This window comes from Bacillus sp. OTU2372, assembly GCF_038440275.1.
Taxonomy (GTDB): Bacteria; Bacillota; Bacilli; order Bacillales; family Cytobacillaceae; genus Neobacillus; species Neobacillus bataviensis_B.
Map to the genome: position 1 here is coordinate 57,672 of NZ_JASATK010000017.1, position 57,671 is coordinate 115,342.

The following is a 57,671-nucleotide window of genomic DNA, read 5'->3' on the forward strand; positions in this document are numbered from 1 at the left end:
CTAGCGGCTTAAAGTATTCATATGCTCCCTCTTCCTCTGAAGCAGGTTCATTTGCTATATTCCACATAACGACTGACGGATGGTTTTTATCACGTTCAATTAATTCCTTAATAACCTGTTGATGATGCTCGAATGTTTTGAGCTCCTTCCAAGTATTTCGAAGATTCCCTCCGTTATACATGACCATCATATTCAAGTGCAAACCGACGGCTGGTACTTCATCAATGACGACAAATCCTTCACGGTCAGCAAGACGCATGATTTCTTCGGAATACGGGTAATGGGCCGTACGGAACGAGTTAGCCCCGATCCATTTCATTAGGTTGAAGTCCAGTAGATTTGCGGCTTCATCAAAACCTCTTCCATGGATGGGTGTATCTTCATGTTTACCAAAGCCTTTAAAATAAAATGGTTTATTATTAATCAGGAACTTCCCTTCTTTTATCTCTACCGTTCTGACACCAAATGGGTGTTCATACACATCAACGGTTTTCCTACCCATTTCCAACTCTACACGGAGAGTGTACAAGTAGGCATTTAATGGCTCCCACAGCCTAACATTGGGAATGCTGATTTCCCCTTTAGCTCCTTTTGCCTCACCCACGACATCACCAGATTCATTTATCACCTTCACTTTTACTTGTGTGGAACCAGTCATATCAACACAATAATGAACCAGTCCATCTATTTCCGTTACAATGGTTACATCCTTTACATAAGTTGTTGGTGTGGTATAAATTTTAACGGGCCGGTGTAAACCAGCATAGTTAAAAAAGTCAAAGTTTGGCTGGTTGCGGATTACTTTGCCCATGCCGGGAATCTCCTTTTCCATTACAAAGCCAACCGGCAAGGTAGTCTCATCAACAATATTATTGACAGCAACCGTTAATCGATTTTTCCCTTTTTGTAAAAAATGATTGATTTCCGCCTCAAAAGGTAAGAAACCACCTTTATGCTCGACTACAAGTTCCCCATTAACATATACTTTTGCAAAATGAGTGGCAGAACCAAATCGCAAAACCACCCGTTCAGCGGTAAGTATATTCGGAATGGTCATTTCTCGCTCATACCAAACCCAGCCAACATGGTCACGTATATTTGCATGGACCCCAATATCATTAAACGATGAGGGAACAGCCATGCTTCTTGTATCGGACAATTTGGCATTATGCCAATTTTCTTGAAACCCTACTCCTGGATCAAGTTTAAAATTCCAAATCCCATTTAAATCTATGATACTACGTGTTTCAGAAACAATTGGATATAACATTTCAAAATCTCCTCTTCATCTACTAGATTCTTTATCTTGGTTGAATGGCAAAGGAAAACAAGTTTTCTGATTATATTAGTTTAGAGAAAGGGAGATAGTCAAAGGTGTTTCTACCTATCTCCTTTCTTTCATGCGGTTTTACCAGAATTCATTTCCTTTCTTTTTACTTCTATATCATTTACAAGTTGGGCCGTACGTTTTTTGTTTAAAGGGTACAAGAATGCAAGAAATATAAAAACCAATAATAGACCAATTGAAGGTATTAAAGTAGCCAATGTATGGATTCCATGAAGTGTACTTTGAGTTTGTGACTGTAGGGCTGGATTATAGCCAACCGCTGCAACCGCTGCACCACCTATACCGCCGGCAACAGCCTGTCCTACTTTACGGGCAAAAGAGTAGAGGGAATAAATGGTTCCATCCTCACGTAAACCGGTTACATATTCATGGTAATCAACTAAGTCTGTAATGAACGCCCAACTAACTAAGTTAAATAGGGCATAACCAAACATGCCAATTGATAAAATCGCAATATATTGTATGGCTGACAAATTTGGCAAAAGGTATAAAATGAAATAGACCATTGTTGCAAGCAAGAACCCTGCCGAAGCTACTTCTTTTTTCCCAAATTTTGATACCAATGGTTTAACAAGCGGCATCCCAATAAAAATCGTTGCTGATTGAACAAGGCTAAGCACACTTAATATTTTTGCATTTCCGAAGTAATCCTTAAACAAATAAGTATTGACAGTTCCAATTAACATTAAACTAATTAAGAATATAAGAGATCCAATAAGAAAAACAATTAATGGCTTATTCTTGGAAATACCTTTTAGAGTTTTGGCCAAATTAACATTTGGTTTTGCGCTTTCATTTATGACTACTCGTTCAACACTTAATTTATAGCAAGCCATATAACTTGAGATTGATAGAATTCCGAAGATAATTGCTGCCATTAAAAAGTGATTAGCATCAGCTTTATTATTTACAAACATGAGCAATGGTCCGACAACACCGACAATTAATTGGGCCAAAGTGGCTCCAAGAGATCTCCAAGTTGATAAAGTGGTCCGTTCTACTGGGTCCCCTGTAATCACGGAAGCCATTGATCCGTATGGGATATTAACCGTACTATACAAGGTTCCCCATAGAATGTAGGTTACATAAGCATACGCTGTATAAAATCCATTTGACATCCCTGGAATATGAATAAACATTAATACCCCTGAAATCACAAGCGGGAATGACATTCTATAAATCCAAGGTTTGAATTTCCCGTTTTTCCCTGCTTTTCTTGTATCAATAAAGCGTCCCCATGAAATGTCTGCAACAGCATCCCACAAACGGGCTAACAGGAATAATCCTCCTACACCAGCAGGATTGAGATGAAAAACGTCAGTATAATAGACCATCAAGAAGGATCCGACAAGTCCAAAAAAGAAATCATTACCAAAATCACCAAATAAGTACCCGATCTTATCTTTGAAACCAAAAGGACGCATATTAGTCACCTCGAAAATTTTTTTATATTGGATAAATGATAAAGATAAATGGCAGCTGTATACCAAATCATGAATACGATTACATTTTCATTGAATTTTAGTATTGGGCAATCTTACTAAACAAATATTTCTATCCATCTCCTCCATGTTTAGAATGTTGAAATCGATTTCTTAAACAGATTATAGTTTTTATTTTTAATAAATTATGGTATGTTTTACAGATAAAAAGGATGAATTACAGATTAGTTTCCATTCATTTTTAGATAAGATTGGGGGAATAAGTGTGCATATTTTGAAACAAGAGGAGATCAATTATATTTGTACATTAGCTTTTAACATGTATAAAATACCGGTTTACTTTTACAATCATCATGGTGAGTTAGTCTATGATGCCGCCCCTAATTCTCTGTATAATCCCTTGTATCCTTCTAATTCAGCTATTATCGCTGAGCTTTTTTCTGGTACGGGACTTCATAATTTTCCAGTATTAAAGGAAACAAAATACCTGGAGAAATTTTTTTCAATTAGCGTCCATTCTAACCATCAATTGAACGGAAATATAATTGTTGGCCCTGTTCTTAATTTTAGAATGACCGAGGAAACCATCAATGGAACCTTAAGAGACATGCAAATCAAAGTAAATAAAGAGGAAATGATTCGTTATTATACTGAACTTCCTTTCATAAGTAATTTTAATTTTATTAATATGAGCATGGTTATTTATTACATGGTTTATCAACAACAATTGTCATTAGAAGATATCTTGCACAATAATGAGGGAGTAGAAAAGGAACGGATTAAGGTAGAGCCTCCGGATTCCCGAATAACCGAAGGACGCCAAACGAAAATGGTTCATAAAATGGTTCATACTGACATATCCATTGAAAAGAAATTCTTAAATTATATAAAGCTGGGGAAAAAAGATAAATTATTAGAAAGTTTCCACGCGGTTCAAAAACAAGGAAAAAAAGGAGTACTTTCAAAGACAAGTTATTTGCGGAGTCAAAAAAATCTAGCTATTTCAATCATTACACTCGCAACAAGGGCAGCAGTGGAAGAAAAATCAAACCCAATTCTCTCACCGATAACGGAAGAGTTTGCTAAAGCACATCAGGAACAAGCAGACTTTTTATACCAGGAAAAGGTTATTGACAAAAAGGTAGATACCTCAAAGATAATAGATAATACATTTATAAATAAAGTTTTAAAATAAAGTTTTACTTATTTATTAAAACCTCGCACCTACCAAATCTAAGAATGCGATTTGAAGAAAGTAAAATCTTTGTAAGGCTCTGTAGAATAAAAAAGCCCAAGAGTAAATGTTAGCTCTTGGGCCTTCTCATTCCCTATTTTAATCTAAAGTCTAAATGGCCCAGATACACCTAGCTTTTGATTGAAAAAAAAGTTTTAAAAGTCACTGTTTCTCACAGCCCTATCCCTGTTTTCACAGAAAAAAAGGACTATCCAAAGATAGCCATAGTTAAGACAACTATATAAAGAGTTGGGGGGGGAATATAGTATAACTAGTGAATACCCCTATTTCGACACTGTTAAACAGAAAAAAATGTAATAAAAAAGGACTATCATTGATAGTCAAAGATGGGTAAAGAAAGCTAGTCGGAATGTCAGATTGGGAGATACAGACAACAGACAGCAACTAACTATTGAATACCCCTATTTCAAACTATTAAACAGAAAAATTATCATCAGTAAAAATACTGACACCAAACGTGGGTACTTGTGTGGTGCCTGTATGTGCAAGAATGGTCAGAATCACAAGATTTTCTATGGCAAAGAGTACTATGTCCCCCACTTACTATACTTCATCTGGAACGTTTAATACCCTTATCGTCTTAAATACTGGAATCATTTTGACCCTTAAATCGTACTCAGAATGAATTATTTCAAAATCTTGTTCTGTCGCTGTAAATTGCATAGAAACAACGTTATCTTGATCTAATAGGACGTAGGAATTTACGTTTGAAAACAGCATGTAAGATTTATGTGCTATCAGCGTCCACCCATATAGTAGTTCATGACTTTTATTTGCCATTTCTACACCCCCTATTTTAGATTATAAGCTCTAGAAAGACTATGAGACTATGAAATATTGCCACCTGTATGTTAGGAAACTAATGGATATTTTATTAAAAAGGATGGCAGAGGGCACCAGTCATAATTACTCTTATTTATTTATTGCTGTTTAATGATACTACTGACCCTATCGGGTCAGGTGCTACGGCTAAAAGATAAGGTATTTGATGCCTTCTCAGTGTTAAGGACATCACTACAGTGAACTGCCACTTCAACCCCTTATTTAACTCTAGCCCCATTACTTTAAGTACAATTCTTCACAAACCAAGAAATGAATACTTTTACCAAAACAATATTCATTTCTACTTAGATTCTTTTTGATCTTTTAAAGCCTTTGCAATTATTGGTTTGTAGAATTCTATTTCTTTTCTATGACGTTCAGCTATTTCTTTTATGCAAGCGACGAAAATATCCTCTAAAAAAACTGTAGTTTAATTGTGCCTAGCATAACTCTTTTTGAGAGTGAACTTGAGAAAAGCAATTGAACTATCTATAATCAAAATCATCACCACTAATTGCTATACAGTTTTATAGTTTAACTTTAGCTTTATAAATTCATTTTTAATAATAAGCTTTCATTTTCAATCAAAAAATCGAGAGGAGAATTTTATGCCTGAAACAGGAACAATAAAAAAATCTTCTTCAAAAAAGAAGAAAAAGAAAACAGCTTTTCTCGAAAATTTAAATTTTTTTCTTTTACTTAAGGTTGCCTTTCTTATTTCCCTATCCCTGCTAATTGTCTATCTCTATTATCTACATACAAAAGGAACTTTTATTTCCAATATGGCCTTACTGTGGAATTTGCATAAGAAATTTATTATGATTATTTTCGGGTTTGTATCATATAGTGTGGGAGTTTTTTACTTGGGTTTTAGGAAAGGAAGAAAAGGATAAAAATAGTTAATTCACTTTAAAAATTATTTTAATTTCCTCAAATGATCATAAAAAGCAGATGATCCCTATTATTTAGGATGTTGGAGATTTGCATTCTAGCGCATTTATCTTTTCTATTCACATGTAATTTCCTTATAGGTGAATTATTTGAGAATTCAATTAAAAAATTATATACAAATATTTGGCACTTCTTTTAAAAAGGATTATTTATTGTTAAAGATGCTATCGGGCATAACTCTTATCTCTGAGTTTTAATATTCATATTAATATATCTATATTTATAGGTAATAATGCTATATACAATATAATCAGAAATAACTAATATTATAAAAATATGATATATGAATTTAATAACATATATGTTGAAATATATAATGAGAATAATTATATCCTATCGGCCCTAGCTCGCATAGTTCAAATAAATCGATTGTAAGAAAGAAACTTTCTTCGTATATACTAAAAGTCTCGAAAATACTTTTCGAGACTTTTTTGATCAAATATGAATGACTTGAATTTTTTAAGAACCATTTTCACACACAGTTTTGAAGACTCCATGTGTTGTTTAAGGATTTTTGTAAATTATCAGAGAAGAATTAACCCCCGCCAAATCAACCTTTAATGAACTATATTCAGAAAAATCACTAGAAAAGAAATCACTTGTACCTTTGTCCAATCCAATAATTTAAGTATTTGCTTGAACTTATTTAACATCAAGTTCGATAAGCAATCTTGGCTCTTCCAAAATTTAAGGACATCATTTAGAAATCACTTACCAATATGCCTATAAAGAAATTGTATCATTTCTTTATAGGCAGTACTTTTATTTTTAAGTTTTTCGAATTTATGGCCTTCATCTTCAAAACGAATAAATTCAACTTGATGTTTTCGATCCTTTAATTTATTCACTATTTGCTCGGATTCTGTGATCGGGACACGGGGATCATTTTCCCCATGGAGAACCATTAGCGGGGAAGTGATTCTATCTGTATGATTCAATGGATCAATTCTATCAAAAAATTTTCCATCTCTTTCTATTGTGCCATATTCAGCCTCCCTTTGCTCCTTACGCCAAGGGCTTGTTGTTTCGAGGAAAGTTCTAAGACTTGACATTCCCACAATATCAATGGCGGCAGACCAATACATTGGAAAATGGCTAATGGCGGCAAGAACCATAAACCCACCATAGCTGCCGCCCATTATGGCAATCTTTTCAGAATCTATGTTCCTATTTGTCTTTAGCCATTCGACTAAATAAACCAGATCCATTACAGCATCTATTCTTTTTTGGACATCATCAAGATGGGTGTATGTTTTGCCGTAGCCCGTACTGCCCCGAATGTTTGGTGCACAAACAGCATAACCCTGATTTAATAAGTATTGCTGGATTGAGTTGTAAACAGCACGACTTTGGCTCTCAGGACCCCCGTGAATATATAGGACAACAGGCAGTTTTTTAGTAATGTTTTTCGGTGTGTAGTAAAATGCTGGAATCTGAAGGTTGTCAAAAGAGCGGAAAGTTATGATTTCAGGTTCAATCAATTTATCCTTTAGAGCTGGTGATCGAGAAACATATGTAAGCCTCTCAGCTTGTATTGTTTTGAGATCAAGTTCCCATATATCAGGTGGATATGCTGGTCCATTAAATTCATATGCCAGTTTTTGATTATCAGGGGAAAATTTCATTTTTGATATGACACCAAGTGGTGTTTTCCATGTATAAAGATAGCTTGTGTTTAAGTCTAAAATAATCCCTTTGGAAATTCCCCCTTCATTTATCGTAAAAGCAAGCTTATCTTTATCATTACTCATTTCTAGATTTTCGAAATCCCACTCTTCAAGCTCCATCCAATCGAAATGTTTTGTTTTTAGGTTAATAAATGCAAGCCCAAAGAATTCTCTATCCTTATTGGATAATAAATAGAGATGAGTTCCATCCTTATTAAAATGAACATTTTTAAATTTTGCTTCCCCTGAGTGTTTTGTTATCCAGTTCACCCTTCCAGTTGAAAGGTCAAGTATACCTAAATCATTATCAAGAGGTGTATTTGTTTTCTCAATTAATAGAGACTTTCCTTCTGGTACCCATTTAAGGGATGAAAATAGCCCATTATCCGAATAAACAAGACGGATTTCTAACGTTTCCAGATTTTGAATGTATATATCTAAATAGACTGGTTGCCGGCGATTACTAGACCAGGCAATCCATTTTCCATCAGGGGAGCTTCCGCCATAGCGATGAATATGTTCTGGTGAGTTTGTCAGATCTATTAGTTTATTATCTTTATTTAGTAAGTATAATTGCTCATTTTCATTTCCCTTAATATCCATCCCAATAATTAAATTAGATGTACCGTTCACATACTTAATAAGGGTTATTCTATCCTTTGTAAAAGAGACTTGGGCAGGCCAGGCTTCACCTAGATCGAGCTCCCATACTTGAGGTACTCCAGTATAATCAGCAATAAAGCGTAACTTGTTACCAACAGGAGCGTATACTGGATTTTTCGCAGTACGAACATGTAGATAAGGATCTAAACCTACGACATCCATAAAATCTCCCCTTTCTGTATTAAATCAAAAACATTCACTACAATTGAGAGCCGTTGAAAGATCAAATGAAATAAAACGGGATAAAACTCTCCAATCCATTTTATTTTATCGAAGGGGAATTATGCTATTTTAGCTTTCAGTCCAACGATAAAATCTTTGTGTTCCGCAATGGCCCTTTTAAGTGCATCTTCATCAAGCTAAGAAAGATCGGATAACTCATCAATTCGCCTTAGGCCAATTCGTGAGATATTTAAAAAAGCGAAGACATTCGTTTTTGACTTTTTACAGTTGCTAACCAAGTCATACAAACGATCGGCGCCCGTACTACCAGCATCAATAATCGTTGTTACCCCGGTCTTATAGCCAATCTCATCCACATCATCTCCATATGGATCAAATTCTGGAAAGGCATGGACATGCATATCAATCCAGCCACTGGAAACAAATACCTTGTGCTTATAGTCGACTATTTTGTCACCGATTCCAGTTTTTTTATCCTTCTATAGAAACTTTAAATTTTTAAATGATTACTACCACTAATACTCTCTAAATTTTTCATTCGTCTTTAACAACATTAGACTTTCACTATTTAACTTCTATGTATTTCTTAGGCTCACCTTGGTATGTCCCTGAGCCAATGCTTAAGCTATGCCTTCTTTTTGTCTCTCCAGTATCATTTCCCTTTCTCATTCTAGCTACTGATAAAAGTATTTTTATGATTAGTTTTAAGGTTGGTGAGACATCAAATCAAACATTACTATACTTTAAATCCACATTACTTCTCCTCATATTAAGAAGTTCTGATATTCTAACCATTGTATCTAATAATACATAGATCATCACTTTATCTCGAAATCCAACAAACCTTGAATCATCAATTTGGTTCAGTAACGCTTTTATTTCAGCTGATGTAAAGGATTGGATTTCATCTTCTGGGGTTTTAATTGGCTTAAATTTTTCGTGAATAGGTATTTCATTCCTTCCTTCTTGATAACAATGTCGTAAGAAAGCACGATTTGTTCTGATACGCACATTAACAGTAGTTGGTTTTAAACCTTGGTCATTGAGCATGTAGCCAATATAATTACGAAACAATTCAACCGAAACTTCTTCGTTTGGAACATCCCCACCTAAAAAATCATTGAGATAATGAAAATGTTCATAATAGCCTTGGATTGTAGGCTTTGCTAAACCCTCAGTTTATTTGAAGGCCATAAATCGCTCAAACATTTCAAACAGAGTCATTTTTTGTTCAGTTTGTTTGAACCTTTTAATACTCTGTGTGCTTCTTGAACCTTTTCGTTGAGTTTTCCTTACGGGTTGCATTAAAAAAATCCACCTTTCAGTTAGAATTTGGTGGATTTGACACACTAGTACACACAAAATCAGTCCCACTAGTACTATGTAATTTTTAGAAAAAATACTGGTGACTTTTTACTCTTTACTCACTGTTTAAACCGTTGATAAAACACCTACAAAAAACAGCTTAAACCCTTGATATAACTGAGTTTGGTTGGCGGTACTGCGTGGGAATCGAACCCACCAGACCTGGCACGCAGGTCTCAAGCAGTTTTGAAGACTTTGGAGGGCACCAGCCTCCCATACAATTCAATATCTAGGAGCTCTTTTTTATTTTCTCCTACTAATGCATTCGTTTTTTGAAAATTAATATCAACCAACCCTTTTGCAATTCTCAAAAAAACATAAGCTAATATTTTAGCTGTTAGATTATATACATATAAACCTTGTAGCTTTCTTCTAGAATAAGAGCCCTTTCAAAAAATAATTCAAACAACTATATCATCGATTGTTTCTCCTTTTTATCTTTAAAACACTAGATATTAACCTTTATTTTTCAAATAAAAAGAGAAGTGTTGTAGCACTTCTCTTCTGACCTCTCCTCTAAGGAGGTGTTATAGGTGTTATTTTTAATTGAACTACCACTTCGTTGTTTAAATACAGGGGCTTTCTTTTCTATACCTGCACACAAAGCGGGACAATTTTCCCCTTATTTACATCGATCAATCCCTGGTCTGTGATTTTTAAAGCGGGACTGACTGGAAGGGATAGGGTACTTAATGACATGATGACGTTGTAATGCTTGTAGCCTAATGCTTTCAAAGAATTGGTAAGCTGCTCAACTTGTTCGGCTACAATCTCCAATGGCTCTTCAGAAAGAATTCCCCCTACCGGAAGCGAGAGCATCGAAAGGATCTCCCCATTTTCGACACAGCAGATACCGCCCTGGTTCCTTATTATCTCATTCGCGGCGAGCATCATATCATGCTTATCATGACCAATCACTAATAGATTGTGATTATCATGAGAATATGTGGTAGCTACTGCCCCTCGCTTAAGTATATCCCCGGCAATCAACCCATGTGCGCGGTTGCTATTTTTTCCATACCGTTCAAATGTAGCAATCAACGCATAAGGGCTTTTTTCCCAGCAAACTAGGTCTTCAACCACATCCAGCACATCAAAACTTTCCTTTGTAAAAGTGGAACCGTCCTGTACATCGATAATTCGGCATCGACAGTCCGGACCCTCAGCCTCTACCTTAATCTCAAAATCAGCTTCCTCTAGCTCCTCAAGGATCACACTTCGATAAAATGCCAAAGGGAATTGCCGGCCTGCAACAGGCTGTACATAGGATTCAGCAGAATCATAAACAAGCTTACCCTTTTTATAGACCGCATCAATTTCGAAGCTATCAATATCGGAAACTAGCAAAAAGTCAGCGATTTTTCCTGGGGAAATTACTCCCCGGTCGTATATCCTCATGCGCTGGGCGGGTGTATACGTACATGCATAAATCGCCTTTTCTGGGGTCATACCCATGTCAACGGCCCTCTTTAAAAGACGATTAAGATGTCCCCTATAGTGAAAAGAATCCGCCATCACATCATCCGTAACAAAACAGAAATGCTCGTCCACTTGGTTTTCAATTAGATAATCAATCACTTCTCGGGTCATCGATTTTTCCTGAATTTCAAGAAACATCCCAGCAGCAATCCTTGCTTCCATCCCCTCGACCGTTTGATGGGTATGGTCGGAATTAACTCCTGCAAAAATCACCTTCTGCAGGTCTAAATCCAACAGTTTTGGAACATGTCCTTCGATAATTAAATCTGGATAATTTGAACGGATATGGGACAGGATCTGATTCGTTTTGCAATCGTGGCCGGAAGTCACCTCATAATAGTTCATAACCTCGCCAAGACATTGAATATTTTCCGATTGCAGGAGCTCATCGATATCACTAATTTCAATCGCTCCGCCCGTTGTTTCCATTGCTGTTGCCGGAACCGAGCTTGGAATGGCGTAAAACATATCCACCGTGCAGTCCTTACTCGCCTTTATCATTTCTTTTACTCCAGTGATTCCGAAAACATTTGCCATTTCATGGGGCTCAGGTATAATCGTGGTTACTCCATTTTTAATTAACCCATGGGAAAAGGTAGCAGGGGTCACCATCGTACTTTCAATATGCAAATGAATATCAATCAGACCAGGAATCATATATTTTCCATTTCCATTGACTATCTGGTCCGCCTCGAACGTGTCAAGGCAACGATCCCCGATATAATAAAACATTCCGTCTGTGATGACCACATTGCGTTTGTTAAATCTTTTAAAATAACTATTAAAGACATAAACGTCTTTTACTAGCAGATCAATTTTCATTATGACCCCTCCTAAGCATCAACAAGCACCATTTGGTCCTTCGGGAACTCTAAAATGATTTCCTGGCCCGATTGAAATGGCTCTGTCATGTCCTGATTCACCGTAAAATCTGCGATTGATGTTTCGACAATATACTGATAGCTTCTTCCTAAAAAGGTCCTGACCTTGATCCTGCCAGCTACTTCATTTTCCTTTTGTCCAGAACCGTCGTTTGCCCGTATAACTAGGTTATCCGGACGAATGGCAACAGTTTTTCCCGCACGATTCATCATACGCTCGTCCTTTTGCATGAAAAACGTATGGCCTTCCATGCTCAGTTTTATTCTATTGCCCACATCTGTCCTTTCATCAAAATCAATAAAGTTCTTAAAACCAATAAAATCTGCGACAAACTTAGTTTTTGGGAATTGATAAATAGTAGCTGGATCACTCAGCTGTTCAATTATGCCTTTATTCATAATCGCAACCTGATCAGAAATAGAGAAACATTCCTCCTGGTCATGGGTGACGTAAACAGTCGTAATTCCCAATTCTTGCTGAATTCGGCGAATTTCCACCCTCATATTCTCGCGCAAATTAGCATCAAGATTACTTAACGGTTCATCAAACAAAAGCAGATCAGGTTCAATGACAAGCGCTCTCGCAATCGCGACCCTTTGTTTTTGTCCACCAGAAAGCTCCTTTGGATATCTTTTTTCAAATCCCTTTAGGTTCACAATCTCTAGCGTCTTCATAACCCGCTTTTCAATTTCGCTTTTTGAAGTCTTTCTAAGTCTCAAGCCAAATGACACATTATCGAAAATCGATAGATGTGGAAATAAGGCATAATTTTGAAAAACAAAGCCAAAGTTTCGCTTGTTAACAGCAACCTTGGTATAATCTTTTCCTTTAAAAATAAACTTTCCTTGATTGGCCTGCAAAAAACCGGCAATTAGCCTTAAGGTCGTTGTTTTCCCGCAGCCGCTGGGTCCTAGTAGAGAAACGAGCTTCCCTTGTTCGATTTCAAGATTGAAATCCTTTAAAATATTTTGTTTGTTAAAAGCGACAGATACATCGCTTAATGCTAAGAGCGCCATCCTCACTGCCTCCTATCGTTTCGTAAAATATGACAAACCCATGAGCCGCTCGACAAAAAACATGAAGAATGCTGTAAGAATCATCAGCAGTACAGAAATTGCTGCAATGGTTGGATCAAAATAGTTCTCTACATATGTCAGCATCTGAATAGGAAATGTGCTGACTCCTGGCCCTGTCAAAAACACCGAAATGTCTACATTATTAAAAGATTCCAGAAAAGCAATCATAATCGCCGCGAGAATGCCCGATTTAATATTCGGGAGAACCACATGGAAAAAGGTCCCAATCTTACTAGCACCCAAACTTTCTGCTGCTTCTTCAATAGAAAAATCAAAGTTGGATAAACTTGAAGCAATAACACGGATAATGAATGGAAGCATAATGACCGTATGCCCAATAAATAAAGCAGTATAAACAGGTAGCTGGTAGGCAGCCACAAGAAATTTTAAAAAAGTAAAACCAAGAACGATCCCCGGGATCAAAATCGGAGAAAGAAATACAGCATTTAAGATATTTTTCCCTTTAAATTCGAACCGGCTTAAGGCATAAGCCGCTGGCAAGCCAATCAATAAAGCTAACAAATTTCCTCCAAGGGACACTAGAATTGATGTTTTAAAGGTCGTGAAAAACATTTCCACCTTAAAAATATTCTCGTACCATCGTAATGAATAGTTTTCAGGAGGAAATTTTAAAATGCTACCCGCTTCAAATGAAGTTAAGGAGATAATCAGTAATGGCCCAAGTAAAAAGACAAACACTAGAATAGTAAACAGAGCCAATCCGCGATTTTTTTCCTGCATACACCTCTATCCCTTCGGATTTAATTTTTTCGCAACAAGATTCATCACTGTCGTAACAAAAAACGTTATAATAATCATTATGGCGGCTATAATAGATGCCACCTGCCTGTCATTAAGTGTAATAGCATTTTGATAAAGAAAGGTCGAAATCACACGCTGTTTGCCGCCCAGTAAGGCAGGTGTAGTATAGGCAGTGAAGCTGCCGACGAACACAAGGATACTCCCAATCACCAAGCCAGGAACACAAAGCGGAACCACCACCCTTAAAAAGACATCCATTTTTGAAGCACCTAAACTCTCCGCTGCATTTAACACATCTATTTCGATATTTTCCATCACACCTACAAGGGAAACAATAATCAGCGGCAAAAACAAATGGACAAGTCCAATCATAATCGCAACTGGGGTGTACAAAATGTTCAACGGATAGTCGATTAACCCGATTCCCATTAACAGTTTATTAATCACACCGTTCTTGCCGATGATCACCATCCAGGCGAACGAGCGGACAACCGGGCTTGTTAACAGCGGGAAGATCGTCAGCAACAGCAGGATGGCTTTCTTCTTTGTTCCTAACTTAGAAATATAATAAGCTGCTGGGAATCCGAGCAAAATACAGATAAAAGTTGTTACCACGCTTACCTTAAAAGTAGTAAGCAGTATATCTGTGAAATACTTGTCTTTGAATAAATCAATGTATGCTTTTAAGGTAAAACCATTCTCATTAAAAAAAGTTGTACCAATCGTAAGAATCATAGGCACAATCATAAACACGGCTAAAAACAGAACACCAGGTAATGCCAACAGGTAGATATACCTTTTTTTCATCCTAATCCCCCTGTCCGATTATGAATTGACAATACGGATGAACAGCTCAAAAAACTCATCAACATTCACACTTGAGCAAACCTGCAAATTGGCAGGATTCATAAGACGGTTTTGAATGTCACATACAAGCTGCCCATCGCATAGCTCACTTTTAGTTTCAACATCCGCATAGTATGTTTCCGTTGATACAAGATTTTTTTGCACCGCAATCGCTACTGCAAGTGGATCATGCATTGCACATGCCCTTACCCCGTTCCTTTGAAAATATTTTTCTCGGTAATCGGCTATACTGTCACTGATATATTCCCTTAAAGTGCGATTTTCGATCCGTTTGATATGTTCTTCTGTCAACAATGCCTTTCTCGTTACATCCAGCCCGACTTGGGTTATCGATTTAAACCCTGCTTGTAACACAATTTTGGCTGCCTCTGGATCAACATAGAAGTTGTACTCAGCAGTTGGCGTTACATTGCCAGCTCCATGAACAACTCCGCCCATAAAGATTACTTCTTTTACATGCTTAGCAATTTCCGGGCATTTTTTCAATGCGAGAGCCAGATTGGTAAGTGGTCCAGTCATCACTAAAATGACTTCCCCCGAAAAATTTAATATCGAGTGAATCATGAAGTCAGGAGCAAAGCCTTCATCCGGCTGTTTTTTGTTGAGGACATTCTTTAATGCACCCCCAAGACCATCTTCTCCATGTACACGATGTTCAAAATAAGAATTCCGCAAGAGGGGAGCGTTAGCCCCTTTAATCACGGAAATATCCTGCCTGTTTAACAAATCTAATATTTTACACGTATTCCTTGTAGCCGTTTCAAGTGAAACATTCCCATTTACAGTCGTAATCCCGAGGATGTCAAATTGCCGGCTTTTTGCTGCTAGAATGATTCCAATAGCATCATCAATACCAGTATCCACATCAAGAATCAATTTTCTTGTCATTGGCTACGCCTCACTTTTTTAGTAATCTTATTAAAAGCCCCGCTTAAGCAGGGCTCTTCTTATTGTCTAGCTCCATCGCCCAACGTATAGATATTTGATGCTCCTGCGATTTCTTCCTTTTGATAACCACCATCAAATTGCAAAGCCCGTGGAGTTATTTAAAATAGTTGGTTTGCTCTCCGGAGCGCTCCAGTTTCATCTGTCGCTAAACGGTCGATTCCGCTTTTGTTATTGGGCAAGCTCTCGATTCCAGCGATCGATCCATGTTTTAGAGTTTTTATTAACAAATTCCATATTTAACGTGGTTAAGTGATCAACAACGTCTTTACCATAGGTTAAACCCTTGGCATCCTTTTCAGAAAGCTTAACCTCAGTATTAACCGGAGAATCAACCTTTGCTTTTGCAGACCTTTCCTGAACCTCTTTGCTTAAAATGTAATTAATGAATTCCTCTGCCAATTCTTTTTGATCACTATCTTTAACTACATTCACCGTGTTCATAACCGCATAGCCCCCCTCTTCAGGACTAACAAACTTCGCATTAGGTACTGCTTCCTGTACACTAGCAAAATACATTTCCATCAGTGGCCCTGCTACAATTTCCCCTTGAGAGAACATATTTACAAACTCTGAGGTTTGACCATATTCCTTCACCACGTTCGGCATTATCTTTTTCATCTGATTAAAAGCTTGATCTTCATTGAATTCTTTGCTTCCACTTACCTTTGAAGCAGCATCTAAAAACATTGGGCCGGTGGTGGATGTAATTCCAGGGATAGTGATTTTCCCTGTTAAATCCTTGCTCCATAGATCCTTCCAAGAAGTTATTGGTTTTTTCACCTCATCCGGATTGTAAGCAATCCCGAATTGTGCAATTGTATAGGCTGGACCATAATCCTTGCCTAACGGAGCCTTCGCGGAGTCATAGATTTTGTCTACATTTGGAATTTTACTTTTATCAAGCTTTGCGAATAAACCATCATTAATACCTTGCTGTGCATAATAATCGGATAAATAGATTACATCAACATCTGAATTACCTTGGCGTACTTTATTGAGACGGTCGGCATTGTTTCCTGTGTCCAAAACAATCTTTACATTGTACTTTTCTTCAAAAGGCTTATATACTTCGTCACGAAAGAAATCCTCTGCAAATCCCCAAGTTGAAATAACTAGTTCCTTCTTTTCACTAGTTGTTTTTTCCTTTCCGTTTCCGGAACATGCTGATAAGGCAAAAACAATAACTGCTAGCAATAATAAATTCAATAACTTTTTCACTAATAAAACCCCCAGTTTTAATAATTTTAGTATGTTTTATAAATCAAAAAAAAAGACAATCTCAAATAGAATAAACATTCTACTCAAGATTGTCTTTTCTTTGTAAACAAAGATTAGATAGATCGAGTGTATATATTGTGGCTTCCCTTCCAGATATATCCGGCAAGGAAGACCATTGGTTTATTTTTGTTTCAGGACAATATTGGTAAAAGCAAACTGCGTTGCTGAGTCATAATCTCTCAAAACTGCTTCAAGATTCCATTCTGTCTCACCGTTCAGCTTTTGCATTAACTTTTTTTTATAAAGAAGTGACAAATGGAAGTCTACTTCTTGCTTCAGGTTGGGCACTTCACCTTCTAGTACAGCGGAGCGCTGTGAACGCCGGTGTTTCGCCTGAATAGTAATGATATTCTCATCAACGGTTACCTTTAGCATGGTGGTTCCCACGCCAAACAAATCCTTCGAAACATCATTATAAATTCGAGAAAGAAATTTCTTTGTTTCATTCGAGTCAATAGGGAAGATGAAAATCACCTGCCAATATCGTTGATATACTCATTATACATATATTATTATACATTTACAATATAACATTCGGTTTTTTTGTCAAACACTGTCGTTTTTTTATTAAAACATCAAAATACTCTAGGAAACACGAACAATCCATATTTCCAACATATTTTATCATGGTATTTTCCGAACAATTGCTGATCTTCATTTAACGGTATTTTCAAATTATTTAGTTTTCTATGTATTATATCTATTTCGGCTAGATTTGGCTAGTGTAGCTATAAAAAAATATATAGCTTTGCCACCATATGTTGGCACGCAAATTCTTTTTTAATCTATGATCTTGCTCCACTATGTTATTCAATACTTCTGTTATCTAAGTTGCATACGCGGTTGCCGTCGCCTTCATCCTCAACTGCAACAGAAATCATTACCTTCGACGTCTGAACCTATAAATTTTTGTGCATCCAACATAATATTAGCCCCCATCTGTGTAGCACTAAACTCTTTTTTAATGACCTTGGTAGTGCATTGCCATGATGGCCAAGTGCAACCTATGTTAAGCGAACTGGAGCTTTTTCGTTCATTATAACTATTTTGCCACATTAGCATTAAGTACATTCCATTACAATCTATTACTTGGTTTAAAATTCAAAAAAGCACTATTACTATTACGTACTTACTTTATCTATATCTACTGCTGTTATTTCTTTTTCAATGAGTTTTTCTACTTTTTGTTTCTCATTTAATCATTCTAGGCTCATTTTGGGTCTACCTAAATGTTTTATTTTTGCTTTTGCAGATTGAATCCCTTCTCGTTGCCTCATCTGCATATACGAACATGGTGTCTAGGGAAAATTCACCTGAAGCATTTATCATGTTACCAATCTTCTGCCAAATCTTTAAATCCTCTAAATACTGTCGAGTAATAAACCATTGGTTAAACGTTATCCAAGCAAATCGTATTGAGGAAGACTTAGGTATAAAATGTTAGGATAGATTTTAATAATTTCACATATTCCTTCTCCCATGCACAGTCGTTTTTCAAACAGGCATAAATGTGTTGGGATTAAATCAAGCAATAACTGATAGAAATCTACTTTCATTCTCCCACCTTCAAAAAATTATAATTTATAAAACTCAATATCCACTATGTATATACATTTAAATCCAGTTTTTACCATCACTACTCAAAAGGACAGATTATTGCGTGATCTTCTTTTAACTATATTTATTAAAATTCCCTTGAAGTCTCATTGCTAGAATATCAGTAACTACGGCTATTCCAATGTCTTAGAAGACAATTCACGAAGTAGCTCAGAAAAATCAATAACCATATATTGGTGCAATCCATAATTTAAGTGATACATAACTCTTTTCGTACAAATCGCATCGATTCCAACACTCATTTCAAACCAAGGGTAAATTTTCCACTGCTATACTTGTAAGAATTTGAGAGTATAGAACATTTTGAACTAGAATTATTAGAATATATTTTTTATTACAACCACAAACGAATGAAGTCAAAATTAAAAAACCTAAGTCCAGTCGAATATCGGACTCAGGTCTTGGAAGCTGCCTAAACTTTTTGTCTAACTTTATTGGGTCAGATCAATATGACTTTGCTTTTCATTATTTTCTCAATTTGCAGCTAGCTGTTTTGTTGAGGTTTTTATTAGATTTTAATAATTATTTCCACTCTATTCCGGAATATCTTCCTCCACTTGCTAATCTCTCAAGTGCCCCACCATTTCTCGTTACCACTTTATCTATGTAAGGTTCATTTCCCTTTATTCTTGCCTATAGAGACATCTCATTAATTTATATTTTAATAATGTTGTTAAACATTATATGATTATTGTTATTAAATTTATCAACAATATATATAACAATTAAAACATATTGTATTTTTTATACATTAAAGTATATGTCAATATACACATTAATATATGTTAGTAGAATTACATATATTAATGATTGTTTTGCAACAGACCTGTCATATACTATGTCTTAACCACGTAAAAAGAGTTTGTAACTGAGTTTCGAAATTAAAATGAATTTATTAAAACCTCTCTTTGGAGAAGAGGTTATCATATCAAAAACTTTTATTTATAATTATAGAACAAAAAAATAAGGCTAACCTCAATAATTTTACAACTTTGAGTCAGCCCTATCCTTTATCTTTTTAATAAGAATTTTCTAGCAACTAGTTTTGTTGTTCCTCCCATAGCCCCCATCATTCCTCTTCCATAACCAGATGAATACCACATGTTTCTAAGAAACGGCGGACTCTTGATAAGGAGAATACAGCACCCCTTAAGTAAAAGGAAATTAAGAAACGTTATATTTCATTGATTAATATACTTAGAACAACAACGAATAAAAAGATTTTCGCAATAATTGTTATAATCTGACTTAATAATTCGCGCAACAAAAAGCCCAAGTATTCTTTATCATCAGCAATGACTGATACACAAGCCAAGGGGCAAAGTAAATATAGAAACATCACGTCTGATGAAATATGGCAACTGAAAACAAAATAAAATGCTACTGTAAATACTGCTAGAAGGATAAGAAGTGAAGCTCCTTGAAAATGAAGTGTGTCAAAGTTATTTGGATCTACCATATCTAGAGCGCAAACGGGTAGTAGAGGCAATAAAAAGCTTTCTTAGCTGATATGTTCAACATTATTAAAACCCATTTAAATGTTACTATATAAGATATGATGACATATGTCTTGAAATATATTTTAATTAATATTATAAAACATAGATCTGATTAATAAATAATTTTAATTTGGGGAATTTACGAGTTACCAAATAGCATTGGTAGCAAACAATACGGCAAGTTTGCAATCCATTTATCTTTCCATCCAATTCCAATTTCTTCACGCGCGCCGTTTCTTAATAGCATTCGTTGCTCTACCTGTTGCTAGTAATCTACCTTCTTCATCTTTAATATCCCCTACTCCAACTATTAAATTTTTTCCTTTGTTCATTAGCTTTCCCTCTGCAAAGATTTTGCCTTTTATTGCAGGTCTAAAGTAGTTAATATTCATTTCAGCAGTAACTGAATATTCATCAGTTTCCAAGACTGATCTAACTGCTGTACCAATGACGGAATCCATAAGAACAGAAAGAACTCCCCCATGAACAACTTTTCCCGACTGTAACAAGTCATCACGTATTGGTAATGATAGGATCGCAAACCCTTCACTGATATCTTCAATTTTAACCCCGATTAATTTTCGAAAATTGTTATTTTCCATTAACTTTTCTTCAATTTGCCGTAGATCATTCTTCATTAGAAGACTCCTTTTTTAGATTTGATTTCCAGTGTATAGTAAAAATTGGGGATAACGGTCAATTAAAGATTAGTGGCACTTTTTGATAAAATGGGGTCAAAACTTTGAGAATAATATTCTTGTAATTTTATCGTTACTCCACCGTGTCCAAATTTACAACGACTATTTTTGAACTCAGTTTTCCCCTTTATATATTCAAGAAAAAAGAGAATGTTCTTTCGTCTTTCTAAAATATTTAGTAATACTTTCCTGTAAAACCATTCATCAATCGTGTTGTATACCCCTCTATTTATTCCATACTTATTTGTACAAATATTTATAAAGGATAGATCTGTTAAATGAATCGTATTATTACCATCTACTAACACGTAACCCCCCCCCTTTATCGCTTCGTTTAAAAAAACTTTCACTTTTCTTCCTATTCTTTTTTTGGTGATGAAGAAAAACATTCTCCTATTGAAGCAGGGGCTCTTTGTTGGTCGATTTGAGTGTTTTTTGCATAAATACGACTTCCTCACTTAATGCAGAAATACGTTCCAATACTTCCTTGTCAACCAGTTCATTCTGAGGGCTGAAATGGTTGTTATGAGCATAGACAAATCCTGGCGCAACATAGGCACGGAAATAACTTGCAATTGGTTTTAATTGATTCTCAATCACTAAATAATGCTGATATGTTCCTCCTGTAGCAATGAACCCCATTACTTTATTACGGAAATCTGTTGGAGGAACCAAATCAAATAAATTTTTAAGAGCACCTGTAATGGAACCTTGGAAAATTGGGGTACCGATAATATAAAAATCAGCCGATGAAACAAGTTCTATTACTTTTTTTGTATCTCCGGTATATTCTGATGGATTACGTCCATCACAGAACTGGACATCAAACTGCTTTAAATCAAGTAATTCTACTTCAACCTCAGGATAGTTTTTCTTTACCTCTTCTAATACCTTTTCAACAACAATTTTTGTTTTTGATCCTGTAATTGTTCCTGATATCCCTAATAATTTCATTTTTCATTCCTCCATCATAAATTTGATTCAATACTATTAAAGTATCTTGCAAGATTCATACCAATTTTTAATCCTTATGAAAATGCAGATCATTTATTTTGACGTTTCAAATTTGAACGAATAAAGTTCAGCGTTTGAAACGTTTGTTTTTTCTTATTAAACCTATTCATAAACATTGGAATATAACAAATTTTCAAGTAAAATAATAATAAATCCAATAAATTTAACTTTTAGTTATATTAAATAGATAGAAAAAATAAATAGGATCAATAGAAGGAAGGAAATTATGAGTATAGAACAATTGCAATATATTGTAGAAATAGCGAAATCTGGAAGCATTTCTAATGCAGCACAAAATTTACATATTTCTCAAGCAGCAATAAGTAAAGCGGTTTCCAATTTAGAGGAGGAGCTGGGAGTAACTCTATTTAAACGGTCAAGGTCAGGCACAGTACCCACAGAAGAAAGTGTGCAATTAATCAGGAAAGCATTTGAAATTGTGATTAAACTTCAAGAGTTTAGAGAGGAGGCGCAAATACAAACAGCTACCATTCAAGGGGATTTTAAATTCTCCGCAATCCCGAGTTATTTTATGACGATATTACCTAAAACTTTTTCAAAATTTATTAAAGAATTTCCTGAAATCAATGTTCAAATGACTGAAAAAGAAACGTTTGAAATCCTTAATGAAGTAAAACAAAATCAAATTGACTTCGGATTAATTGCTAGTTTTGAACCCGAGTTGTTGGATCAAGAAGAGTTCCTGTTTGATATCTTACTGGAAGGTAAAGTACAAGTTTTTGTTAGTAAAAATTCACCTCTCGCTTATTGTGACACGCTAACGCCCCCAGAATTAGTAAATGAAACGCTTGTGACATACAATGGTAGTACCATTAGTTCTTTTATTAATGATTTTTTCAACAAATATGGTGCTATGAAAATTTTATTTACATCAAATAACACTGAGGTAATAAAAAAAACCGTTGCAGAAGGGCTGGCGATCTACTTTAACTATGATTTAGGCCAAAGCAGCCATCATTATGTGGTTAACGGTGATATTGTTCCCATTCCTTTAGTTGGGCATGATCGCACAAATATTTTCTTCGGGTTAGTTCGTTCAAAAAAGAAATATTTTTCCGCTGCAGCAAGGGAGTTCATAAAACAACTAAAACAGCAAATTGCGAAAGGAGATTATTAATCTCCCTTCGCTAAAGGTTAATGATATTAAATAACCCCTTTTTCTTTGAATGCTGCAATGTCACAGCTCGTGTAGCCAAGCTGGGATAAAACTTCGTCTGTATTCTCACCTAATAATGGAGGTGCCTTACGAACTGCCCCCGGCGTATCCGATAATTTAATAGGGATTCCTAACATTTTCAGCATACCAATGGTAGGATGCTCTACTTCTTGTATCATTTCCCGATGTTGTATCTGTGGATGGGCCAAGACCTGAGTCAGGTCATGAATCGGGCCTCCAGGCACACCGGCACATTTTAACTTTTCGATGATTTCCGATGATTCTTTGCTTTTCGTGAACTCCGTGAGAATCTCCACGAGTTCTTCTCGGTTTGCCACCCGGTTTACATTTAGGGAATATTTCGGATGATCCTTTAACTCGTACAGTTCAAGCGCATCACACATTTTTCTCCACAATGCATCGTTTGTCACCGCAATTGATACATAACCATCCTTTGTCTTAAAGACTTGGTAAGGAACAAGGGAGGGATGTGCGGATCCGAAACGTTCAGGCGCTTTTCCTGTTGCCAAAACATTCTGTCCCAAATAATTAGACAACGATACGACCGTTTCAAACAAGGAGGCTTCTACGTATTGACCTTTTCCTGTCTTTTCCCTGGCCAATAACGCCAAAACCACTGCAAGCGTTGCATATAGTCCTGTTCCCAAATCCACAATCGAAAAGCCGACCTTTACTGGGGGCCGACCCGGTTCTCCTGTAACACTCATTAACCCGCCAAATCCTTGCATTAATAAATCATACGCAGGCTCATCCTTCATCGGCCCTGTCCGGCCAAACCCACTGATGGCACAATACACGAGGCGGGGATTTATTTCCTTCAGTACGTCATACCCTAATCCGAATTTTTCCATTGTGCCATTTCGAAAGTTTTCTATTAAAACATCCGATTCTGCCACAAGTTGTTTTACAATCCTCTGTCCTTCCTCCGTTTTAAGATCCAACGTGATCCCTTTTTTATTCTTATTTAAGCTCATAAAATAACAGGATTCCCCGTTTATCTCAGGTGGTGTAAATTTCCGGGTTTCATCTCCGAGCCCCGGCTGCTCAACTTTGATGACTTCTGCACCCATGTCTCCCAACTGCATGCTGCAAAAAGGACCTGCAAGAGTTCTTGAAAGTTCTAATACTTTTATTCCTTCTAATGGACCAGCCATACAATAACCTCCTATTACTTTATCAATATTTCATAGTTCCATATATGGGATCATTGATTAACATCCTTTTCTATTAACTAAAATGCAAGAATCATGCCAATCTCTATCCCTTATAAAAAGCCACAAAATAAATGGAAATTACTCAAATTTGAATCTATGATGTTCAAGAATTGCGACATCCTTGTATGGTTGTTAGTATTATTTTTTTCGATTAAAAAAGAAGCCGACTCTGGAATCAGCTTCTTTTTAATATCTATCGTTGACCAATGTCGGCCACTACCATGCCTATCAAACAGAAAGAGCAAAGCTCAATCTGTTAATTCAACAAGAAAACCATTAATAATTAAAAGATTAAAGTCGAATAGCAACGGATACTAGCTTTGTTTCAAGATAGTCATCTAGGCCATAACGGCCTCCTTCACGGCCTAAACCACTTTCTTTAACACCTCCGAATGGTACTTGTACGGCGAAAGGAGCAGGATCATTCACACCGACCATTCCGTACTCTAATTTTTCAGAAACCCGATACGACCGAGATAGATCGTTTGTATAGAAATAAGCGGCAAGTCCATATTCGATATTGTTTGCCATCATAATGACTTCTTCTTCTGATACAAAACGTATCAAAGGTGCAACAGGACCGAATGTTTCTTCTGAACATATTTTCATATTATCCTTTACATCAACAAGAATAGTAGGGGCGTAAAAATAGCCTTTCGCTAAATCTCCATCTGAAAGTCTGCTTCCGCCATACAAAACTCGTGCCCCTTTGTTGACAGCATCGATCACTTGATCATGTGCCTTCTCCATCCCTTTTTCGTTCACCATTGGACCAATTTCATTGGATTCATCCAGGCCATTTCCAACGTTCAAAGAGGCAACTTTTTCGTGCAAACCTTTTGCAAATTCATCATAGATGGTGTCGTGAACATAAATTCGATTCGCACAGATGCATTGTTGACCAGTTGAAGCAAATTTACTTTTGATTGCCCCCTCCACAGCCAAATCTAAGTCAGCATCCTCAAATACAATAAATGGAGCATGGCCCCCCAGTTCCATCGACACCTTTTTTACGGTATCTGCAGATTGACGAATTAAAATTTTCCCTACTTCCGTGGAACCTGTGAACGTCACTTTACGGACTACTTTACTTTCCATGAGTGGGTTAACAATGTCGCTAGGGCTCCCGATCACTAAATTAACCACACCTTTAGGCAAACCGGCCTCATCAAACACTTTAAACAATTCAACGGACGAGAGTGGTGCTTCGGTTGACGGTCTGAGGACAACGGTGCAGCCTACAGCTAATGCAGGACCAAGTTTGCGCGCTCCCATCGATAATGGGAAATTCCAAGGCGTGATTGCCGCAACAACCCCTACGGGTTGACGAATAACAGTCATTCGCTTATTGGGTGCGGAAGCCGGAACGGTTTCTCCATACACCCTTCGAGCCTCCTCCGCGTACCACTTAAAAAAAGCAATCGCACTCCCTACTTCATAACGAGCATTATGGATGGATTTGCCCATTTCTTTGGTGATAACCTGGGCAAGGTGTTCTTTCTTTTCTTCAAGCTTTTTTACAACTCTTTGAAGGTAATCCGATCGCTGTTCAGCAGTTAAATTCGACCATAAGGGAAAAGCATCTTCGGCAGCTTGGATCGCATGCTCTGTTTCCGCCTTTCCTACGAGGAATACTTGATCTACTACCTCTCCTGTCGCTGGGTTTTTAATGTCCAGTGTTTTGTTCGTGCTAATCCATTCTCCATTAATATACATACAAGTGCACTCTCCTTTTATCTAGGTAATACCTGATTGTAGATTTTTACAACATCTTCTTTATAGACCTTGCGAGGATTGGAGGGAATCGTCCCATCAGCCATCGCATCATTAGCTAAACGGTCGATCACTTCATCCGTTACTTCAATTCCTAGATAACTGAAATCCTTGGGAATATCAACGGAAGCAATAAAAGATTCCAATAAACCGACAAGCTCGTCTGCAGCGGTTTGGTCGTTTTTTAAAACTAACTCTGGCTGGAAAATCCTTGCTATATCGGCATACTTTTTTATATTGGAAATCAGGTTATGTTGAATGACATAAGGTAATAAAATGGCATTGGCAACTCCATGCGGAACATGATAGATAGCTGACATCGGATGTGAACAAGAGTGTACAAGGCCAAGACCTGCAAGACTAAATGCCATCCCTGCCATCGTGCTTGCTAATTGGATCTGTGCACGAGCCTCCAAGTTTTCTGGATGCGAATAGCTTGCTGGAAGATATTCTCGAATCATGCGGATGGCCTGCAATGCAAGTCCATCCGATATCGGTGCAGCTCGAACCACTGTATAAGCCTCTATGGCATGGACTAAAGCATCAAGCGCAGTTGCCGAAACATGATGTTTCGGTAAAGTAACCGTCATCAAAGGATCAATAAATGCAATTTTCGGGATAAGGTATGGCGAAGAGACAGCATATTTTCTGCCAACTTCAGGGTCGGTTACTATTGCCACGGCGGTTACTTCCGAACCAGTCCCTACGGTTGTCGGAATCGCAAACAATAATGGAATTGGATGAGTGATAGGCTTTTCACCCCTGCGGTAGTCCAGGATATGGCCAGAATGTGTAACGGCCACTCCGACCGCTTTAGCGAAGTCCATTGCGCTTCCGCCACCAATCGCTAAAATCATATCGCAAGACTTCTGTGTATACTGAGCTGCCCCTCGCATAATGGTTTCAACTTGTGGATTTGGTTCTACCTCTGAAAAAATAACACTTTCAATTTCATTTTCTATTAAATTGGCTGTAGTCGTTTTGATTAATCCAGCTTTTACAAGTCCTTCATCGGTTGCAATAAACACTCTACTTTTGTTAGCAAGACGAATTTCATGAGCAAGCTCGTTTTTAATGACATCCAAACTAAACCGTACATTAGTTGGCAGACAAGAATTAAAGCTTCGATTTTGCAACATTGCGATCACCTTTCCAAAATAAAATTCGATAGGCAGGGGAAGATCTCATCACCTACCTTAATGATGTTACACGCCTGAAGTAGTTAGTCATATTTATATTTGCAATTTTTATGCCAAACCTCTTAATTTAATAAAATTGGGGAATAGCCTTCAATTCGAATTTAAATTGTTTCAAATTTGAATTGTCTATGTTTATATTTTGAAGTGTTTACAAAAGAATCACCCCTGTACGCCTGCCTTGATCCCACATTAAGGAGTGACAATATTGACTAGAGGATTGAATGAATCCAACAAGGATAAAAATTCATTCCATTTATTTAGTTCACCGGAGATCTCCAGTTTTCTATCTGCTAGTACTTGTGCTGGAGCAACACGACCATTTCCCATTCCATACAAAGTGAATTTATCAACATGTAAGGAGATATCCGGGTTGTCATCTAACACGTCCATTTTGCGTGATAATACCGAATTTTCCAAATATAATACAAACTCTTCATTTGTATCTGTTATCGTCACATTCACCGTCATTTTTTTACCATTAGCTTTTGGACCATTCAGTTTAATGGCTAATAACTTTAAGAAATCATCGACTGAAACTTTATTAAAAACTGCCGAACTATCATATGCCGGAACCTCTTTATTCACGCCATTTCTTAGTTCCATGGCGCCAGCCAGGTACATATTCCGCCAATTCGCTGACTCTGCTTGATAGCCTAATTGTTCAAACGTATCTGCTAATAAATGCTTGGCTTCCATATTGTCCGGATCAGCCATCACTACATGTTTCAAAACTTGAGCTACCCAACGATACTCGCCATTTTTATAATCTGTTTTAGCTTGTTGAATGACATGAGCAGCGCCACCCATATATTGAACATATTTTTTTCCTGCTTCCACTTGTGGCAGTGGATCTAAATCAGATGGATGGCCACTATAATAACCTAAATAAAAATTGTAAATTCCCTTCACATTGTGCTTTAAGGTACCATAATACCCCCGATTGCCCCAATATTGATTTAAGGTTTCCGGCAGTTGGATCGTTTCGGCTATTTCATCCATGGTATATCCATGATTGGCCAGACGAACTGTTTGATCATGCATGTATTTATATAAATCACGCTGCAATTTCAAATGCTGGGTCGCATTCTCCTTTCCCCAAACAGGCCAAGCATGCGCCATAACCAAAGCATCCATTTCTTTATTCTCAACCAAATCGATCGTCTTTTCGATGGCACTCACCCACTGTAGGGCATCACGCGTTTTTGCCCCTCTTACGGTATAAATTTGATGCATGGTTTTATTTACATTCTCAGAAGCATATAAAACTTTGTAATCTTCACAATAAAAATGCATTTCAGCTGGCGCTTCTGTGTCAGGGGTTAATAAGAATTGAAAAGTTAATCCATCAATATCCAATGCTTGGATTTCATTTTCGATTTCCACATTCGGCATTTCAAATGTGGTAATGCCATTCGTCTGAATTGTACCAATCCCTACACAGACAGTTCCCCTCGGACCAGGAGGCAGAACATGACCAAATTGATACTGTCCACGACGTTTCATAATAGAACCTAAAAGAACATTTTCACTGATAGCTTCTTTTGTAAAATGCTGCGGTACAATAATCGGAATAGTAGGATTTTCCGCATATTCCAGTACTGCTTGAATACCGCCAAAATGGTCCACATGACTTTGACTAACAATGATAGCTGTAACTGGTTTTTTAGGTCGATGCTTATAATATAATTCCAAAGCTGCTTTAGCTGATTCGATGCTTTTTAATGTATCGCAGACGATCAGTCCGTTTTTACCTTCGATTAAAACCGTGGTAGATATGGATAGTCCTCGAACTTGATAGACACCATCCACAACTTGAAATAAACCGGCAATCGATTGCAATTGTGAATTCCTCCACAAACTCGGATTTACCGTTTCAGGTGCAGAATCACGAAGGAATTCTACGATATCTGTATCCCAAAGTACTTCCCCTGTATCGCTTTTAAAAATATTAAAATCGAATGGAGCTATAAGACCTCTTTGTGCATCCTCAAAATCCTGCCTGTCTTCAAAATTCAGAGAGTGGTAGACTGCTTCATTTACTTGTTTTGTAAAAGAGCTGGCAGGAAGTGATTCGGTTGACTTCGAACTTATCATTCAATGAGCCTCCAGATCATATTTTTTATATAAATTTACACTTGCATTCCCGTATTACAGTACATTGGAAACCAACTACAAATGTTTATCCAAATTATATTAATAACTTTCATTCAAGTAAAACGAATAATATTTATATTAAATTAACTATTTGTTATGTAAAAACTAAACATAGATTTATTTTGAAAATTAATTGAATCAAATGACGAAAGAGAAGCAGTCATTGCTTCCTGCTCCTCAATCTTTGACTCTAGACCATTACATTTTCTGCATCGTTCTCCAACGAGGACGTTTCCTTTACGTTTATCTTATCCGGTTTTACAAAAAGGAGGGACAAAATACTCGCAATGACCGAAAGAACGACAACCATTAGAAGCGAGTTATTAAATCCTTGAACAATATTACTGCCTCCTTTTGCAACCAAAATTCCGCTTACCATTGGTCCAATCGCCCCAGATACCGTGACTAATCCGGAATAAGTTCCGAGCATGAAAGTATTGCCCGGAATTAACCGATTAATGATGTGAGGGTTAAGTGCCATTGCGCAATGGAAAAATCCCGCTCCTGCACACATGACAAACATAGCCCAAGCCGCGCTATGTACCACTGTGATGGAGTAAAGGAGGATGGAACCAATCAACAACGAGAATCCGACAACCATTACACGGGATTTAGTATGACTGCCGCTCTTTTTGAGTACGTAATCAGAGAACATCGAAATTCCAATACCCACCGCACCAGTAATCAAGCCAGCAATAGCGGCAATATTCGCCATCTCAGTAGAAGATACATTTAACGCCTTAACTAAATAGGTAGGCATCCAAACAGAACTCCAGCTAGCAAACCAATAAGTTGAGAAGGAAACTAAAGTGGTTAAAATAAAGGTACGGGTCAACATGGCGGCAGAAAAATCCGAAAATTGTACTTTCTGCTTGACCGGTATCACTGCCTTCACCATACGATTCTCTTTTTCATAGTCCTCCGGCTGCTCTTTCCCAATGAAGATCCATAGAAGAAGCCAGACAAAACTGCAAACACCTAGACTAGCAAAAGACACTTTCCAGCCAAAATGGTTAATCAAGTATACTAATATAGGAGCACTGACAAGCGACCCAACCGGACTACCGAAATTGAGAATGGCAGTTGCCATCCCTCGTTTTTCAGGGGGAAAAAATTTGTTCAAATGAGTGACAGCGCTTGCATAAAAAGGCCCTTCAAAAATACCTAATAAAATCCGGTAGGCTATAAGCATATGCAGGTTTGTAATCGCAGCGGAGCATAACTGTAAAACAGTCCAGCTGATGGCTGTATACGTAAGTACTTTCTTTGTCCCGAATTTATCGGCGAGTGTACCCCCAAAAATATTGGCAAATATAAAAGACCAAAAGAAGCTGCTCCCAACTACCCCCCATTGGATGGGTGATAGGCCGAATTCCTTTGAAATGGGAATAGCCGCATAACCCGCGATTGCTTTATCCGCATAATCGATTACAAACATGAAAAAGACAAAACCTAAAGTGATCCAACGCAATAGCTTCAATCCTTTCGAAATGGTTTATTTGGTCTACTACTATAAATGGACAACTAATTTTTAAGGCCAACCAAGCAATTACGTTTGATAATTCAAATAAAGCTACATAAGACGAGATAAAAATAGGTAATTTTGCTATCGTAAAATTATTGTTTGTAACCTATCCCTCTAAAAAAGACCAACCACTTTCTTATTTGAACATCTACTCCATGGCATCCCTCCCCTCACAGAAAATGAAATAAACCTTTTTTCTTGCAGCCCTCAGTGTTTCGAGAAGGGGCTATTTATTGTTTAACCACTACAAAAGAGTGGAAACAAACATTTTTTCATTGCATTCTGCATCTTTCCTCATGACTTACATGCAGTTGAATAAATCTACCTATCTGAGATTAGCCTGAAGTCAGAACATCGGACCTTTACAATTTAGATGCATCAGTTTCACTTAATTTCCTCCATAAAGTACTTCTGCTCATACCCAAAATTTCTGCTGCATCTTTTTTATTCCCATTTGTCTTTTTCAAGACTCTTTTAATGGTATTAATCTCAGCTTCTTTTATAATGGTTTGATAGGACTCATGATCAGGAACCTGCTTTATGGAGAGAAAATTATTGTCTTCTAAGGTCTCGATCAAGTTATTTAAAACATCCTGTTTCGTTATGTTAACTGGAGATTCCAGATAGGCGAAAAATCTCTCTAAGTTATTTTCTAATTCTCGAATATTCCCTTTCCAATGGTACTGATTTAATTGTTTGGTAATTTCTTTAATCCATCTCTCAATGACACTAATAAAATTTGGATGTTTGCATAATGTATAAGATAAGACCAAATCCTCCAAGTCCTGTTTACGCTCATTTAATGATGGTAATTTTAGATTCAACACGCTAATACGATAAAATAAATCTAAGCGAAACTTTCCCTGTCTTACTTGTTCTAAAAGATTTACATTCGTTGCAGCTATGATTCTCACATCAATCGGAATGGACGTCGCACTTCCTACTCTTCGTACTACCCTTTCTTGGAGAATTCTTAGCAACTTTGACTGCATACTTAATGGAATTTCTCCCAATTCATCTAAAAAAACCGTTCCTTTATGAGCAAGCTCGAATAGTCCCGGCTTTCCTCCCTTAATGGCCCCTGTAAAAGCCCCTTCATTGTAGCCAAAGAATTCCGATTCCATTAGATTTTCCGGTATGGCCGCACAATTGATCGCGATAAATGGTTCTTTCGAACGTGAACTCGCATTATGAATACTTTGAGCAAATAGCTCCTTTCCTGTACCCGATTCGCCAATAATTAATACGTTGGCATCTGTTTTAGCAAACTTTTTAGCCTTGTATTTTAACTTTTCCATGACTTCACTTTTCCCGATAATATCGTCAAATTCATATATCGCTCTATTTGAATCATCGTAGAGTTTTCTTCTTATTTTTTTCTCGTGTTTCTGAATTTCTACTGCATCAGAAATAATGATCACAGATCCATCATTTTCCCCTTTTACAGTAATGGGAAAGGAATTTATATATAAAGTTTTATTTTGGTACTCTAGTAGCTTATCTTTTATAGAGGTAGAATTTTTCAAATATTCAGATAGAAAATCAAACTCTTCTATTTCTTTTATGCTGAGTCCTCTTATATCTCTATATTTTTCAAGTCCCAGCAACTCAACTGCCTTTTGATTAATTTGAATGATTCTTCCAACCACATTCAAACTAATAACACCATCATTGAAATGATCTAAAATATATTCTTGCCTTTTATGGTTACTTTGCTCCTCAAAACGGGTCAGTAATAAATTAAAGGCAATATCGACAGCCACCTTCACACTCTCTTTGCCATACCAAATGAACCCTTTCATGCCCTTTTCTAAAGCTTTCGAAACGATTAAACCAGAACCTATTACAATACTTTGTTTTTTCTCTAGCAGTTCATCAATTAAGGCATCAGCTGATTCCGTATCTGGATAATAATATTGATGAATCTTTACATTGAAAACACGTTCTAGTTCTGCCAAATCGTTTTTCAAAAATACTTCTTTATAATTGATAATATTTACTTCTTCTCCTACCAGAGCTGCCTGGCCCAGGGCTTTCAAAAAGTCGCTCGTTTGAACTCTTAAAGGAACTAACTGTCCCCTAACGTTTATTTTTTTAAAAACTTCAAATATAGTAGCCCCGCAAATTAATACGTCATCATTCTGAATATAGGTAGGGTTTTTCAGGATATCAGTAGACTCTAGTTTTTGAACGACTAGTTCCTGAAAATTTGCTTTCCTAATTTTTATCTCTTCTTCTACATATTGATCGATAGGTGAAAAGCCACTTACAAAAAGCTTCATGGCAACCTCCTTTGAAATCTGGCCGTCATTAACACAATGATTGTGCTAGTGATGCCTTTATATGATAGGCTCCTGAATTAACTCAGCCAATTTTTGACGTTCTCGAACATCATCAAATGAATATCTTCTTCGGCAATTCCTTGAGATAAGAGTGTTGGAATGACCTTATCCAGCAGGAATGTCATTGACCAATCAGGATGTTTTACCTTTTTTAAACTTTCCGGTTTATAAAGATCGGTTGTACAACAATAGTCTTGTGACAAAAACATTCTATTTGCATATCCCTTTTCAATTAAAGCTCGAAGGGTATCATTCCTTTGTTCAGTAGTTACTAAAGAAGTAATACCATAGCGATCCATTCCGATATAAACACCTTTATCGAGAACTCTCTCCAAATAATCTAAATTATCCGTATCCCCGCAATGCCCTATTAATACTTTACTTAGATCCACACCTTCTTCTTCGAAGATTTTAATCTGTAATAAACCAGTCTCTTTTGCAGGAGCAGAGTGAGTCATGATTGGGACACCTGTACTATGATGGGCGCGGGCAACTGCTCTTACGACTTTTTCTACGTCAGGAGTCATGCCTTGAACATCGGTTGCACATTTTAAAAATCCTGCTTTAATCTCAGTGTTTTGAACGCCAACTTCTATGTCTCTTACGAATTGATCAGCCATAAATTCGATATCGTTTGCTCTAAATCGAGTGGGCAAATCATTAAAAGTATAAATTCCAGTTGCTGCAATGATTTGAACACCAGAATCTTCTGAAACCTTTTTCATGAATCGAATATCCCGATCCAGCCCCATTACAGTGGGATCAAAGATTGTTTTAACACCTCTGTTTTTAACTCCTGTTACTTGATTCATGGCTAATTGATATTCTTCTTCCGCATCATACAAATGCGGAAATTGGACAGCTACACTTTCTGCCCTTGTTCTTAAATGTTCATGAATCAATGTCTTTCCTAATTGATCTACTTCTACCGGACCCAAAACCGAATTAATTTGCTTCATATTCCCCTCCATATGTACTTTCTACTATTTCCTAACGCGAAATGCTTGATTTAACATGGTTCATCCACTTTCCAGCCTAGAAAGGGCTAGAAAGCGGATACAAAATTATAAGTATTCTGATATTTAGAAATAAACTTAGGTTAAGATGTCTTTAAAACTACTATCCTCTATTTATTTTGAAACCGCTTTTATTTAACAAGACTTTTCTCTTCAACAAAATGAGGCATTACTTTTTCAGCAAACAGCTCCATTGACTTTAATACTTGCTTTTGTTGCTGTCCGCCAATATTCATCCATAGAATGATATTATTTAAACCAGTTACTTCCTTATAACGTTTAATATCCTCAATGACCTTTTCTGGTGAACCCACTAGTGTATTGTCAGAGGTTAAAAAGCGTTCATAATCTACATTACGTTCTCGAGTAATGACTCCAAAAGTTGGGCGATTATCGCGCTCGCTCATATACCATTCCAGGCCTCTTCTATACTCCTCTTGAGCTTGCTCAGTCGTTTCAGCGACATAACAGAACAATAGTTTTCCTGAGCGTGCAACTGCATCTGTGACATATTCCTGTGTCAAGCCTGATTCTAAAGCAGTCTTTTTATATAGATCAATCTTATGTTTTGTATCCTCATTTGTAATTCCACCTAACACAAATGAATGTCCTTGCTTTGCTGCATTAATCATGGAAGCATCATTTCCTGATACCATTACAAAGATTGGTGGTCCTGAAGGTTGAACAGGTCTCGGATAAACTGGGATGTCCTTTATATCATAAAACTTTCCGGAATACGTAACTTTGTGATTTTTTAAAGCTGTTGTAATAATATCTAATGACTCCAGGTACCTTTCATGGCGTTCTTCAAAATTAATATTATAGGCTTCATATTCTAATTGGTCATACCCTTTCCCGACTCCCAAATACAATCTTCCATTGCTGATGACATCTACTAATGCCATATCCTCTGCGATTTGTAGTGGATGATGTAAAGGTATACGGGATACTGCAGAACCTAGCATAATATTAGAAGTTTGAGCTGCAGCTGCTGCCAAGTAAACGGATGTGGAGCTAACAACACCATAGGCTCGGGCATTATGCTCTGCAATCCATGCTGTATGAAATCCGAGCTTATCTGCTACCTTAATTTGCTCTAAACCATCCCGCAATTCTTCTGCATCCGTTTTCCAAGGAGCAACAGAATTCAAAAAGAACAAACCAAACGTCATATCTTTTCCTAAAATCGCCATTATAAAAACTCCTCTACTTGAAATTTAATTTTACTAAGTATACATGCAATAATTGTTCCAATTTAGAAATAAATCAAAAATTTTGTCGTTGAACCCCATATAAATATACAAATATTTCTACTATTCTCACTTATTTTATACTATTTACCTGCGTTTTCTCAAAATAAATGTCGCATTTTTGAAACATCTATGTTTCAATATTGGCTCAAAGCTAGGTTTTTAAAGACTTCATTCATCCTTCTCAGAAAAAATATCTTTTAAGATTGGAAGACTCACATAAAAAGTATTTATACCTTGCGCACTAGTTAATTTGAAAACTTCCATGATCTCTTCAAATGTTGCTCCGTACTTGAAGGCATTACGAATATGAACTCTTGTCCCTGCATCAAATAAATGAGTGGTCGAACTATCAATGGCTATATAGATAAACTCTTTTAATTTTGGACTTAATATATTGCTTTCCCATGGATTCGTTAGATAATCCGAATAACTCTCAAAAAAATTCTCATCATTATCTAAAAGAATATCGCGAAATGAATTCCAATAACCCATCTTGTCTATAAAATGTTCTTTTAACTTCATCTGTTTGTTATTCAGGTTAGGCTCGATTGACTGATTACTATATTTTTCATATTCGTCAACTAAACTAGGGACGCTAACCGCACAAGTATGCACTCCTAAAACACTTACTAATTTTAAGACCTCTAAAATTTCCTTTTCAGTGGCTCCTTGAGAAATTGCATTTTTCATATGAATCTCTAATGTTACTTTACAAAGACTAGTGGGTGATGAGCTTAAAGCCACAAGGATTAATTCTCTGGATTTCGCGTCAATTACATTATTTTTATAAGGAGTGGAAACGAACCTTTTGTATATTTCAAAAAACTCAGGATCCTTCTCGAACAAATAATTTAAAGTCGAATTCCAATAGCCCAGCTCTTCTCTTTGAGTATCTACCGACATTTTTACACACCTCTACTATATTGAATTAGGCGGCACTGAAAAGCCTTTACAATCCGGGTGATCCCGAAACATAAATGATCTGACCTGTTACATAGGCCGACTTATCTGAGGCTAAAAATTCAATTACATTCGCAACATCTTCTGGTTGGCCAAATCGTTGAATAGGGTTTTTAGCTATATACGCTTTCTTGAATGAATCAAAGTCAGCAATTCCCCTTTTACTTGCAAATGCTTCTGATACCCTGTTCATGTCGGTCTCTATGTACCCTGGAGCTACCGCATTAACGAATATGCCAGAATGTCCCAGCTCCAAGGCTAGTGCTCTGGTCATTCCTTGAATTCCAGCTTTTGAAGCAGCATAGTTTACTCTTGCAGTTGCACCTAAGGCGGCAAGGGAAGAAACATTGACAATTTTTCCATATTTTTGTCTTTTCATATAAGGAGTTACAGCTTTACAACAATTAAAACTACCTTTGAGATTGATATCTATCACTTGATCCCATTCTTCTTCTGTCATTTCCTCAATAAAATTATCTTGTAAGATCCCTGCATTATTAACTAAAACATCAATTCGATGATAGGTTTCTCCCACTAATCGGACGGCTTTTTCTACATCGCTAAGATTACTAACATCTACGGTAATCTCTAGAATACGTTCCTCATGGTCTTTAAACTTCTTTTTAGCACCTTCTGCCAACCTGTCAAAAATAGCTACTTTCGCTCCTTGCATAAGCAGCTGCCTTACTGTCACTTCGCCAACCCCTCGTGCTCCACCAGTAACAATGGCAATTTTCCCATCAAATAATCCCATGGTAGGACCTCCAATTACACATCTTGTTCATTGAACCACTGAATGGCGGCTTTCAAACCTAATTCATCAATCTTATCTCTCATTAATTTGATTCCTTCTGTCGTATGAATAATGGCATCCTGTTCAGGTCCAAATAATACGCCAGTCCTAAATCCTTGTAAATCCATCATTCGATTATGGGCTTGCTTCTTTAATTTCAAAATATCCAGAGGAGTTTTAGCGATTCCGCGTGCGATCTCTAACGTTTTTTCCTCAAGTTCATTTTCTTTAAAGCAACGAGCTGCAAATCCATATTCCGTAGCTTCTTTCCCGCTAATTTTGCTTCCTGCAGTTAAATCTAATAATTTTGCTCTTTGAAATCCTACATGCCATCCCCAGTATATACCGACAAAGCCGCCGCCAAGAGGTAATGAAGGGAAACCAAATTGCGCATCTTCTGAGGTAATAACGATGTCACAAGACGCCAGCAACTGAGTACCTCCAGCTAAAGCATATCCATGGACCTGTGCAATGATTGGCTTTGGATATTCCCACACTCTTAACCATCTTCGAGTAAATTCTTCTAATCGATCCCTATCTTCTGTAACTGTAGGGTGCGTATATTTGCCAATATCATATCCTACACTAAAAGCACGTCCATTTCCTTTTAAAATGACAACACTAACATCGTCATCTTTTTCGATATCTGCTAATGCCCCATCAAGCTCCGTAAGCAGCTGATTGTTCAACGCATTTAATTTATTTGGACGGTTCAAGATGACATAGGCAATACGACCTTTTTTTTCAACCAATATACATTGTTCTTCCATTTTTACATCCTCCTTCTCCTAATAAAGAGCTAGTTAGTTAAAATTCAAATCCCCTTTTAATAGACTCTTAGCAATGGTACGTCGATGAATTTCAGAAGTTCCGTCTGGTATACGAAGTATTCTTGAATGGCGATAGCCTGCTTCTAATTTAAGTTCATTTGAAAGACCGATTCCCCCATGAATCTGCATCGCTCTATCATACACACGTCCTACCATTTCGGTACAGAAGGCTTTAACCATCGATATCTCTTTAGTAGGCTGTGTCTTCGTATTTTCACATTTCCAGGCACAGTGGAGAGCCATATTTCGAGCAGCATAAATATCCATTGCGCATTCTGCCAACATATTTTGAACCATTTGGTGTTCACCAATTTTCTTTCCGAAAGTCTGGCGAATATTTGCATAATCAACTGCTTGCTTGAGAGCCCATTGTGCAGATCCAATACATTTACCACTCATCCCAAGTCGTCCATTATTAATCCCATTCATCGCCCTTGAAAAGCCATTGTCTAATTCCCCAATGATATTCTCTTCCGGCACTCGTAAATTTTCTAAACTAATAATTCCGGCATCACCGCCAAGCTCTCCCATAACCGGAATAACCGAGTCTACATTAAATCCTTCGCTTTTCGTTTCAACAAAGAAACAAGTGATTCCGCCTCTCCGTTTTGCTTGCAGCTCAGGATTTGTTACAGCAAATAACATACAATAATCTGCATACGGAGCATTTGTAATCCATTGTTTCGTGCCATTGATAACCCATTCGTTTCCTTCTTTAACGGCTTTCGTTTTAATTCCCCATACATCTGATCCTGCATCAGGCTCCGTCAAGCCAAAACAAAGTGTTTTCTCTCCTGTTCGAATTCCTTCCAAATACCTGTCTTTAAGCTCTTGTTTCAACCCTTTTAATACTGGGGTTAATCCATTTGTAAATGGGGAAGGGATGACGACTGCATCGATCAATTTTCGATTGGCATAGTACTTACCAATGGCTTCTTGAACTAACATGGATGTAATAGGGCCAAGTTCCTCTCCCCCAAGTTCCTGAGCTCCAAACATTGTGTAAAATCCAGCTTTTGCTGATTCCATTCTTACTATTTTTCTTAATTCTTCTACTTTTGGATGACGTTTTCCATTCTCTAAATAATATTTTCTCTCATTATAAAGTAACTGAGAGTTTTCCTCTTCCAAAGGAATGACAACTTTATCAATAAATTGTCTAAGACCATTAATAATATCAATCGTATCTTCTGGTGGGTTAAAATTCATGATTGTTCCTCCTCAGGGATTGTTTTTTATTCTTTATACTTAATCTTGATGCAAAAAACGTGCCAAAATAGTTAAAAGATCATATTTTTTTCAGGATTATGGAGTTTTCCCTTTATAATAAGGAAAATTTATAAGACTATTTTCTGAAAATTCCTGCAAACTAGAGTTGAATTCAACACGATCTGTTTCAATCTCAAAACTTTTGGGTTTCAAATTTGAATTACCCCATATAGACCCCGCCGTTAATTTCCATCACTTCGCCCGTGATATACCGGGACTCATTCGAAGCCAAAAACACTGCCGCGTTTGCAACGTCAATTGGCTCCCCTACGAAATTAACCAGCAGTTCATCACGGAATCGTTTAACCGCTTCCGCATTATCGCTATGAAGCTTCTTAATTTTTTCACCGCTGATGATGCTTCCAGGCGCGACCGCATTCACACGGATGCCATATTGTCCCACATCGTAGGCAAGCTTTCTAGTGAAGGAAGCAATCCCACCTTTTGCGGCCGCATAGGCGACATTGACGGTCTTCATACCTTTTTTTGCGGTCACGGACGACATGTTGATAATACTTCCACGCTTGTTGCCTTTCATGACATTGACAGCCGCTTGTGATACAAGGAATGTTCCTTTCAAGTTGACACCCAATACACGGTCCCAATCTTCCTCCGTCAATTGTTCAAACTGCAGCGGAGTTCCAAATGCTCCGCCTGCATTATTTACGGCTACTGTAAGCCCACCGAACGTTTTTACTGTATGTTCTACTAAACTGCAGGCATCTCCTGTACTGCTTACGCTCCCTTTGTAATACGTGACATTTTCATAACCGAATTCATTGGCAAGCGTTTCAGCAGATTGTATGAGCAACGTTTCATTAACGTCGTTCAAACAAACTTTCGCACCCTCTTGCAAAAAAGCATGTGCGATCCCATAACCGATTCCTCCAGCAGATCCCGTTACAACTGCAATTTCCCCAGCTAGCCTTCCCATTCCATTACCTCCGTTCACATTAAAATGACTTCTGATTTTTTATCTAGCTTCATCAATGCATCTGCTACCTTCACACCAAGGCCATTCCGAAATACCATCGTAGGATTGAGATCAGCCTCTTCAATCTCTTCCTCCCAAGTATCAATCATGTAACTAAATTTCGAGACTAACTCACATAATACATTGACATCGTACGCTGCATTTCCTCTGAACTCTTTGAGCAGCTTGCTCGATTTTAGTTCTTCAATCATTTCTTTGGCCATTTCCGTGGTAACCGGTGCTTTTCTCATAGCCACATCTTTGAATGCTTCAATATAAATGCCGCCTAATCCCACAAGGATCATTTGTCCAAAAATGGGATCCTTTTTTGAACCAACAAACATCTCCATCGATTTTTCGGTAAGCATTTCTTGAACCAATACCCCTTCGAAGTCTGCCTGCTCCGTTTCATCAATAATTTTTTTCAAATGATTGAAGCCTTCCTTTACCCCTTGAGGATCCTTTACATTTAAAAGGACAAGCCCCTTTTCTGTTTTGTGTAAAATCTGAGGTGACATCCCTTTTAAAGCAACCGGATAACCGATCTCTTCTGCAAATTCGACTGCTTCTTTTTCACTTTTGGCCAATATTTCTTTTGTAACAGGAATATCGTATTGAGCAACAATTTGCTTGCTTGCATATTCAGTCAATTCCGCTGAACTAGATGAAATGATGTCGTATAGGTTAACATCCTTGTTTTCTCTTTGAATCTCCGGTTGAACCGGTTCCATGTTTTTTCCCAGCTTATATAATGCTGATATCATTTTCACAGCCCTCGTTGGATCTTCGTTAACAACTATTCCTTTTTCATAAAATAATTTCTTCGAAGCTGGATTATTTAACGTCACAGTAACAAGAGGAATCTGTGGGAACTTCGCTTTTATTTTGAGAAGTGACTTAATTCTGGTGTTTAATGAATCCGTTTTCAAACCAGCGAAACCTAAAAACGCTATCGCTGAATCAAATTGTCCACTTTCTAAGACTTCCTCCATAAAGTCTTCTAACAGAGTAGGCATAAAGTTGATTTGTGCAGTCGTATCCAGCGGATTTTTAACACTTGCAATAGGAAGCATTTCTTTCAATCTTTTTTGGACATCTTCCGGTGTTTCTGGTAAGGCCAAGCCATTTTCCATTACTTGATCCGCCAGCATGATTCCTACTCCGCCTGAAACCGTGAATATAGCGACCCGATTTCCATTGACAGCCGGTAATTCGGAAAAGGCCTGGGCGACATCAATAAACTCTTCAATCGTATGGGCTCGATAAACCCCATATTGACGAAAAATCGTATCATATACTTCGTCAGAACCAACCATGGAACCAGTGTGGGACATGGCTGCCTTCATACCAACATCGGTTTTCCCAACTTTTAGAATCACAATTGGCTTTTTCTTTTGCTTTGCAAGTTGAAAGGCTTCGATCAATTTCTTCCCGTCTTTTGCCCCTTCAATATAGCAAGCAATGACATCTGTTTCTTCGTCTTCAGCCAAATATTGAATACAGTCTGCAACATCAATATCACTTTCATTTCCAGTAGCGACAAAATGACTGAAACCAATATGATGCTGTCTAGCCAATGTAAAAACGTGAGAACCAAACGCTCCACTTTGACTGACAAAACCAATCTTCCCGCCCTGTATAGGTGCTTCTTCCTCCAAGATGGTGGAGAATGTAGCATACATTCCTTTTCTTACATTAAATAAACCCAAACAGTTTGGACCTAAAATACGAATATTGTTTTCCTTTGCTAATTTAGTAAGTTGATCTTGTTCTTGTTTCCCTAAGTCACCTACTTCAGAGAACCCTGAGCTAAAAATAACCACTGACTTTACCTTTTTTTCGATGCAGGTTTGAAAGGTACTCAGCACTAATTTTTGGGGTAAGGCGATAATAGCCAGGTCAACTTCCCCTGGGACATTTTTAATAGTTTCATAGCATGTTAAATCTCGGATTTCTTGATAGTTTGGATTGATTGGATAGATCCTTCCTTTATAACCATATTTGATAAGGTAATCTAACGGTCTACCACCAATCTTTTTGGCATTCGGTGAACACCCGATGATGGCTATACTGTCAGGATTGAACAAATATCTCAAGTTGTTATTCATATATATCTCCTTTCTAATCTATTTACTTATTTAGATGCAATTAACATGCCAAAATTTTAAAAACAATCGATTTAAATCGTAAATTGTTTATAAAATCGCTTAAATAAGGTAGAATCTATCCATTTTTTTATTCATTAAATGGATTTTTAGATAGGTTCTGTTTTTACGTAACCACATGGTTGTTTAAAAATTAAAACCATTTATTGCATGAATGAAACATACTGAGTTGAAATTTAGAAATTAAAAATCCCCATAATCACAAGAATTGATTATGAGGATAGAAGAGTTTTCTCCTACTAGGTCATACAGCTATTTACCAATAAAAGATGCTTGCCTTTTCTCGAGAAAGGCCTGGGTCCCTTCATACTTATCTTGAGATCCAAACAAAACGGCCTGCGCCATTTTTTCAATTAGTAATGCGGTATCCATATCGGTATCAAATCCACGGTTGAACACAAGTTTGGCCATTCTTACAGCCAGAGGACCCTTTGCTAAAATCTTTTCAGCCTTATTTTTTACGGAATGCCATAACTCTTCCATCGGTACAACCTTAGAGACTAACCCAATTTCTTCCGCCTGCTTTGCTGTTAGCATTTCTCCGGTTAGAATCAGATCCAGCGCTCTCCCCTTACCAATGATTCGGGATAAACGCTGAGTTCCCCCTGCACCCGGAATAATCGATAAATTGAGTTCCGGGAGCCCGAATTTCGCATGATCAGCAGCAACTCGAATATCACAGGCCATTGCCAATTCACACCCTCCGCCCAATGCATATCCATTTACAGCTGCAATTGTTGCTTTATTGCAATTTTCAATCCTGCGATAGACACCGGACATCCCCGGCATGAGCGCATCAAGGGGCTGCTTTTCTCTTAATAGCCGAATATCTGCTCCGGCTGCAAATGATTTTTCCCCAGAACCTGTAAAGACAATTACCCCAACACTTCCACCATTTTCCAGGGTATCAAAAGCATCGCTTATTTCCGTCAAGGTTTGGGCATCGAGCGCATTTCTAACATCCGGCCGATTCAATTTAATGACCCCAATTTGTTCTGTTTGTTCTACTAAAATATTTTCATAGTGCATGGTTCCATCACTCCTTATTTATACTTTGCTAGATCAACAGGGCTAGGAAACGATTATCCCGCCAATGAACGCTCAACGATCTCCGCTATATCCATTGTTTTAACTAGTTCTTCCGCTTCCTTTGCTTTTGTCCCATCGGTTAACATCGTTAAACAATACGGACAATTACTTCCGATTAATGTTGGACTAAGCTGAAGCGCTTGTTCGACGCGTTCAACATTGATTCGTTTCCCCTGGGTTTCCTCAATCCACATCCTGCCTCCGCCGGCCCCACAGCACATGGCATTTTCTTTATTCCGTTCCATCTCAAGAATCTTGACACCTGGAATAGATGTAAGAATTTGCCTTGGGATGTCATAGATGTTGTTATAACGACCAAGATAACAGGAATCATGATACGCAATCGCTTCCTTGACTTCTTTTACCGGCTTAATCCGACCTTCTTGGATCCACTTCCAAATCAGCTCCGTATGATGATAAACCTCCGCTTCCAATCCAAACTCAGGATATTCATTTTTAAAAGTATTGTAAGCGTGAGGATCGATGGTTACAATTTTCTTCACACCATAAGCCTGAAAGTTCGAAATATTTTCCTCACATAATTGTTGAAATAAGAATTCATTCCCCATTCTGCGTGCGGTATCTCCGGAATTGCGCTCTTCGTTACCAAGAATGGCAAAGCTGATCCCAGCCTTGTTCATAATTTTGGCAAATGACTGCACAATCTTTTGACTTCTTTTATCAAAGGACCCCATCGAACCTACCCAAAAAAGATATTCAAATTCTTCTACCTCATTTACCGTTGGAACATGAATATCATCACGTTCTTCACGCCACTTGCTACGCTCCTTCCGGTTAATCCCCCATGGATTACTTTGCCGCTCAATATTTTGAAAATAACGTGTAGCCTCGTGAGGCATATTGCCTTCGGTCATCACTAAATAACGTCGTAAATCTATGATCTTGTCTACATGCTCATTCGCCACTGGACATTGGTCTTCACAATTCCTGCATGTCGTACAAGCCCATAGTTCTTCCTCGGTAATGACATCGCCAATCAAATTAGGCATTTCAACGGTTGCCGAAATTTCCTCAGCAGCCAAACCAGACCTCGATGAAAAAGATAATGCCGAAGAGCCAAAAACATAACTGGGCATCCATGGACTGCGGGAGGTAACAACTGCTCCTTTTTCTGTCAAATGATCCCTCAACTTAACGATTAAGCTCATAGGAGATAACGTCTTTCCGGTTACGGATGCTGGACACATATTTGTGCATCGTCCGCATTCCGCACATGCATACAGATCAATCAACTGCTGCCTTGTAAAATCCTCGATTTTTCCAACCCCGTATTCCTCAACTTCTTCATCATCAAAATCAATCTTTTTCAATCTTCCAACTGGCCCAACCTTCTTGAAAAACAGGTTGAACAGCGCAAACACTTCATGCGCTTGCTTTGACTGCGGTACGAACACCATAAAGGAAAATACGGTTATCATATGTAACCACCAAAATACGTAAAACAATACTGTACCTGCGGTCTTACCTATACCGGAGAATGCTGCTGTAATTACACCAGAGAATGGAGAATAGAAGAAATCAGGGCTGTCCCCCAGCATAATCTTTTCAAATCCCAGCGTAAGCAGGATGGATAGAGTCAGTGTGATAAGAGCAATAATTACAAACGCAGCTTTAGCATCCCGCTTTAATTGCAAACGCCTTAACTTTTCAATATATCGACGATAAAAGGCATATACCATCGCACACAACATGAGGAAGACAGTCCACTCCTCAAACAAGCTAAAGTATTTGTGACTGCTGCCGAAAGGAAATTCATAACCTCTAATAAATCCTTTTATGATAATTTCAATGAGTCCAACCTGGATAATAAAAAAGCCATAAAACAATACTAAATGCATGAGACCACTTTTTTTGTCCTTAAACAATTTCCGCTGACCAAACCCATTCACTAACACAGCATTGATTCGTTCTTTGAGGTTGCGCTCAAAATCAGCTTTTTTACCAAGCTTCACAAACAAATATCGGCTGTAAACGAGTTGAGCAAACAAATAAGTGGCATATCCTGCCAAAGCCATGAATGCCAGTAGATTCAGTAGTGATAGCATTTGTCCTCCCCAATTGTCTGTTTTTGTTAGTTCCCTTACTGACCCGAATGTAACAAAGCTACTGATGAATTTTTCTAATGTAAAAATAGTCCCCCTTTTTTTTCAAAAGGGAGGACTCAAACGTACGTCACTTTGCAACGAATGAATAAACATGTAACTAAGACTTTAAACAGTGACCAATACTTTTTTAAATTCTTCCGTTATAAGAGGGACAACTTCAAATAAATCCCCAACAATTCCGTAGTCGGCAATCTGAAAGATCGGCGCTTCCGGATCCTTGTTGATGGCCACGATCACTTTAGAATTAGACATACCGGCCAAATGCTGAATGGCACCGGAAATCCCACAGGCGATATATAAATCAGGGGTTACGACCTTTCCTGTTTGACCAATTTGCAGTGCATAGTCACAAAACTCCGCATCACAAGCCCCGCGTGATGCTCCAACTGCGCCTCCTAATACTTCAGATAATTCCTGAAGAGGCTTAAATCCATCTTTGCTTTTCACTCCTCGTCCACCGGAAACGATGATTTTTGCCTCACTTAGGTCTACCCCACTTGCTGTTTTTCGAACGATTTCTTTTACAATTGTTCTTAAATCCTTTATTACCGGCTGGAAAGGAATAACCTCAGCTTGCACTGGATTTTCTTTTAGCTCAAAATTGTTTGGCCTTAGAGTTGCAAACACTTTCCCTTGGGAAAATACCTTCTTTTGGAATGCTTTACCTGCATAAATCGGCCGGGTGAAGACAATCTCGCCATCCTCTGGCTCCACCCCTGTGCAATCCGACACCAGGCCGGAACCTAATCTTGCAGTTACCCTTGGGGCCAGGTCTTTGCCAATGGCAGTATGTCCCAGGAGGATCACTTCAGCCTGAACTTCCTCAATAAGCTGACATAGTGCCTGTGTGTAAGCATCAGTTGTATAGGTTGTCAGACTTTCGTGTTCCAAAACATATACTTTATTGGATCCATATTGGCTAACTTCCTGTACAAATTCAGTTGCTCCGGGGCCAAAAATAACTGCATTGACTTCTCCCCCATCTGCCACCTTATTTGCTACTGTCAAGGCTTCAAAAGAGACATTTCGCAGCTTTCCACCTTTGCTTTCTATAAAAACAAGTACTTTTTTACTCATGTGATTTTTCCCCCTTCATTGAATAATCAAACTACTTTTACTTCGTTGCGTAACAAATTAACAAGGTCGCGAACCTGTTGGCCCATTTCACCTTCTAAAACTTTTCCTGCCTGTTTCTTTGATGGTAAAAATTGATCTTGAATAGAGGTTCGATTAGCTAAGTCATCTTCAGATAATTCCAGATCCTCTAACGTGTAACGCTCAATTGGCTTTTTCTTCGCTCTCATAATTCCAGGAAGAGAAGGATAACGCGGTTCGTTTAATCCTTGTTGAGTGGTTGCCAAGAATGGGAGATTCACTTCAATGACTTCCACGTCGCCTTCAACATCGCGTTCGACGATTGCCTTACTACCTTCAAGAGAGAGTTTGGTAATCGTTGAGACTTGAGGAATCCCTAATTCTTCGGCAACCCGAATGGCAACTTGGCCTGCTCCGGAATCTACCGCCATATTTCCACCGAGAACTAAATCGAACTCCTGTCCTTTAATGGCCGCTTTTATAATTTTGGCGATGGAATACTCATCCGCCACATCCTCTAAATCAACAATAATCGCTTTATCTGCCCCCATTGCAAGTGCTGTTCGCAAAACACTCTCTGACCGGGCAGCCCCTATCGTTAATACCGTTACTTCTGCACCAGTATCTTGCTTAATTTTCATGGCTTCTTCCACTGCGTACTCATCATACGGATTAAGGATAAACTCGACTCCATCCTCACTTATCTGGCCATTTTTAATCGCAATCTTTTCCTCTGTATCAAAGGTTTGTTTCACCAAAACTAAAATATTCATTTTCTGACATCCTCCTATTCTTGAACTCTTATAGTGCAAATTAGAAATATTGCTGCTTCAACTGTGCCGCAATAATATTTTTCTGGATTTCAGATGTACCCTCATAAATCTTGGTTATTCTTGCATCCCGGTAAAAACGTTCGACAGGGAATTCTGCAATAAAGCCAATTCCGCCGTGTATCTGTACAGCCTTATCTGCGACGCGATTATAAACCTCGGAACCGAGCAGTTTTACCATGGACGCTTCCTTTATGACCTTCATACGTTGTTCGACCATCCATGCCACACGGTACGTCATGCTCCGTAATGTTTCGATATCAAGAGCCATTTCTGCCAAGTAGTGCTGGATAATTTGTTGTTCAAAAATCGGCTTACCAAACTGGATTCTGTTATTTGCATGTTGAAGTGACATCTCTAAAAGCTTATCGCAAGAACCCAGGTTTCTTGCCGCAAGCCCCGCCCGGCCATTTGCAAGAATTTTTAGAGCGTTGACATACCCTTTTCCTTCCTCGCCTAGGACGTTTTCAACAGGAACTTCACAATCATCAAAGAAAATTTCCGCTGATTGGGATCCATGTAAACCCATTTTCTTTTCAATTTTTCCTACTGTAAATCCGGGAAAGTCTTTCTCCACGATAAAGGAGGTAATTCCTTTTGCCCCTTTAGATGGATCTGTCACTGCCATAACCGTAAAAACATCCGCTATAGGCGCATTTGTAATATAATGTTTGCTCCCATTTAAGATAAATTTATCCCCTTTTCTAACCGCGGTTGTTTTCAGATTCGTTGCATGTGAACCGGCACTAGGTTCAGTTAACGCAAAAGCACCGATCATTTCCCCTTTTGCCATTCTTGGCAAATATTTTCGCTTTTGCTCTTCATTCCCCATCTCTACAATCCCAACTGAACCGATCCCTGTATGGGCACCGATGACGGTTGTATACCCATTATGTGTTCGGCCTAATTCCTCATAAATGGCACACTTGCCAACCATTCCGATTCCCGTCCCGCCGTATTCTTCCGGAATGCTTAGTCCAAACAAGCCCATTTCTTTTGACATCGTCATTATCTTTTCAGGAATTTCATCTTTCTCTTCGATCTCCATTGCAAGCGGATCCACTTCGCTATCAATAAAATCCCGAATGCTCTGTTTTAAAAATTCAATGTCTTCTGATAATTTAAAGTCCATATTCTCTTCTTTCCTTCTCATTTATTGTTGTACTCGTAAAATCCCCGGCCCGACTTTCTTCCTAATCGTCCCGCTTTCACATATTTTACTAGCAAGGGTGATGGACGATACTTTTCTCCTAATTGATGATACAGATATTCCATATTTCGTAAGCGGCTGTCCAAGCCTACAAGATCCGCCAATTCAAGTGGACCCATCGGATGATTTAATCCAAGTTTAAGGGCTTTATCAATGTCTTCCGCTGAGGCCACTCCTTCCATTAGCATGTTCATAGCTTCGTTTCCAATCAGACAATTCATTCGGCTGGTTACAAAACCTGGAAACTCATTGACTTCGACCGTTTCTTTTCCCATTTTTTCGGCAACTTGCCTTACTACCTCTACCGTAGCATCAGATGTATCCAATCCTCGAATAACCTCGATTAATTTCATCCGATGAACGGGATTAAAGAAGTGCATCGCTATACATTGCTCGGGTCTTTTAGTAGATGCAGCAATTTCTGTCGGGCTCATCGTTGAAGTATTCGTTGCCAAGATAGCGTGAGCGGGTGCAAACTCATCTAATTGTTTAAAGATATTGATTTTCAGCTCCATAATTTCCAGGGCTGCTTCTATGACAAAGTCCGTTTTATGTACGGCCTCATGCAGCTGGGTGGTATAAGATAGATTTTTTTTCGCCTCAGTTTCCTGATGAAATTGGATGTATCCTTTTTCCACGTTTTTTTTAAACAGGTTTTCAATATATTCCCTGGCATTTGTGATCGCCTCTTCAGATATATCTTGTAAGGTTACTTCAAATCCAGCTAATGCAGCGGTATAGGCGATTCCTCGTCCCATCGTACCACCGCCAATGACTGCGATATTATTAATCATGTTCCATCATCCCCTTTTCTTTAATTGTACCTTTCCACGATTGTGGTGATTCCTTGCCCCCCGCCAATACAAAGGGTGACTAATCCATACTTTTCTCCTCTTCGTTCCATTTCGTTCAATAATTTTGTCATCAAAATGGCTCCAGTTGCACCAAGAGGATGACCTAAAGCAATAGCCCCACCGTTCACATTAACCCTGCCTAAATCCAGATTTAGTTCTTTGATTACTGCTAAAGCTTGTGCTGCAAAGGCCTCATTTAATTCAATTAAGCCGATATCCCCCAGGGAAAGCCCTGCCATTGTTAATGCCTTCTTTGTAGCCTCAACAGGTCCTATACCCATTATTTCTGGCGAAACTCCTGAGACAGCTTGAGCAATTATTTTTGCTTTTGGTTTAAACCCATGTTTTTGTGCAGCATCCTCAGACATCAATAAAACTGCTGCTCCCCCGTCATTTCTCCCACTGCTGTTTCCAGCAGTGACAGTACCATTTTCTTTAAATACCGGTTTTAAATTTCCCAACTTTTCTAAACTTGTTAATCTTGGATGTTCGTCTATTTCGAATTTCTTCACTTCTTTGCGGTGTTTCACTTCATATGGAACGATTTCTGTACTGAATCGTCCTTCCTGAATCGCATTGTTTGCAAGTACTTGGCTGCGCAGCGCAAATTCATCCTGTTCCTCTCTGGAAATCTTGTATTTCTCAGCTAAGTTTTCAGCTGTGTATCCCATCGTCAGATTCCCATAAATCTCAATCGGTTGTGATCGCGGCTGGCTTTCTGTATTGGGATCCAAAATCAGACCGTTCCCAGCTCCAAACCCATAACGGGCATTTCGAAGATAATAAGGAGCAGTGCTCATAGATTCGGCTCCTCCCGCAATAATGACATCGGCCAAACCGCACATAATCTGTTGAGCGGCATTATTAATGGCCTGTAATCCCGATGCGCACTGTCTATGTACCGTATATCCAGGAATTTCAACAGGCAAACCAGCTCGTAATAATGCTACGCGTGCCAAATTGGGAGCATCCGTGCTCTGTTTGGTTTGTCCCATGATGACCTCATCGATATTCTTTTTTTCTATAGCTGTTCGAGTTACCAACTCCTCTATGACTTTCGCCGCCAGAAAATCCACCGGTTCATCTTTTAAACTCCCTCCAAGTCGCCCCACTGCGGTACGAACGGAGTCTATAATAACAACATTCCTCATCTTATACCCCTCCTCAAATCAATGCTTTCTTTTAAATTCATGTCATGTATATGAGTGACATCATCGAAACTGTGATTTCGTAATTTCAATGTCACGCTCTACTCATGTAAGCTGCAAGATTCATGCCAACTTATAAAACTACTAAAAATGCAAAACTTTCTTTTGAGATTCTCAAATTTGAACCAGTGCTGTTGAAAATTTGAAACACTTTATTGGACAAAATTTATCATTCTTCAATGGACATTCTACTCTTTTGAATCGAAAGTATGTAATCGCCAAACTCCCTCTCAAATTTTGACAATGTTTACATGTTAAGCTGAAAAAATTCAAAAAAAAAAGACTCTCATCATCCTTAGAGCCTTTTTGTAAGATCACTATTTATATGTAAGTTTATTGAAGAACCTCATTTGATTCCTGGTTAACATCAGATTCCATCTATCGGGTAAATAGAGTGTACCATAGAAAAACATTCAAATGATTATAATCCGATAAGATCACTAAAATATAAAGAAGGATTATACTCCCATAAAAAAATTGCAATTTACCCTTTTAGTCTTATCTGATAGTTTAGTAAATAACAAATGCAGCTTGGATAATTATTGAAATATAGATAAGGAGGGGAATTTTTTGGACTATTCATCATCAATCACCAAAGAAAAGCCCAATGATCATTGGTATGTAGTCGCCACCGTTTGTATTGGTGCGTTTGTGGCAGCCCTGGATGCCAGTATTATTAATATTGCACTTCCCAGCTTACAGCAACAATTTCATTCCCAAATGAATGAAATTGAATGGGTAAGCTTGTCTTATTTGTTATCTTTGGCATCGCTTATTTTGATTTTTGGAAGACTTGCCGATATAATTGGGCGGCGCTGGTTATATATTATTGGATTTGGAATATTTTCAATAAGCTCCTTATTATGCGGTTTTGCACCATCACTTTTCATTTTAATAATTTCACGAGTATTCCAAGGAATGGGTGCCGCTTTACTCCAAGCAAACAGTGTATCGATTATAACATTTGCTGCACCAAAAGAAGACTTGGGTAAAGCAATTGGCTTTCAGGCCAGTGCACAAGGTATTGGACTAAGCCTAGGCCCTGTTGTGGGAGGGACTTTGCTCTCCTTTGTAAATTGGAAATGGCTATTTTTTATTAATCTTCCAGTGGGAATTATAGGAATGATATTAGGTGTTTTGTTTTTACCAAAAGATTCTATGAAAATAAATAAAATAAATTTCGATGTTTTAGGTTCCGTTTTTCTCATACCCTCATTAATTACTGTCATTTATATACTTAATATGGGGTTGAAAATGGGATGGGGATCCCCTCTGATCGTTGCATGTTATTTTATTTCCGTCCTTACCTCAATATTATTTTACAGAACTGAGAGGAAAAAATCTCAGCCTTTAGTTGACTTTACTCTTTTTAAACACTCCTATTTTACAATAGGAAATTTAACTAGTATGATGTCGTTTATCATCATGTATGCAGTATTGTTATTAACTCCTTACTATTTGGACCATGTCAAACATCTCCCTGTTTTTCAAGCGAGTTTTTTCATTACGTTTGTTCCAATCGGAATGACCATTTCAACTCCTATATCCGGAATGATGTCTGATCGCCTCGGACCAGGTTTACCGTCTATTTTAGGACTTGCATTTGCTACAATTGGGACGCTCCTATTATCCTTTATCGGTAGTACAGGAACTAACATTTTAATGTGCTTAGGACTCTTTTTGGCAGGAGCGGGTATCGGCATGTTTACGCCGCCAAATAATAGCAATGTAATGGGGAAGGTTCCCAAAAATGCATTAGGTGTTTCCGGAGGAATCCTAAACATGTCACGTACATTGGGAATGGGTCTGGGTGTTACCCTTGGCGGATTAAGTTATCAATTCTTTTTATCAGTATTCGGGCACAACCAGGTTGATTCTATGATTTATGCATTCCGGTCTTCTTATTTCGTTATCGCCATTCTTTCATTTATAACTTTTTTGATTACAGTGAACAATCATAAGAAAGAACAAAAAAAAGCTGGCGGCTACCATTCAAAAGGGATTGAAGCTTAATTTTGCTTAAATATAGAAGGGGACTTATTTATTAATGGATCTTGCTTAAAATTAAGTAATCACGTTACAAAGGGTGGACTTCGATTTACGTACAATACAGCCCTATTTCCCTTAAGTATAATGTTAGATCTTTACCCCTTAAAGACGTTTTTTATAAACACTATCGAAATTCATAGAAAAAGCCCACTTAAATGAATTAAGCAAGCTTTAGTAAACAGTATTAATTGATTTCAATTAGTTTTTCGTTTGATGGTTAATCAAACTTTAGTGGATCGTCACTATGTAATGTAAAAAGCTTATTGGTTATAACTTTTTGGCGGGACTGCCTAGGAATCGAACCCAGCTACGGTGGCACGCACCTCACAAGCAGTTTTGAAGTTTGCTGGCACCTGTTTTTCTAGTACCCTGATGTGTTTAGAAATGCTGTTGTATCAAGCTTTCTTTACTTCTTGCGTTTTCTTGTGATTTGTAATTTTAAAAATTTGGGCACCAAGCTCGGCACCATTTTATTCCACTGTAAAAAGCAAGGTTTTCATTTTATATCGCCTTTTATATTATTAAGCATTACAAATTGGCTTTGCTAGCCACAGCGTAGTTTTTATTTTTTTAATTTATACTTTATTTTGTGAAACAAAAAACAACCTTTTAATTAACGGAAAATTCTTCAACACTACATACACAATAAACTGATCACTCCCTATCAGTTGTACATTGAGCACTTTCCTATACACTGGCTACTAGTCATATCAACTCCAATTAAGAGTTATTATTTTATGCAAATACTTTCTTGGAGAATAATAGGTATTTGTGGTAAATTAATCATTGTTTGGGCATTAATTCTAATTAATGGGGGTTGATTTTATGAGAATGGGTTTACTTGAAAATGGATTGGATTCTATAAGGTTTGGTTTAGATCATTATAGGAATTTTTTAAGTTTAGAAGATAAATATTTTGATAAAAACCCTGGCTATCTAAAAATGGCAGTGATATGCTTCCACCATGCAATTGAGGTTTTTAGTAAGAGACTTCTTAGTCAGGAAAACGAACTTTTAATTTATAGTGACATTAATGAGGATTTAATTAGTGTAATAAAGCACATTAAAGATTCTCGAGAACCTGAAGCTGTTGACCTACCAATAGAGTGGTATGCAATTTCCGATAACCTAAATATCAAAACTATCGATTATAGCGTTTGTATTCAAAGATTAAATAAATTATTTAGTTTAGAAGAAAGTGAATTTAATAATCTGTCAAAATTGGCAAAATACAGGAATTTATTAATCCACATGGGGATTGATAAGACTATTGACGTTCATGAAATATTATTCGTTCTAAATGAGACCTTGAACACAATAATTAATTTTTATAAAAGAGAACTGTTAGCCATAATTAAAAATGATTATTTCAAGTTAGAATTTAATACAGTAATTATGGAATTACAAAATCTATTACAAGATGCCAGGGAAATTGAATGGGAATTATGGGACGTTTTCTTTGGTGGAAACTTTGAAGAAATAAATAACGCTATATCAAACTTATTCGATTCGGAAGATTTCAGAAATGAACTGGCAGTATATAGATACTCAACCAACATAATATATGGGGACTATGCTGAAACAGTGTTCCAAAGTATTCAATTTTTAAAGGATGACGAGGAAGTACTTTCTATAATACCTTATAACTTAAGGAATGTTGAAACTACATTATTTCTCGATATGAAAAAAAATAAAGTTCTTTTTTTAATTGATCATTCTAAATTTCATAATGGAGCTAATAATAAATGTTTATATGTTTGCAAATCACCTAGTGATTTTACAACCGCTTTACAAAGTGGTAAATTTTGGGAATTTGATAAAAGTTATTTCTCTAATGTCTTTAACGATGAAACAATTAAAGTCGCTTTCCGCTTTATATTGGACTATATCAAATCTAATTATTGACAATAAATTAGTTCTATTTGGAATTAATTATTATGATGAGCTTTTACAAGCAATAGGTTGGAGTTAGTAGCAAAAGGTTAAGCCCCTCTATTCACCACATATACGAACTCAACATTTCTGGAGGGCTAAAGCCAATTATAGAGCGCTGATTATTACAGAAGAAATATCAGAAAATTTTATCCAGAATTTCCATTTTGGTCTTGTCGCTAAAATTATTAGAAAACAAGAGTGATGGAAAGAAAAACTTTTATCTTTTATTGTAACTTTTCAGGTCATATATGTCCTGCATGACCTGAAATAAAAAGAAAAGATAACATAATGTCTGGACTTGGCGTACTGAAATTTTTTAAGAATCATAAAGTATTACTCTCGTTAATTAATACGAGTTGTAAACTGTACGAATAAAAACCCTAGAAACGTTGATATTACTCAACTTCTAGGGTTTTTTATTTTTGTCTGCCTTGTGGAATAATGTATTATCCCCCAATTTATTGGGGAAGGTTTGGGGGAAGTTTTAAGTAAAAAAATATATATGTGGACAGACGCATTTTATTTTCACAGTCAGACTGCCAGTAAGGAGACATATTTAATAATACGACACATGTGTTTTATTTATATTCGAGGTCACATAGGTCATAATGGCCTTAATGACCTCGAAATTTACTATAAGAGAGCAGAGATCAATAAAGATTTTTATTATTAAAGTTAACTTATTTTTTTATGGACGATAATTAGATAAAATGTTCTAGCACTACTAGCAAGAGAAATGATCCCTAAGAGAACCTATGTTATTGCAGAATGTTTAAATCATGCCAATTTCTGGAACAGCCTTCGCTCGCGTGCAATGTGGTTATTGACCTGTTCTATATAATTGAAATTGAATTATGCGGCGCCAAACGTTTGGAACGACTCTCCATAATAAGAATTAATCCGTAGGCCTAAATAATTATATATAATAAAAAAATTAGTGAATATATGGAAATCTATTTTTCAAATTCATGTTATGATTATGTATAAGATTTTAATCATATGGAGGGACCTTTTTGGAGTATAAGGAAATACCGAAAGTATTAAAGCGCTATGATTTTGGATCAAAGATGAACATTTGCCAAGAACATTCAAAGCAAGTAATGGCTATGTATGGATTAGTCGCCATCAATGAACTGAGAATGAAAACTTTACCATGGGAACTGGAGACATTCGCCTTGTTTTCTGCTCTCACCGATGACGAATATGATAACAGAAGCTTTGAAGAAAAAAAGGGAAACCGCCAGTTCTGGAACATAATCAGCGCCATTAGGGACTATAACCATCCAAAATTGATGGATAGTTCCGATACCATGAGTTTTGCGGATCGTTTTATGCTAGTTGCCGGCCTAACCCAATTTCCGATTCAAGATGACATAAGATTCAAAATTTATCGATATACCTACATATTCAATTTTGAGAATCCTAAAGTAAATATGAAGCAGCGATTTGTCGAGAAGTTCGGTTGTGAGTACAATGAATTTGTGAAATTGGGTTTTATTATCCAATTCATGTTTTCAAAAGAATTGAACCTCCCTCTCGACCCTAGTATCAGGGACTACGTATTCAAAAAGTATGAGCTTGTGATTAAACACCTGCTCCTAGACCGACAAGATTTCGTCTCTCTTCAACAAAAGGTAACAGGCGAAATATCCCAATATATATATGGCTATAATTATTTCTATCAATTCCCTTTCATTCGGTATAACCAAAATGTCTTTCTTCCCTTGCCACACCTTATTATACATTCGGTTACCTCTTCCCTTATGTCCAGATTGACTAAAGGAAACAATCACCTACGCCAGTTATTCGGTAAAGAGGTACTAGAAAGTTACCTTTTATACTTAAGCAGTTTGTCTGATAGCTATGATGAGGTGAGAAGTGAATATGAATATAACATCAAGCGGAATCAAAGGCGCACTTTAGATGTGATGATACGTAAAGGAAACCAGTGCCTGATGATGGACAGTAAAAGTATGAGTCCTAAATTTGGTTTGAGGGATCTTACGGAGAAGGATGTCGAAAATACGATTTACCGATTAGTGGAATCAGTTGTACAGGTTTATCGGCATATCACGGAACGCTTTCCAAATGAATATGATCCTTTCGATGCTAAATTTGATTTTTCAAAGAAAAATATATTTGGAGCCGTTGTTCTTTACGAGGACAGCTATATTCGTAGAGACATCATCATGAAGAGGGCTGCGAAAGAATTGGGAATAGTGTATGAAAACGAGGAATATAACTATCTATGCTCCAATGTTAAATTATTTAGTTTGTATGAGTTGGAAAGAATGATGTTTCAAAAGGACGATGTCTTCCAATTGCTGACGGAGAACAGAGACAATCCTATTAAGTGGTTTGACCTTACGTTTATCCCTGCAGATAAAGTAGGAGCTTTAATACAAATGGATGATGTTTTGCCCACGATTGAAGGAATGAAAAAGATTCTGGATGACTTTATTGAGGAATTAATAGATGTAGGGATTATTTCATAATAAAGAAGTCTATTTTCGTAATAAATGGTTCGGTTGACAGGAATAAAACAACAAAAAGTAAAGCAAAAGTATACAAAAAGGGCAGCTAATTAGTTGCCCTTTTAACATACAAATTGGCATAGTTTTTTATTTAGACAAATGTTGTATTCACTATTTCGACTTTAAAACTGTGATTACATTTTTGCTTATTAATCTTTCCACTGCCATAGGATGGGATATTTAAAGGAATATTAATTCTTACGGAAACATCTTAAGTATGATTGTCATTGTACTTTTTACCGACGAATCTTTGTAGTTGTC

At 37.3% G+C, this 57,671-nt stretch carries 42 protein-coding genes and 2 pseudogenes (1 of these 44 only partly in view); 6 read left to right on the forward strand and 38 right to left on the reverse strand.

The window, feature by feature from the left end; genetic code table 11:
• Both uidA and AAHB15_RS21590 read right to left on the reverse strand, forming a co-directional pair.
• A protein-coding gene (gene uidA, locus AAHB15_RS21585; RefSeq protein WP_342043301.1) for a beta-glucuronidase crosses the window boundary here: on the reverse strand, positions 1 to 1,270 show its 5' portion. 524 nt of this gene lie to the left of the window's left edge; only the first 1,270 of its 1,794 coding nucleotides appear in the window; its start codon is at positions 1,268 to 1,270; its stop codon lies beyond the left edge, outside the window.
• Positions 1,271 to 1,398: 128 nt separating this feature from the next.
• Entirely contained in the window at positions 1,399 to 2,772 is a 1,374-nt protein-coding gene (locus tag AAHB15_RS21590; RefSeq protein ID WP_335571558.1) for an MFS transporter, read from the reverse strand.
• 283 nt (positions 2,773 to 3,055) lie between these two features.
• Between AAHB15_RS21590 and AAHB15_RS21595 the strand changes: the two genes are divergently transcribed.
• Positions 3,056 to 3,985 (forward strand): hypothetical protein, encoded by a 930-nt coding sequence (locus AAHB15_RS21595; protein WP_342043302.1) that lies wholly within the window; start codon positions 3,056 to 3,058, stop codon positions 3,983 to 3,985.
• 603 nt (positions 3,986 to 4,588) lie between these two features.
• On the opposite strand, the gene AAHB15_RS21600 is transcribed toward AAHB15_RS21595, so the two are convergent.
• The 12 genes and pseudogenes from AAHB15_RS21600 to AAHB15_RS21655 form a co-directional block, all read right to left on the reverse strand.
• The gene (locus tag AAHB15_RS21600) at positions 4,589 to 4,825 is read right to left on the reverse strand and encodes a hypothetical protein (protein WP_342043303.1); all 237 of its coding nucleotides are present in this window, start codon (positions 4,823 to 4,825) and stop codon (positions 4,589 to 4,591) included.
• A gap of 1,700 nt (positions 4,826 to 6,525) precedes the next feature.
• Positions 6,526 to 8,310, reverse strand: coding sequence for a S9 family peptidase (locus AAHB15_RS21605; protein WP_342043304.1), 1,785 nt, complete (start codon positions 8,308 to 8,310; stop codon positions 6,526 to 6,528).
• Positions 8,311 to 8,432: 122 nt separating this feature from the next.
• Positions 8,433 to 8,795 (reverse strand): annotated as a pseudogene (locus tag AAHB15_RS21610) (amidohydrolase/deacetylase family metallohydrolase); the annotation flags it as partial.
• A gap of 262 nt (positions 8,796 to 9,057) precedes the next feature.
• Positions 9,058 to 9,486 (reverse strand): tyrosine-type recombinase/integrase, encoded by a 429-nt coding sequence (locus AAHB15_RS21615; protein WP_342043340.1) that lies wholly within the window; start codon positions 9,484 to 9,486, stop codon positions 9,058 to 9,060.
• Between the two features lie 798 nt (positions 9,487 to 10,284).
• Positions 10,285 to 11,997, reverse strand: a complete 1,713-nt coding sequence (locus tag AAHB15_RS21620) for an adenine deaminase C-terminal domain-containing protein (protein WP_342043305.1) — start codon at positions 11,995 to 11,997, stop codon at positions 10,285 to 10,287.
• A gap of 11 nt (positions 11,998 to 12,008) precedes the next feature.
• Entirely contained in the window at positions 12,009 to 13,073 is a 1,065-nt protein-coding gene (locus AAHB15_RS21625; RefSeq protein ID WP_342043306.1) for an ABC transporter ATP-binding protein, read from the reverse strand.
• Positions 13,074 to 13,085: 12 nt separating this feature from the next.
• Complete coding sequence (locus tag AAHB15_RS21630; protein ID WP_342043307.1) at positions 13,086 to 13,874, reverse strand: ABC transporter permease; 789 nt, start codon at positions 13,872 to 13,874, stop codon at positions 13,086 to 13,088.
• Positions 13,875 to 13,880: 6 nt separating this feature from the next.
• Positions 13,881 to 14,702 carry an ABC transporter permease gene (locus tag AAHB15_RS21635; RefSeq protein WP_342043308.1) on the reverse strand — a complete coding sequence of 274 codons (822 nt, stop codon included), beginning with the start codon at positions 14,700 to 14,702 and terminating at the stop codon, positions 13,881 to 13,883.
• 18 nt (positions 14,703 to 14,720) lie between these two features.
• A complete protein-coding gene (locus AAHB15_RS21640) occupies positions 14,721 to 15,650 on the reverse strand; it encodes a nucleoside hydrolase (RefSeq protein WP_342043309.1) in 930 nt (309 codons plus the stop codon).
• A gap of 228 nt (positions 15,651 to 15,878) precedes the next feature.
• Positions 15,879 to 16,892 (reverse strand): ABC transporter substrate-binding protein, encoded by a 1,014-nt coding sequence (locus AAHB15_RS21645; RefSeq protein ID WP_342043341.1) that lies wholly within the window; start codon positions 16,890 to 16,892, stop codon positions 15,879 to 15,881.
• A gap of 216 nt (positions 16,893 to 17,108) precedes the next feature.
• Positions 17,109 to 17,462, reverse strand: a complete 354-nt coding sequence (locus tag AAHB15_RS21650; protein WP_446715891.1) for a DUF2294 domain-containing protein — start codon at positions 17,460 to 17,462, stop codon at positions 17,109 to 17,111.
• Between the two features lie 923 nt (positions 17,463 to 18,385).
• Positions 18,386 to 18,544 (reverse strand): hypothetical protein, encoded by a 159-nt coding sequence (locus AAHB15_RS21655; RefSeq protein ID WP_342043310.1) that lies wholly within the window; start codon positions 18,542 to 18,544, stop codon positions 18,386 to 18,388.
• A 345-nt stretch (positions 18,545 to 18,889) separates the two neighbouring features.
• On the opposite strand from AAHB15_RS21655, the pseudogene AAHB15_RS21660 reads away from it, so the two are divergent.
• A pseudogene (locus AAHB15_RS21660) lies at positions 18,890 to 19,021 on the forward strand (IS3 family transposase); the annotation flags it as partial.
• A gap of 1,304 nt (positions 19,022 to 20,325) precedes the next feature.
• Here the strand turns inward: AAHB15_RS21660 and AAHB15_RS21665 are convergent.
• From AAHB15_RS21665 to AAHB15_RS21675, 3 genes are all read right to left on the reverse strand, one after another.
• Positions 20,326 to 20,742 carry a PaaI family thioesterase gene (locus AAHB15_RS21665; protein ID WP_144568447.1) on the reverse strand — a complete coding sequence of 139 codons (417 nt, stop codon included), beginning with the start codon at positions 20,740 to 20,742 and terminating at the stop codon, positions 20,326 to 20,328.
• Positions 20,743 to 20,804: 62 nt separating this feature from the next.
• The gene (locus AAHB15_RS21670) at positions 20,805 to 21,110 is read right to left on the reverse strand and encodes a hypothetical protein (protein WP_342043311.1); all 306 of its coding nucleotides are present in this window, start codon (positions 21,108 to 21,110) and stop codon (positions 20,805 to 20,807) included.
• 85 nt (positions 21,111 to 21,195) lie between these two features.
• Positions 21,196 to 21,756, reverse strand: coding sequence for an NADPH-dependent FMN reductase (locus AAHB15_RS21675; RefSeq protein ID WP_144568449.1), 561 nt, complete (start codon positions 21,754 to 21,756; stop codon positions 21,196 to 21,198).
• Positions 21,757 to 22,042: 286 nt separating this feature from the next.
• Between AAHB15_RS21675 and AAHB15_RS21680 the strand changes: the two genes are divergently transcribed.
• The gene (locus AAHB15_RS21680) at positions 22,043 to 22,954 is read left to right on the forward strand and encodes a LysR family transcriptional regulator (RefSeq protein ID WP_342043312.1); all 912 of its coding nucleotides are present in this window, start codon (positions 22,043 to 22,045) and stop codon (positions 22,952 to 22,954) included.
• A 26-nt stretch (positions 22,955 to 22,980) separates the two neighbouring features.
• Here AAHB15_RS21680 and AAHB15_RS21685 read toward each other — a convergent pair whose 3' ends face one another.
• The 21 genes from AAHB15_RS21685 to AAHB15_RS21785 form a co-directional block, all read right to left on the reverse strand.
• Complete coding sequence (locus AAHB15_RS21685) at positions 22,981 to 24,168, reverse strand: CaiB/BaiF CoA transferase family protein (protein WP_144568451.1); 1,188 nt, start codon at positions 24,166 to 24,168, stop codon at positions 22,981 to 22,983.
• 351 nt (positions 24,169 to 24,519) lie between these two features.
• A complete protein-coding gene (locus AAHB15_RS21690; RefSeq protein WP_342043313.1) occupies positions 24,520 to 25,944 on the reverse strand; it encodes an NAD-dependent succinate-semialdehyde dehydrogenase in 1,425 nt (474 codons plus the stop codon).
• A gap of 17 nt (positions 25,945 to 25,961) precedes the next feature.
• Positions 25,962 to 27,140, reverse strand: coding sequence for an iron-containing alcohol dehydrogenase family protein (locus AAHB15_RS21695; RefSeq protein WP_342043314.1), 1,179 nt, complete (start codon positions 27,138 to 27,140; stop codon positions 25,962 to 25,964).
• A gap of 249 nt (positions 27,141 to 27,389) precedes the next feature.
• Complete coding sequence (locus tag AAHB15_RS21700) at positions 27,390 to 29,294, reverse strand: alkyl/aryl-sulfatase (protein WP_342043315.1); 1,905 nt, start codon at positions 29,292 to 29,294, stop codon at positions 27,390 to 27,392.
• 250 nt (positions 29,295 to 29,544) lie between these two features.
• Positions 29,545 to 30,825 carry an MFS transporter gene (locus AAHB15_RS21705; RefSeq protein WP_342043316.1) on the reverse strand — a complete coding sequence of 427 codons (1,281 nt, stop codon included), beginning with the start codon at positions 30,823 to 30,825 and terminating at the stop codon, positions 29,545 to 29,547.
• Between the two features lie 416 nt (positions 30,826 to 31,241).
• The gene (locus tag AAHB15_RS21710) at positions 31,242 to 33,161 is read right to left on the reverse strand and encodes a sigma 54-interacting transcriptional regulator (RefSeq protein ID WP_342043317.1); all 1,920 of its coding nucleotides are present in this window, start codon (positions 33,159 to 33,161) and stop codon (positions 31,242 to 31,244) included.
• A gap of 77 nt (positions 33,162 to 33,238) precedes the next feature.
• A complete protein-coding gene (locus AAHB15_RS21715; RefSeq protein WP_342043318.1) occupies positions 33,239 to 34,180 on the reverse strand; it encodes a phosphotriesterase family protein in 942 nt (313 codons plus the stop codon).
• A gap of 188 nt (positions 34,181 to 34,368) precedes the next feature.
• Positions 34,369 to 35,430: an LLM class flavin-dependent oxidoreductase gene (locus AAHB15_RS21720; RefSeq protein ID WP_342043319.1), complete on the reverse strand. Its 1,062-nt coding sequence runs from the start codon at positions 35,428 to 35,430 to the stop codon at positions 34,369 to 34,371.
• A 228-nt stretch (positions 35,431 to 35,658) separates the two neighbouring features.
• On the reverse strand, positions 35,659 to 36,393 hold the full coding sequence (locus AAHB15_RS21725; protein ID WP_342043320.1) for a carboxymuconolactone decarboxylase family protein: 735 nt from the start codon (positions 36,391 to 36,393) through the stop codon (positions 35,659 to 35,661).
• 46 nt (positions 36,394 to 36,439) lie between these two features.
• Positions 36,440 to 37,204, reverse strand: a complete 765-nt coding sequence (locus AAHB15_RS21730) for an SDR family NAD(P)-dependent oxidoreductase (RefSeq protein WP_342043321.1) — start codon at positions 37,202 to 37,204, stop codon at positions 36,440 to 36,442.
• A gap of 14 nt (positions 37,205 to 37,218) precedes the next feature.
• Complete coding sequence (locus AAHB15_RS21735) at positions 37,219 to 38,013, reverse strand: enoyl-CoA hydratase-related protein (protein ID WP_342043322.1); 795 nt, start codon at positions 38,011 to 38,013, stop codon at positions 37,219 to 37,221.
• Positions 38,014 to 38,046: 33 nt separating this feature from the next.
• The gene (locus AAHB15_RS21740; RefSeq protein WP_342043323.1) at positions 38,047 to 39,282 is read right to left on the reverse strand and encodes an acyl-CoA dehydrogenase family protein; all 1,236 of its coding nucleotides are present in this window, start codon (positions 39,280 to 39,282) and stop codon (positions 38,047 to 38,049) included.
• 220 nt (positions 39,283 to 39,502) lie between these two features.
• Positions 39,503 to 40,276: an SDR family NAD(P)-dependent oxidoreductase gene (locus tag AAHB15_RS21745; RefSeq protein ID WP_144568478.1), complete on the reverse strand. Its 774-nt coding sequence runs from the start codon at positions 40,274 to 40,276 to the stop codon at positions 39,503 to 39,505.
• A 14-nt stretch (positions 40,277 to 40,290) separates the two neighbouring features.
• Positions 40,291 to 42,423 (reverse strand): acetate--CoA ligase family protein, encoded by a 2,133-nt coding sequence (locus AAHB15_RS21750; RefSeq protein ID WP_342043324.1) that lies wholly within the window; start codon positions 42,421 to 42,423, stop codon positions 40,291 to 40,293.
• Positions 42,424 to 42,732: 309 nt separating this feature from the next.
• Entirely contained in the window at positions 42,733 to 43,509 is a 777-nt protein-coding gene (locus AAHB15_RS21755) for an enoyl-CoA hydratase/isomerase family protein (RefSeq protein ID WP_342043325.1), read from the reverse strand.
• 53 nt (positions 43,510 to 43,562) lie between these two features.
• Complete coding sequence (locus tag AAHB15_RS21760) at positions 43,563 to 45,635, reverse strand: (Fe-S)-binding protein (RefSeq protein WP_342043326.1); 2,073 nt, start codon at positions 45,633 to 45,635, stop codon at positions 43,563 to 43,565.
• Between the two features lie 165 nt (positions 45,636 to 45,800).
• Positions 45,801 to 46,772 (reverse strand): electron transfer flavoprotein subunit alpha/FixB family protein, encoded by a 972-nt coding sequence (locus AAHB15_RS21765; protein ID WP_342043327.1) that lies wholly within the window; start codon positions 46,770 to 46,772, stop codon positions 45,801 to 45,803.
• Between the two features lie 26 nt (positions 46,773 to 46,798).
• Positions 46,799 to 47,563, reverse strand: coding sequence for an electron transfer flavoprotein subunit beta/FixA family protein (locus AAHB15_RS21770; protein ID WP_342043328.1), 765 nt, complete (start codon positions 47,561 to 47,563; stop codon positions 46,799 to 46,801).
• Between the two features lie 40 nt (positions 47,564 to 47,603).
• The gene (locus AAHB15_RS21775) at positions 47,604 to 48,752 is read right to left on the reverse strand and encodes an acyl-CoA dehydrogenase family protein (protein ID WP_342043329.1); all 1,149 of its coding nucleotides are present in this window, start codon (positions 48,750 to 48,752) and stop codon (positions 47,604 to 47,606) included.
• Positions 48,753 to 48,769: 17 nt separating this feature from the next.
• Positions 48,770 to 49,621, reverse strand: coding sequence for a 3-hydroxyacyl-CoA dehydrogenase (locus tag AAHB15_RS21780; protein WP_342043343.1), 852 nt, complete (start codon positions 49,619 to 49,621; stop codon positions 48,770 to 48,772).
• A gap of 23 nt (positions 49,622 to 49,644) precedes the next feature.
• Complete coding sequence (locus AAHB15_RS21785; protein WP_342043330.1) at positions 49,645 to 50,835, reverse strand: thiolase family protein; 1,191 nt, start codon at positions 50,833 to 50,835, stop codon at positions 49,645 to 49,647.
• 627 nt (positions 50,836 to 51,462) lie between these two features.
• Here AAHB15_RS21785 and AAHB15_RS21790 point away from each other — a divergent pair.
• The 3 genes from AAHB15_RS21790 (at position 51,463) to AAHB15_RS21800 (ending at position 57,371) form a co-directional block, all read left to right on the forward strand.
• Complete coding sequence (locus AAHB15_RS21790; protein ID WP_342043331.1) at positions 51,463 to 52,905, forward strand: MFS transporter; 1,443 nt, start codon at positions 51,463 to 51,465, stop codon at positions 52,903 to 52,905.
• An 861-nt stretch (positions 52,906 to 53,766) separates the two neighbouring features.
• Positions 53,767 to 54,846, forward strand: a complete 1,080-nt coding sequence (locus AAHB15_RS21795) for a hypothetical protein (protein ID WP_342043332.1) — start codon at positions 53,767 to 53,769, stop codon at positions 54,844 to 54,846.
• Positions 54,847 to 55,889: 1,043 nt separating this feature from the next.
• Entirely contained in the window at positions 55,890 to 57,371 is a 1,482-nt protein-coding gene (locus AAHB15_RS21800) for a hypothetical protein (RefSeq protein ID WP_342043333.1), read from the forward strand.
• Positions 57,372 to 57,671 lie beyond the last annotated feature (300 nt).

What these genes read in the sequence shown, in the direction of transcription:
- AAHB15_RS21685 (WP_144568451.1), bottom strand. Translation starts at nt 24,168, where the DNA reads ATGGCTGGTCCATTAGAAGGAATAAAAGTATTAGAACTTTCAAGAACT.
- AAHB15_RS21635 (WP_342043308.1), bottom strand. Translation starts at nt 14,702, where the DNA reads ATGAAAAAAAGGTATATCTACCTGTTGGCATTACCTGGTGTTCTGTTT.
- AAHB15_RS21655 (WP_342043310.1), bottom strand. Translation starts at nt 18,544, where the DNA reads ATGAAAGTAGATTTCTATCAGTTATTGCTTGATTTAATCCCAACACAT.
- AAHB15_RS21695 (WP_342043314.1), bottom strand. Translation starts at nt 27,140, where the DNA reads ATGTTGCAAAATCGAAGCTTTAATTCTTGTCTGCCAACTAATGTACGG.
- AAHB15_RS21600 (WP_342043303.1), bottom strand. Translation starts at nt 4,825, where the DNA reads ATGGCAAATAAAAGTCATGAACTACTATATGGGTGGACGCTGATAGCA.
- AAHB15_RS21765 (WP_342043327.1), bottom strand. Translation starts at nt 46,772, where the DNA reads ATGAGTAAAAAAGTACTTGTTTTTATAGAAAGCAAAGGTGGAAAGCTG.
- AAHB15_RS21760 (WP_342043326.1), bottom strand. Translation starts at nt 45,635, where the DNA reads ATGCTATCACTACTGAATCTACTGGCATTCATGGCTTTGGCAGGATAT.
- AAHB15_RS21605 (WP_342043304.1), bottom strand. Translation starts at nt 8,310, where the DNA reads ATGGATGTCGTAGGTTTAGATCCTTATCTACATGTTCGTACTGCGAAA.
- AAHB15_RS21690 (WP_342043313.1), bottom strand. Translation starts at nt 25,944, where the DNA reads ATGTATATTAATGGAGAATGGATTAGCACGAACAAAACACTGGACATT.
- AAHB15_RS21665 (WP_144568447.1), bottom strand. Translation starts at nt 20,742, where the DNA reads ATGAAGAATGATCTACGGCAAATTGAAGAAAAGTTAATGGAAAATAAC.
- AAHB15_RS21730 (WP_342043321.1), bottom strand. Translation starts at nt 37,204, where the DNA reads ATGGGATTATTTGATGGGAAAATTGCCATTGTTACTGGTGGAGCACGA.
- AAHB15_RS21745 (WP_144568478.1), bottom strand. Translation starts at nt 40,276, where the DNA reads ATGGGAAGGCTAGCTGGGGAAATTGCAGTTGTAACGGGATCTGCTGGA.
- AAHB15_RS21795 (WP_342043332.1), top strand. Translation starts at nt 53,767, where the DNA reads ATGAGAATGGGTTTACTTGAAAATGGATTGGATTCTATAAGGTTTGGT.
- AAHB15_RS21750 (WP_342043324.1), bottom strand. Translation starts at nt 42,423, where the DNA reads ATGAATAACAACTTGAGATATTTGTTCAATCCTGACAGTATAGCCATC.
- AAHB15_RS21720 (WP_342043319.1), bottom strand. Translation starts at nt 35,430, where the DNA reads ATGGCGATTTTAGGAAAAGATATGACGTTTGGTTTGTTCTTTTTGAAT.
- AAHB15_RS21710 (WP_342043317.1), bottom strand. Translation starts at nt 33,161, where the DNA reads ATGAAGCTTTTTGTAAGTGGCTTTTCACCTATCGATCAATATGTAGAA.
- AAHB15_RS21590 (WP_335571558.1), bottom strand. Translation starts at nt 2,772, where the DNA reads ATGCGTCCTTTTGGTTTCAAAGATAAGATCGGGTACTTATTTGGTGAT.
- AAHB15_RS21700 (WP_342043315.1), bottom strand. Translation starts at nt 29,294, where the DNA reads ATGATAAGTTCGAAGTCAACCGAATCACTTCCTGCCAGCTCTTTTACA.
- AAHB15_RS21755 (WP_342043325.1), bottom strand. Translation starts at nt 43,509, where the DNA reads ATGCACTATGAAAATATTTTAGTAGAACAAACAGAACAAATTGGGGTC.
- AAHB15_RS21640 (WP_342043309.1), bottom strand. Translation starts at nt 15,650, where the DNA reads ATGACAAGAAAATTGATTCTTGATGTGGATACTGGTATTGATGATGCT.
- AAHB15_RS21630 (WP_342043307.1), bottom strand. Translation starts at nt 13,874, where the DNA reads ATGCAGGAAAAAAATCGCGGATTGGCTCTGTTTACTATTCTAGTGTTT.
- AAHB15_RS21715 (WP_342043318.1), bottom strand. Translation starts at nt 34,180, where the DNA reads ATGAAGCAAATTAATTCGGTTTTGGGTCCGGTAGAAGTAGATCAATTA.
- AAHB15_RS21680 (WP_342043312.1), top strand. Translation starts at nt 22,043, where the DNA reads ATGAGTATAGAACAATTGCAATATATTGTAGAAATAGCGAAATCTGGA.
- AAHB15_RS21620 (WP_342043305.1), bottom strand. Translation starts at nt 11,997, where the DNA reads ATGAAAATTGATCTGCTAGTAAAAGACGTTTATGTCTTTAATAGTTAT.
- AAHB15_RS21740 (WP_342043323.1), bottom strand. Translation starts at nt 39,282, where the DNA reads ATGAATTTTAACCCACCAGAAGATACGATTGATATTATTAATGGTCTT.
- AAHB15_RS21675 (WP_144568449.1), bottom strand. Translation starts at nt 21,756, where the DNA reads ATGAAATTATTAGGGATATCAGGAACAATTACAGGATCAAAAACAAAA.
- AAHB15_RS21785 (WP_342043330.1), bottom strand. Translation starts at nt 50,835, where the DNA reads ATGAGGAATGTTGTTATTATAGACTCCGTTCGTACCGCAGTGGGGCGA.
- AAHB15_RS21735 (WP_342043322.1), bottom strand. Translation starts at nt 38,013, where the DNA reads ATGGAAGAACAATGTATATTGGTTGAAAAAAAAGGTCGTATTGCCTAT.
- AAHB15_RS21775 (WP_342043329.1), bottom strand. Translation starts at nt 48,752, where the DNA reads ATGGACTTTAAATTATCAGAAGACATTGAATTTTTAAAACAGAGCATT.
- AAHB15_RS21625 (WP_342043306.1), bottom strand. Translation starts at nt 13,073, where the DNA reads ATGGCGCTCTTAGCATTAAGCGATGTATCTGTCGCTTTTAACAAACAA.
- AAHB15_RS21770 (WP_342043328.1), bottom strand. Translation starts at nt 47,563, where the DNA reads ATGAATATTTTAGTTTTGGTGAAACAAACCTTTGATACAGAGGAAAAG.
- AAHB15_RS21725 (WP_342043320.1), bottom strand. Translation starts at nt 36,393, where the DNA reads ATGTCGGTAGATACTCAAAGAGAAGAGCTGGGCTATTGGAATTCGACT.